Genomic DNA, 57,671 nt, shown 5'->3' on the forward strand with positions numbered 1-57,671 from the left:
GTTTCCCGACCTCCGCCTTCCAGCTTACTCCGGCGCCAACGAAGCTGGTATCGCCCGAAAGATTCGCCGAGCCGAAGATATAGGGCTGCACATCGGCCAGAGCCTCGATCTCGTCGAAGCGAACCCCGACCTGGGCATCGATGCCTCCCTCATTGGTATCGAAGGTGAAGGGCGTGTCGACCCCATGCGCATAGATGCCGCCATAGATTTCTTGCGCGCTGGCAGCGCCGGGTGTCGCGGCGAAGGCGAGCGCAAGCAGGGGGGCGGTAAAGCGCATGGTGTGAATTCCCGAAATGTCGTAATAGAGCGTTAGGGATTAGACGGCGCCAGCTTTCGCGGGGCTGAAGCAAGGTCTTACCCGGCCATTAACTCTGACCTGCAACTGTTCCTTGAACTTGCCTTCGTACCACCGGGGCATGGTTGGAACCTCATCCTCCCGCGCCCTGCTTCGTCCTGCCCTGGCGGCCGCAGCCCTGTTGGCAATTGCCCCGCACCCTGCGCAGGCCGCGACCCCGGCTATCGCGGTCCAGGCGGTCGAGATGATGACATCCGGTTGCAACGCACCGATCGCGGCCAATGCGCCGATTTCCCTTACCCCGGCTTCCGCGAGCAAGGCTTCGCAGATCATCGGAGGCGAGAGCGCGCTCGACGCGATCCGCGCCCGGCAGGCGGGAACGGCGCCTTCGCATCCGCTGTTTTCCAGTGCGCCGGGCAAACCCTTCGAACCGGCCGCCGCGCCGCTTGCTTCGCGCAGCACGAACTGCGCCATCGAAGCCAGTCCCTTCGCTGCGGCAAACCTGTTCCAATCGGGCCGGACCCAGTTCGCGGCCCCGCGCCGCGATGCATCGCTTCTGCCGTCGGGCGGGCGCAAGGATCTTGTCCTCGGCAGCCGCATGGTGCCGATTTCGCGCACGAGCTTCGATGCCCAGTGGCAGCGAGTAAGCGCAAGACGGACGAACCTGTCCGCCACCCTTTCGCGCGCGGCGGGAACACGCGAAAATCTCGGACAGCTGATCGCGTCGGTCAACCGCTGGGTGAACCGCGAGATCGAGCATGCCGAGGATATCGATCTCTATGGCCGCAGCGACTACTGGGCCGACGCGGCGACCACTCTCCGCCTTGGCCAGGGTGACTGCGAAGACTTTGCCTTGCTCAAGATGGAACTGCTCGCGGCAGCCGGCGTGGCGCGCGAGGACATGATCCTGACGCTGGCGCGCGACCTCGTCCGCCGCCGCGATCATGCAGTACTGCTGGTAAGGACCGATGACGGCTATCTCATGCTGGACAATGTCGGCAGCGCGCCGCTCGATGCCTCACAAGACCATGGCTATCGCCCGGTCATGAGCCTGGGTGCCAAGCAGAGCTGGCTGCACGGATACTGAGAGGCACGAGCGGCAGTAACGCTCGCACCACTCCCCAAGCAAAACTCAACGTTCGGTCAGCGCGCGGTCGAAGGCGCGGTTCACCGGCTTGAAGAGATAGGACAGCACGCTGCGACGTGCGGTGAGGATTTCGACGTCGCAGATCATGCCCGGCACGATCGGCAGGCGCACCCCGCCCTTCTCGATGAATGCGCGGTCGGTCTCGATTACCACTGCATAATAGGCTTCGCGTTCGACCTCGTCGAAGATGCTGTCGGCGCTGACCTGTGCGACGCGCCCTTTCAATCCGCCGTAGATCGAAAAATCATAGGCCGTGACCTTCACATTCGCCCGGTCGCCCACCTTCACGAAGGCGCGGTCGCTGGGCGAGATGCGGGCCTCGATCAGCAGCTTGTCGCCCACCGGCACGATCTGCATGATCTTCTCGCCCGCATTGACGAAGCCGCCTTCGGTGGTGACCTGCACATCGTTGACGATCCCGTCCGACGGCGCGCGCAATTCGTTACGGTTGCGCCGCGCGGTGGCACCGCGAATGCTTTCCTCGTTCACCGCCATGCGCGTGGCGATCTCGCTACGTTCGGCTAGCGCCTGCTGGCGGAAATCGGCACGCGCCTGGCTGAGATCGGCCTGCGCCTGGCTGATCGATGCGGAAGCGCGCGCTGCGGCCTGACGCGCAGCCGAGAGACGGCCCTGCAGGTCGATCACCTCACGCTCAGCCGTCAGTAAATCGGTCTGGGGCACGATATTCTTGGCCGCCAGCGGGCGCAGCATCTCGACCTGTTCGCGGGCAAGACGCAGGCTGCTTTCGAGACTCGACGCGGTGGCCTGTGCTTCGGCGAGATCGCGGCGACGCTGTTCGATCGCCGAAGCGAGCGAAGATTCGCGCGCGCGGGCGGTCGCCGCACGGGCCTGCGCAAGGCGGCGCTCCTCGGCACAGGCGCTGCCGCTTTCGCAGCCCAGCACGCCGCCGCCAGCCTCCTGGCTAAGCCGCTGAGCGCGTACGGCGAGCCGCTCATTCTCGGTCTGCAATTCGCCCAGTGCCGAAGCACTTTGCGAATCGTCGAGCCGGACCAGCAGATCGCCCTCTTTCACACTTTGCCCGCTGCGCACGAGGATTTCCTCGATGACCGCAGGCTCCGCAGGCTGCACCAATTGCGCCTTGCTCGACGGGATAACCGTGCCGGTGCCGCGGGTTATCTGGTCGACCTGTGCAAAGGCGGCCCAGGCGAACAGCAGGGCGATCCCGACTGCGGCGGTGACGATCAGGCGCTGCGCCGCGCTCATCGTGCTCCAGCGCTGGAAGACAGTCATTGCGGTTGCTCCGAAGATCCGGGCGCCGCCGCGACGAGCGCGCCCTGCGAAGAGAGGGTATTGCGATAACCTGCGCTGGCTTCGACCGGGTCGGGGATGGTCAGGCGCCAGGTCTTAGTAGTGTCGATCCGCCCGCCGACATCGGCGGCGGCATGACGGTCCGTGATGTCCGGCTCTACGGTCAGGCCGGGCGTATAGGCAGCTTCCGCGGCCAGCTCGATACGCTCTTCACCTTCCTTGTCGATGAAGCGTGCGAAATCGACCTGCGGCTTGAACTCGCGCCCTGCCCAGTCGCCATAGAAACTGGCGGCGCGGCCGGGCGAGCCCGGGAAACGATAAAAGATATGGCGGCCGATGGTGGCGATCTTGCCCAGCTTGAAGGCCCAATAGGGCACGACATAATCGGCATGGTAATGCGTAGCTGTGCCGACTTCGGGAACTTCGCGGCCCGACAGCGCATCGCGTGCAATCGCCTTGGCCGATCGCCACAGATCCGTCTGCGGCTTGCGCATCAGCGCCCCGTCGCAGGTGAAGCTGAACTGGCAGACCTTCTGGTTCCAGCCCTGATATACGACGCCGCACACGGTGTTGGGATAGGCCGGATGCCGCACCCGGTTGAGCACCACCTGCGCAACCGCGCGCTGGCCCAGCACAGGTTCCAGCGCCGCTTCATAATAGACAGCCTGCGCGAGACAGTCGATCGCAGTGCCGTAGTGGCTCGAAGAAAGCGGTATGGCCGAGAAACGGCCGGGACGTTCCAGGCGGCCTGCTAGCGTGGGGATCGCAAGGTTCCGCGCCAGCGCATCGTCATCGTCGGCCCCGGCACCGAGCAGCATTGCGCCCGCTTCGGGGGAAGTCGTCATGTCCGCAAGGTCGGCCTGCAAGTCCGGCGAAAGCTGCGCCATGGCGATGGCCTTCTCCTGCGGCACCAGCAGCGACGAGGTGCCGACGAGCAGGCTCGTCACCGCGAGGACGGAGAAGGCCCAGATGCGGCGGATGCGGGTTGCGGCGGCCTTGCTCACGCCACACCTCCGCGCGCTGCGCCGGCTTTGGCCAGGACTTCCTTCACCGGACCGTCGGCGGCGACACGGCCTTTGTCCAGCACGATCAGGCGATCGCAAATGGCGAAAAGCGCCGGGCGGTGGGTCGAGATGACCAGCGTCTGCTCGGGCTTTATCGCGCCCGACAGGCGTTCGACGAACATCTTCTCGGTTTCGCTGTCCATCGCGCCGGTCGGCTCGTCGAGGAACAGCAGTTCGCGCGGCTCGACCAGCGCGCGGGCGAGCGAAAGGAAACTGCGCTGACCACCCGATAGCTGGCGTCCGTCTTCGCCCACCGAACGGTCGAACCCGCCGGCATCGCGCGAGAGGAACTGGTCCGCACCCGTTGCGCGCATGGCTTCGAGCAATGCCTCTTCGGAAAGGCCGAGCCGTCCAAGCGTAAGATTGTCGCGCACCGAACCCGAAAACAGCGCCGCATCCTGTCCCACGAAGCCCAGTGTCTCACGCAGATGTTGCGGACGATACTGACGGCTATCGATACCGTTGACCATCATCGCGCCCTCTGTCGGCGCATAGAGCCCGCAAAGCAGGCGTCCGAAGGTCGATTTGCCCGATGCGACCCGGCCGACCAGCGCAATACGCTCGCCTGGCTCGATGGTGAGATTGAGACCGGAAAGCGCCGCGGGCGCTTCTTCGGCATAACGGAATTCGGCATCCTCGAAGACGATGCGCGGGCGCTTGATGGCGCTGGGCGCGATGCTTGCACCGAGCTTGCGTTCGTCCCCGCCTTCGAACATGCGCTCGATACTGGATAGTGTCTCCTTGGCCTGCCGCCCGCGGGTCAGCAGGAAAGCGATCTGGCCTGCCGGTGCGAGAGAGCGCGAGGCCAGCATGACGATGGCGATGATCGCGCCCATGGTGATCTCGCCCGCGGCAAACAGATAATAGCCGCCGATGATCAGCGCGACGGTCGAGATCTGCTGGAACACCTGTGCGAGGCTGACGGCGACCGAGTTGATGTTGCGCAGGCGCAGCTGCGAATGGCCGCCGATATCGGCAAGCCGGTGCCAGCGCGAGAGCATGCCGCCCTCCCCGCCCATTGCCTTCAGCGTCTCCGCACCGGTGAGAGATTCCACCAGCAGCGTCTGCTGCAAGCCGTAATCGGCCTGCGCATCCTGCGAAGCCTCGACCACCTTTTTCTGCAGGACGAAGCCGGCAACCGCCATCGCCGCGATGATGGTCAGCGGCACCAGCGCAAGCCAGCCCGCGATGATCGCGATCACCGCCACGAAGACCACGAGGAAGAGAACGTCGACCACCAGCACGACCGAAGTCGAAGCAAAGAAATCGCGCACGATGGCATATTCGGCCACCCGCGCGGCCATCGAACCGCTGTGACCCTTGCGTTCTGCCAGCGGCATGGCGAGCAGGCGCGAGAAAATCTTCTGGCTGAGCTTGAGATCGAGTCGCTGGGCGATCTCGTCGACGATAGAGGTCCGCGCGCGGCGCAGCGCGAATTCGAGCGCGAAGGCGAGCAACACGCCGAGGCCCAGCACCCAGAGCGTTTCCTGCGCCTGGTTGGGGATGACCCGGTCGTAGACGTTCATGGTAAAGATTGGCAGTGCTACCGCCAGCAGGTTCACCAGCAGCGAAGCGAGCAATACCGGCATGAAGGCGCTGCGTTCGCGGCGCAGTTCGCCCCAGAACCAGTGGCTCCGCGCCTTTGCGTGCCAGGGTGCCTCGTCGGCGCGCATCCGGTCGGGATCGCCGTATACAGGTATCAGCGTATCGGCATAGACCTCGCCGAGATCGTGGCGCTTTTCCCAGGTCTCCGCGCCGGTTTCCGGACGCCAGACGAGCAATTCGTCCTCCTGCGCCTCGAGCAGCAGGACGAAGCCGCCATCGTCCATCGCCGCGATGGCCGGCAGGAGCTTGGCATTGGTCGGCAGGCGCCGACGGCGAAGGACATCGTGGTTCAGACCGACAAGGTCGAGTGCCGCCGGGGCCTGGTGGACGGGAAGCAGCCCTTCCGTATTACGCGGAAGCTGGCCAAGCGTATTGCGCGCAAACGGCAAGCCATAGCGCTTCGCCGCTTCCCCAATGCAATCGACGAGCGGGTCAAGGACCCGCCCGCCAATCTGTTCAGCCTTAGCCTGTTCCATAGCCGTCATCGGCCCTTTGTGTTGCGTCAATCTCCGGCGACGCGCCGCTGCAGTTCGGCATCGGCTGACGGTCCATAGTTGAACCGTTCGCGTTCCTGCTCGCCTGCCCCGGCCCCCGGAGCGATGCTCAGCGCATCGAGGAACTGGTTTGTAGCAGCAAGCGTCTGGTACTGCGCGAACAATTGGGAGAACCGTGCCGTTTCGAGACGGACCTGCGTATTGAAGCGCGTATTCTGCGCATCGAGCACGTCCAGCAGCGAACGGCGACCGATGTTGAACTGGCTGCGATAGCTCAGCAGGAGATCGTCGCTGACCTGGCTCTGGCGGTCGAGCTGCTGCACCACGCGGCGCTGCGTATCGAGCTGTTGCCATGCCAGACGCACGTCTTCTTCGGCAGCACGCTGGCGATCATGCAGCGCATAACGGGCGAGGCTAGCCTGGCGAATGTTCTCCTGCAGCTTGGCCCGGTTGATGCCGCCGTCGAACACATCCCAGCGCAGCACCACGCGGGCCTGCAGATCGGTGGTTTCTCCGGCGAAACCGTCGATGTCCTCGCCGGTGCGGCCGCTCGCCTCGATGCCGATCGTCGGCCAGAGGTCGCCCTCGGCGGAATCGACCAGAGCATTGGCGGCATCGACATCGGCTTCCGCTTCACGCACCAGCGGGTTGTTCAGTCGAGCCAGTCCTATTGCCGTCGGCAGATCGGAGGGCATAGCGCTCGAAAGGTCCGGCGGAACGGTACCGACATTGATGTCCATGCCGGTCAGGCGGCGTAGCGAGATATAGGCATTCTGGAGCTCCAGATCCGCCTCCTCGGTGCGCACCAGCGCCGATTGCAGCCGCTCTTCGGCCTGCTGACGATCGGCGACAGAGATCGAACCTTCGTCCACCCCGGTCGACAGGTCGGAAACGAGCGTCTGGTGGAACGCCGCATTGTCACGCGCCGCGGCGGCAACGCGTTCCTGAAGGAGCACGTCGAGATACTGGCGGGCAACCTGCAGGGCGATGAACTCCGAACGTTCGACCACGCGCAGCGATGCGCCATCGACGCGGGCCGCCTGGCGGAGCAGCTCGCCACGGCGCCGACCGAAGTCGAACACCGTCCATTCGGCGTTGATCCCTGCTTCCAGCGGATAGAGTTCGTTGTTCGCAATGCCCAGCGAGCGGCGGGTGTTGTTTTCCAGCCGCCTAATGCCGGCGCTTGCCTCTATGCCGACGCGGGGCAGGTAAAGCCCTTGCGCCTGCTTGCGTTCGAACTCGATCGCTTCCTTGTTGTACTGTGCCTGCAGGATTTCCGGATTCGACTGCATGGCGATCGCAATCGCGTCCTGCATCGATACAGTGTCCGCAGACGTGGTCTGCGCCATGGCTGCCGGAGCCGATCCTGCAAGCAGGAGCGCCGCGGCAGTGGCCAGGGTTGTCTTGCGCATTTTTCGTCCCCTCACTTACTGGTTGACCAGGATTTCGACGCGGCGGTTCTGCAATTCGCGCACCCCGTCGGCGGTCGGCACGCGGGGGTTTTCCTCACCCTCGGCGCGCGTGGAAATTGCGGCATCGGCGATTCCGCGGCCGACCATAAGGCTCTCGATGGCTTCGGCGCGGCGTTCCGACAGGCCCTGATTGTAGGCGTTGCTGCCCGACCTATCCGTGTGACCGACGACGGTGAAGCGGGTCCAGTTGCAGACCGGCGCATTCTCGACCACGTATTCGACCGTTTCCACCGCGTCCTGCTGCGGCGTGGCGGAATCGAATTCGAAGAAGATGAGGCCCGGTGCCTGCGCGGTGCAGACTTCCGGACGCGCAGCCGGTGCCTGCGGTGCGGGGGTGGCAACCCGCGCCTGCAGCGTGCGGTTCATCATGTCGTAGGCCATGCCGCACTTCGACAGGCTGACCTCGTCCTTGGTGCTGGACTTGAGGAAGCCGAGCGCGATGCCGCACTGCGCCTTCGCCTCGCTGGCCCAGATGTAACGCGGATCGTTCGCATTCACGATTCCAGGATCGTTGGTGAGCGCGAGTGCGGCATCGTACCGCATCTGCACGGCGCTGCGCAACTCGCTGCCGTCCAGGCTCATAAGGTCATCCTGCGCGAAGACCGCAGAGGGGGTCATCCCCACTGCGGCTCCGGCAAGCGCGAAAATCGCGGTTGTCTTTCTCATTGCAATGCCCCTTGTTTCAAACTTCTCATTGCGATCATGCCGCAGCCGCTGCCAATGCGGCCGCTTCGTCGTTCTGGTCCTGCGGCATCATGCCCATGGCATGGAGCGCCACATCGTTTCCGATCATGCTGTCGAGCAGCCCTTCCGGCGGCGCTACCGCTACTGCCGGACCATCGTTGGCTGCGAAGTGATCGACGATGGCATCGACTGCGGCTTCCGCCGCGATGTCGGCCACAGCCTCGCCCAGAGCCTTTCCGGCTTCCGCCGCAGTGCCGGCTTCCGCCAGCTTGGCAGGGGCTTCGAGCATAAGCAGCGCTTCCATCCCGCTTGCCGCGTCACCCCCGGCAAAGCCTTCGAACACGCTCGGGCCACCCACCAGTTGCGGTCCGGCATCCATGCTCTGGGTGAAGTCCACGCTTTCGTCTTGCAGGTTGCCGGCTAGGTCGGCCTGCGGTGCCTTGAAAGCACTTTGCCCTTCGAGGATGTTTGCCATCGCCGGTTCGCTTGAGACGGCCTGATCCGTCGGGCCCAGGCTATCGAAGCTCAACGCCTCGGCTTCCGGCAGTTCCGGTGCACGGATATCCGCAATCGGAGCAAACTCGAAATCAACCATATCGCGATGCGCGGAAGCGGGATCGCCGAAGGTCTGGTCGAATTGCGCCTGCATTTCCGGCATGAAGAAACCGGAGGCCATAGCCGCGACCGTCGCCATTTCCATCGGCCGCATAGCCGTACGCGGATCGGTCGAAGTCTTGGCTGTCGGCGACACGGCAAAGGCCGCGTCTGCGAAAATGCCCGTGGAGCCGTCAGCGTAGGTAAATTCTCCCTCGCCATGGACCAGCACATCGCCGTCGAACACTGTATAGGCATCGCCATCGGACACGAGGGCAATCGACGAGATGCCCGCTTCGGTCAGCGTGGAGAATTCGCCGTCATCCGCCACACCGTTGGAATTGGTATCCTGCCACACGCCGAACGAGGCGAAATCCGCATCCTTCGCGTCCAGAACTCCATCCCGGTTAGTGTCATATTTCGCAGCGAGCCCCTCGAGGTCGGTCAGGCCATTGCCGCCAAACACGATTTCGGTGCCGTTGTCAGCCGCTCCATTGCCATTGGCATCATGAACCAGCAGGCCATCATCCGGCGCGACCCAGGCCGTGGTTACCAGACCGCCGCCATAGTCGTATGCGACCCCCGCATCCGAGCCGAGGAACTCAACCCCGTCGCCATCTAGGTCGAGCACGATGGGTGGAGCCGTCGGCTCTGCCGTGATCGCAAGTTCGCCCGACTCTACTGTATCGCCGTCACCGTCGACAACGGAGATCGGCACGGAGAAATCGACCGGATCATTGGTGATGGCAGTGGCCCCGAAATCACCGATCTTGAAGGTATTTCCGGAGACATAGGCCCATTCGACGCTGTTATAGCCATCGTCGGTATATGCAGCGACCACCGTATCGGCGCGGACGCCGGCGATATCAACCGTCCCGTCCACGTTGAACGTTACGGTGAAGACACTGCCACCTACATTGTAGGCACCATCGGTCGTAATGAGCGAGTTGCCACCATTGTAGCTTATCGCAACGCTGGTGATGGTGTCGGGAGTACCGTCACCAACATCCTTCACGGTTCCGCTGTCAGCATCGTCGAACGCGGAAACCTTGATGGCTGTCGTGCTGTTGATCGAAGTGAACCTGGCCGAACCGCCGTTGATGGTGTAATGTCCATCGAAGGTCTGGGTATCGTCGCCGCCATAGAAGTCGCCACCCGGTACCGGACTGCCATCGAGGTCGATCACGTAGTCGACTCGCATCGCCTCACCCGGACCGACCGAATTGCCGCCAGCGATGCCACCTTCATTGGCGTTGGTGTTCACCGTATCCCCGCCAACCGGCGTGAGCAGGAGATCCTGGCTGTCATTGTCGCCTGGCTGGGTAAAGCCGGCCCACGACCCATTGCCGCCGACGAAATTGTATCCGCCGTCGTTGAAATCGATGGTGCTCGTTGAATCGAGCGACCCGTACATCGTCACGACATATTGATCGTCGCTGCCCACCGGCTGCAACTCGATCGTGAAGACGACGCTGTCATCGCTCGACTTGGTCGCAGTAAGGACCGTACCGTCCGGCGAGATCGAGTATTCGAGCGATGCCAGCCCCGATGTCAGGCCCTGGGACTCGAGCGCCGTGATCGTGGCGTCGGTGAAGATCACCTCACCGCCATCGGCCCCCATATTGTCGTCCACGTCGTTGTCGGTGTCGAGATAGGCGCTGGCACTCGCCCCGCCCCCATTCGTTACGTCGAGCGAGTAGGCCACCACCGGAGTCGGCACATCGTCGGAGACCGAGACGGAGACCGAGGATGTCGCCGTGTCGCCATCTATATCGGTTGCCACCACATCCACCGAGCCGAGCGCGAAGGTGTCGTCCGCGGTGAAGATCGGGTGGCTGCCATAATTGTTCGACAACGTCGCCGTCACCGTCGCCGTGTCGCCCGTTCGCGTCAGCTCAAGCGTAACTACCAGCGTGCCGCCATCGGAGCCGGTGATCGTGTCATCGTCCACCCGCACCCACGTCAGGCTCGCATCGAGCCCTGTCAGGTCGGTGCCGAAGGCAATCGTGTCGATCGCATCCGATCCGGCAGTAAAGACGATGTCGTCACTGTCGGTTACCGGAGGGGCCGGGTTCGTTCCGTCGGCCAAGTTCTCATCATCGACCAGCAAGCTGATCGAAGGACCTGCGATCGGACCCGCACCGTCGGTGATGTCGATCGGTTGCGTGGCGGTATCGAAATCGCCGTCGCCATCGGTCAGCGTGTAGCTGAATGAGGCATCGATATCGCCGCCCGTATGATCGAGGCCCGGGTTAGGATCGAAGGTCCAGTTGCCATCCATGTCGATCGTGTAGGTGCCGTTGGCGGTCATCAGCGTCGCGTCCGAACCGTCCTGCGGCACGGCAACGGTCTCCACGCCCACCGTGATCGCGGTTACCGTCGCCCCGTCCGCGCCTTCGGTGTCGTTCGACAGCACATTGCCGCCGATCGTGCCGACCGCATCTTCGGCGACCGTCTCTCCGCTTTCGTCGACTGCGTCGGGGCCGTCATCGAAGAAGGAGATCGCAGTTCCTACACCCGCGCTCTGCGAGACGCTGTCGCCATCGCCATCGGTCAGGGTGACCGTGGCATCGACCAGCCCAGCAAGGTTGAGCACATCGTTGTATTCGCCTGCCGAATTGTCGCCATCGACCGTGTGTTCGAGGGCTACGTTCTGGACCAGCGTTACCGTGCCATCCGCATTGATAGTCACGGTGAAGGCAGTCAGATCGCTTATGCCATCGTTATAGACACCCGAGATGACGTTCGGCGTGAGCGGATCCTGCACCAGTGTGATGGCATGATCGCCTTGCGCGGTGGCGAGCGCGGTCGACCCATCGCCGACAATGTCGAGCGTGTAGGAAACAGAACCGGTCGTTGCCGGACCATCGACGCCGAAATCGCCACTATAGGCGATGATCGCGGCGGCGCTGGTATCCTCGATTGGGAAGCCGGCGGGGCTGCCCGCATCGGTTTCGTCGACGTCGACCGAGCCATTTGCGGACACGCTGCTGATGGTCGGGCCGTCGTCCTCGAAAGCAATGGCAGTGGTGATGTCGATTGCGGCCGATTGGTCGGTGTCCCCGTCGCCGTCCTGCGCAGTTACCACGGCGCTGAGCGAACCGGTCGCCAGCGTTTCGGGCGTCAGCTCTTCGTCGGGATCGCTGGGATCGTCATGCTGGACCGAGAGGTACTGTTCGACGGAGATTTCGCCGGTATCGACGTCGATCGAGACCGCGAAGGCCGCCGTGGTGGTGCCGTCCACGACACCGACGACGACCGTATCGCTCACCGCGACGAGAGTGATCGCGGTGCCATCGGTCGTGCTGAGGCCGGAGACGCCACCATTGCCCACTACGAGGCTGTAGCTCAATCCGCCGCCGTTGACGTCCTGGTCGTTTCCGAAGTCGGCGGTCACGTCGAGGACGTTCACGCCCGAGCTTGCGCCGACCAGCGTCGGCGAACCGGTGACGTCTGCGTCGTTCCCCTGCGTATAGGTCGCGCCGAGGTCGATCGCGCCTGCAGCTGCAGTAAGATCGGTCTCGTCGAGCACGACCATCGCACCGGCACTGAGCGTTGCGCTCACGCTGGGCCCATCGTCGAGGATCTGGAATGCGCCGCCGATATTGGCAGTCGCCTGCGCGGTGTCGCCGTCGCCATCGGTTACCGTGGCGGTCAGCGTGATCAGGTCCGCAGCCCAGGCGGGGACCGGTTCGGAATCATTGTGATCGTTGGTGTCGCCATGAACGACCGCACGCTGCTGATCGAAGGTAACAGTGCCGTTCGCATCCACAGAGATAACGAACACAGTGTCTCCATTGCCGTTCTGGCCTTCGATCGTGCCGTTCACCTCGACGAGCGTGACGTCTGTATTGGTCAGGGTGTCGATCAGGCCGGTCGCCGTGCCAGAGAAGCCGAGCGTATAATCGCTCACATCACCCGGGCCGTCAGCATTGTAGTCGGGTACGAAGAGCGTCGAAAAATCGGCCGTCGCATCGGTACTGAAATCGTCGTCGTCGACCGTCAGGCTGTCTGCCGTGGGCGAGTCCGCGGCAAGCGTCGGGACATCGTCCGAGACGTTCACGGCGACCGAACCGGTTGCGGTGTCGCCATCGATATCGGTCGCAATCACATCGACCGAGCCGAGCGCATCGAGTTCGTCGCCCTGGCTGGAGTGGCCGAGATAATTGTCGTTGAGCGTTGCAGTGACGGTGGCATCGTCACCGACTACATTGAGCGTCAGCGTGACGACGAGGCGGCCGCCATCCGAACCGGTGATGGTGAAATCGTCCACCCGCGTCCAAGTAAGGCCGCCGTCGAGACCCGAAGTATCGCCGAAGACGATGCTGTCGAACGGATCCGATCCGGGGACGAAACTGATCGTGTCGGAATCCGAGTCCGGGCCGGCCGGCGTGCTGCCATCGGCAAGATTCTGGTCGTCGACAGTCAGGCTCACCGCTTCGGGATCGTTCGGACCATTTCCGTCGAGGATGCGGATCGGCTGGGTGGCGGTGTCGGTATCGCCGTCACCGTCGGTCAGTGTGTAGCTGAAGTCGGCATCGATCGGCCCGAGGCTCTGGTCGAGGCCCGGGTTCGGATCGAAGGTCCAGTTGCCGTCCATGTCGATCGTGTAGGTGCCGTTGGCGGTCATCAGCGTCGCGTCCGACCCGTCCTGCGGTACGGCAACGGTCTGCGCGCCCGCCGTGATCGCGGTGACGGTGGCTCCATCCGCACCTTCGGTGTCGGGCGTGCCGTCGGTCATGACATTGCCGGAAATATCGGCAGCGTCCTCGGCGACATCAATCACCGTCTGGTCGGTGGCGGTCGGAACGTCGTCCACGATATCGACGTTGATCGTCCCGCTGCCGATCAGATTGTTGAACTCGTCATAGACTTCGTATCCGAAGCTTTCCTGGCCGGTGACGGTATTGGCGCCGTTGTCGCCGCCCTGGTCGGGCATGATGCTGTCGCCATCAACGTTCGTATTGAGCGTATAGGTATATTCGCCCGTCACGCTGTCGAGGGTGAGAGTACCGTAGCTGCCGCCCGCCGGATCGGTCAGCACATAGGTGAAGGTGCCTGTCGCATTGGTGACGGTGATCTGGCCGTCGGCGTCGATCTCGCTGTCGCTCGTCGCATCGCTGCCCGTGGGAAGACCCGCTTCGTAGACGATCGCCTCATTGTCTTCGACCGTGCCTGCAACATTGGCGATATCGATATCGAGCGTCGCTTCGGCGATGTCTCCGTCGGCATCGACGATCTGATAGGTGAAGCTGTCCGTGACATCCGCATTGGTGGCGTTGGCGAAGCTTTTGTAGCTGTAGCTGCCATCGGCATTTACAGTCAGTTCGCCGTAGGTCCCCGTAACCACGAAGGGTGCGCCATTGTCGCTGCCGCCGGTGCCCGAAACCGCCAGGATGGTCAGCGTTCCGTCGGCACCGTTCGCATCCACGCCAAAGCCGTCGTCATCGGTCAGGATGTTGCCGGTGACCGTGGCACCTTCCATGACCGAATTGGTATTGTCGGTCGCGGTGGGTGCATCGTCGTCGAAGGTGATGTCGAGCGTGGCGTCGGCAGTTTCGCCTTCGCTGTCGGTGACAGTGAAGCCGATACTGGCCAGCGCATCGTTTTCGTCATTGCCGGCAGTGTGTAACACGTTCTGCAGCAGGGTGACGGTGTAATCGCCGGTCGCCGCATCGGTGATTTCCACCGTGAAAATGTCGCCGCGGTCGCTCGATGCTGTAAGCGTGTTGCCGCTGACCGAATAGGTGACTATTTCGCTGCCCAGCATCACGCTGGAACCGTGGAGGCCGGCATCGAAGGTGATGGTCGCCGGGCCGTCGTTGCCGACGTCGAAGGTCAACGTGCCGGTGAAGCTCGCCTCGCTGGTATCGGCAGGATCGTCACCCGCATTGGCGTCCAGATCGCCGGTGGTGGAGTCCGGATTGCCGCCGGGCAGGCCGTCATCGTCCACTGCCGCGGCAACCGTGCCGCCGCTCGGCTCGCTGTCCGGCTGGAGATTGACTGTCACAGTGGCGGTCGAGCTGTCGCCGTCCTGATCGGTAATGGTGTAGGTGAAGCTGTCGGTCAGCTGGCCGTTGCTGCCTGCGCCCGGAGCCGGGGTATAGGTGAACAGGCCGGTCGCCGGATCGTAGGTCGCGGTTCCCTGTGTGCCCTGCGAACTTACGACGACGCTGACGCCATCTGCAGTGAGGACACCGTCTGCGCCGAACACGTCGTTGGCCAGCGCATCGATCACGATCGGCGCGTTCTCTGCACCCTGATTGGCGCTATCGTCCACCGCCGTCGGAACGTCGTCGACCACAGCAATGTCGAGCGAGGCGGTATCTTCGGACCCGTCGCTGTCGGTCGCAACGACTTCGAGGCTGTCGACCAGCTGGTCTTCGCCGTCCGCCATATGATCCAGCGTGTTGTCACTCAGTTCGTACTCATAGGAGACGGTGGCCGCGACCACGTCGCCATTGGCGTCGGTCGTGACAGTCACGCCGGTCACGTTCACCGTGCCATAGGCGCCGGGGATCGAGATCGGATAGCTTTCGCCGCCGCCCCAGACCTGGACGCCGCCCACGGTCAGCGTGTCAAGCCCGTCGGGGCTGTCGACCGTGAAGTCGCCACTGGGCGTCAGCGCCGCCGCGTCGGGCGAGGAGCCGTCCGCCAGATCGTCTTCGTCGACCGTCAGCTCGGGCGTCTCGAGGTCGAGGCCGCCCAACGTGACGATATCGTCATCGCCATTGATCGTGACCGTCAGCGTGGTGACACTGGTGTCGCCGTCACCGTCGGTAAGCGTATAGGTGAAGACCTCGGTCAGACTCTCGGTTGAATCGAGGCCCTGGACGAACTCGTTCGTATTATCGAGCGTGTAGGTATAGCTGCCATCGGCATTGAGGACGAGCGAGCCATAGGCGCCCGCAGTCGCCCCGCCGACCGCGCCTGGGCTGCCGCCGAAGGAAACATCGGTCACGCTCGCGCCGTCCGCACCGGTGGTATCGCCGCCATTGTCGCCATTAGCTTCGGCATCGGTGATGACATTGCCGTCCGCGGTCAGCGGGCCGTCCTCGGTCACGCTGTCGGTGTCCGCAACTGCCGTCGGAACATCGTCGATGATAGCGATGTCGAGATCACCCGAAGCCACGTCGCCATCCTGGTCGGTGACGATTACTTCGAAGCTGTCGAAAGTGTCGTCGCCATCGGTGTTCGTGGTCAGCTCGTAGGTGTAGCCGATCGAACCTTCCGCGATCGAGGTGATCGTCAGTATGCCGAAGCTGCCATTGATCGTCTGGCCGACCGCGGTCACGGTCTGGCCGCCGATGGTCACCGTCGCCGGGCCGTCGGGCGCGTCATAGGTGAAGGCGCCGCTCGTGAATTCGCTGTCGCTTGCCGCGTCGGAACCGGCGGGCAGGCCGGCCTCGTCGACCAGCGTGCCATCTCCGCCTGCAACCGGCAGGTCGATCACGACCGGGCTATCGGCAATCGCGATCACGAGATTGGCGGTGGCGGTATCGCCGTCGCCGTCGGTGATCGTGTAGGTGAAGCTGTCGCTGACACCGCCTTCGGTGCCCGGATTCCGGGTGTAGCTGTAGCTGCCGTCGGCCGCTATGGTCAGTGTGCCGTATTCGCCCTGGATGGTGTCGCCTGCCGAACCGGTGCCGTTCGCGCCGGTGTAGGAAGTGACGAGCGCGCCGTCCGCGCCTTCGACATCATTGGCCAGCACATTGCCGCCGACCGGGCCGTATTCACCCGCCGAGATGGCGTTCGCATCGTCCTCAGCCGAAGGATTGTCGTCGACGATGGAGACCACCAGCGTCGTTTGCGCCGTATCGCCGTCGCTGTCGGTAACGACCAGCGTGAAACTGTCGCTGTCCGGATCGACCAGCGTATTGTCGGTCAGTTCGTAGCTGTAGCTGTATGCGCCGTCGGTGACCGAAACCGTGAGCACGCCGCGTTCGGTCGTGACGGTGCCGCCGTCGGTTACGTCGACACCGTTAACGACCAGCGAGTCGATGCTGTCACCACCGGTCGCGATGGCGATGGAGCCACTGGCGAATTCGCCGTCGCTCGCCGCGTTGGAACCGGCCGGTTCGTCGCCCCGCGCACCCAGCGCTTCCTCGAAGACAGAGTCCTGCCCCTCGATAGCGATTTCGGGCGCGGAATCGGGCTGAAGCGTGATCGTAACCGTAGCGGTGGAGGTATCGCCGTCGCCATCGGTGATCGTGTAATCGAAGGTTACGGTGCCTTCCTCGCCCGCTCCCGGGGTATAGGTGAAGGTGCCGTCGCCATTGTAGGAGACGCTGCCGTCGCCGCTGAGCGTACCGTCGACCACCGCCACTCCGGTGGCCAGGTCCACGCCGTCCGCACCGGTAATATCGTTGTCGAGCGCATCGACGGTGATCGGGGCGTTCTCTTCGCCCTGCGCGCCCGTATCGTCGAAGGCTTCGGGCACGTCGTCGACGATGGTGATCACCAGATCGTCTTCGGCCACATCGCCATCGAGGTCGGTTATGACGATAGGAAAGTCGACCGTCGTGCCCTCGGGGTCACCGGTATTGTCGGTCAGTTCGTATTCGTAGGTGATCGTACCTTCGCCGGTCTCCGGGTCATAGGTATAGTCGATGACCGTCAGCGTGCCGGTATCGTCCGCGACGACGACCTGCGGCAGGTTTTCGGGATCGATTACGGTTCCGCCGATGGTCACCGAGCCTACGCCATCGGGCGATGTGAAGGTGATCGTGCCGGTCGCCGTTTCATCGTCGCCGTCGAAATCGGATCCGGCCGGTTCGTCGTCGCGGGTGCCGGTGGTGGGCGGCAGTTCGTCCTCGTCGACAACCGTCGCGTCCTCGCCTTCCGGAACTTCGGTAATGACCGTGGGCGCATTGCCGATATCGATCGTCAGCGTCGCGGTGCTGGTGCTGCCGTCGGCATCGGTGATGGTATAGGTGAACTCTTCGCTCACGCCGCCGGGCGTGTTGACGAAGCGCGTGTAGGAATAGCTGCCGTCGGCATTGAGCGTCAGCTCGCCATAGGTGCCGGTCAGCGTGTCGCCCGGTTCGGCAGAGCCGCCGTCATTGGCGAAGCCGGTTACCGCGCCGCTTGGCGCATAGCCGTCCGCGCCGGATTCGTCGTTGACCAGAACGCTGCCCGCAACCGGCCCGTAGGTCGCTGCTTCCACGCTATCCACATCGTCGCGCGCGATCGGCGCATCGTCGATGATGCGGATCTGCAGGTTCGCATCGGCGCGGTCGCCATCGGCATCGATCACACTCATCATGAACGAACCGTCCAGCTCGCCCCCGACCATATTGTCTTCGAGGGTGAAGCTGAAGCCGATGCGGCCGCTGGCGAGATCGATGCTGGTGATGGTCAGCGTGCCCTGATCGCCCTGGAAGGTCTGGCCGACCGAAGTGATTTCCACGCCATTGATCAGGACCGATCCCACGCCGTCGGGCGCGTTGAAGACGATGGTGCCGCTGGCGGTTTCAGAATTGGTTTCGCTGCGCGTGCCTTCGGGTTCGGGGGCGCCGTTCACCGTGCGGGCGGGCAGACCGTCTTCATCGACGGCGGCAATGGCGTTGACCACGCCCACCGGATTGTCCGGCGTTTCGATCACGACATCGGGATCGCGATCGACAAGCGCAGGGATAATCTCGCGCTCTTCAGGCTGCGGGAAGGCGAGTTCGGTATAGGGCAGCAGATCGCCCAGATCATAGGCGGCCTGGATATTGCCGGGATCGACTTCGAAATTGCCACCCGAGCTCTGCGGATCGCCGGCGGCGGGCTGCGGCTCGTTGCCGGTCAACAGCGCGGCGAGGTTGGCGGCGGGTACGGTGACGCCGTCGATCACGATCTGCGGGACGATGATCGCGCCTTCGGGGATGACGATGCGTGTGCCGTCTTCCAGCACGATCACGAGGTCGCGGCCCTGCGCGGTCATGTTGTCGAGGCTGGCACCTTCCGGCAGGACTACGACGCCATCGGCGTCGGGACGCAGTACGATATCGGCATTGCGCAGGTTCATCGCCTGCGCGGAATTGCCATGTATATCAGTGGCTTGGCTCTCGGAAGCGTTGTCGCTACTCTGGGCGTCGGCAAACTCGTTGCGCGTTTCGAAGCTGTCCATCTCGTCCGTCCTTCCTGTGCGGGCAGGAAAGGAAATTCCCCTCCTGTTGCGGACAGTTCACGGATTGTCGGGCCATCTGGCTTCGGAATCCCCACCGGCAAGTATTGCCCCCGCGGCAGGGAAGTCATCCGTACTGTCTCGCGGCCCCGACTTGTTCATTCGCATCCGGAGCGAATCGCCCGGATGATCGATGTGTCGTTGTTGCACTTGAAGTAACCCTTCTCGCACCATTCATGCAATGGAATTTACTTTCTTGAGACCGGTTGAGGGGTGAGAAATCGCTGGCCCGGGGCGGGGAAATCGCATTATTCCATTGATATTCGGAGATAATGCAATTGCGTCTTGGAATGGGACAGTCTTGCGTTCTACAGGGCGGATCGGGAGGGGGGGGGTTGGAGACTTTCCCCGTTTTTCAAAAGGTAATTATACGCGCGAAGGCGGTTGAAGTGTTCGACGGAGGGTGCGAATCAAGCGCTTCATTGATCCGCGAACACGCCGGAACGCGGCGGTAAACATGGGCGATTCACCAGGCAGCGCGATTCGCCACGCAAACCCGCCGGAATTAACCTCATTCGTTAAAATACGGCCAGACTAACCCATTGAGATTCAGAGATAGTCGATTTTAGTTGCATGAAAGTTGACCCCCGTCTACATTTGGAGGAACTTAAATGGGCTTCGAGAGGAGCCAGCGTGATAAGAACCGGCGCGAGCCGGTAACAAAAACAGGGTCGCGCCGGTTCCACACTTACCCCTCTCGAACATGGGTTATCCGGAAATAGATGCCGGGACCTTTGAACCATGCGGCGACGCGTCAATTGGGCGCCAGCCGTGAATTCACAACTTGGGGTAATACATCATGTTCAAGACTTTTCTTCGTGACGAATCCGGTGCCTCGGCTGCCGAATATGCTCTGATCCTCGCCGTCGTCGGTGGCATTATTGCGATTGCAGCAGTGACTCTTTCGAACGCAATCGGCACTGCGATGACCGAGACGGCCACCTGCATCAGCACGGACGGGGCCACCTGCTAATTACTTTTGTTCCGCCCCCCGCATTTAGATGCGGGGGGCGTTTTCTTACAATATTGAGTTTCATAGTGTGATATTTGTGCGTCGAAGCCGTTCGTCCGGCTTTGCTCTAGGGGGGCAATAAGATGCAGGGAAGAAACCTCATCATCTTGGGACTGGCTGTGCTGGTCGGGCTAGTCGCAGTCCTAGTGGCTAACTCCTATTTCTCTGGGATCCAGGAGCGTGAAGAACGCAAGGCCGAAGAACTGCAGATGGCGCGTATTGTCGTCGCCTCGCAGGAAATCGCTTTCGGCAATCCGCTTACCGACACCAATACGCGCCTCGTGAACTGGCCTGCCAGCTCGGTTCCACAGGGCGCCTTCACCAGTTTGCAGGAGGCGGCCAACGGCCGCGTGGCGCTGCGCCCGATCACCCCGGGCGAACCGATCCTGGCCAGTAAGGTCAGCGGCACCGGTGGCCGCGCCACGCTGGCAGCGAACCTCCCCGAAAATATGCGCGCAGTTGCCATTCCGGTGAACAATGTTGCCGGTGTGGGCGGATTCGTCCGGCCCGGTGATGTCGTGGACGTGCTGCTGACCCGCCAAATTCCCGGCGAAGGTGCGCAGACCACCGACAAGATGACCACCGTGGTCCTCGAGAACGTGCTCGTGTTGGGCACCGACCAAGTGGCGGACGAAAAAAGCACCGAGCCCGCCGTAGCCCAGACAGCGACGCTGCAAACCGATCTGTTCGGCGCGCAGAAGCTAGCGCTGGCGCGCGAAGTGGGCACCTTCACCCTGGCGCTGCGCAATGTCGAAAACCAGGAAGTCGGCGCGACCGAAACGGTCGTGCTCTCCGATCTCGGCGGGGCAGGCTATCGCATCTACGGCCGTGGCAACAGCGGCGGCAGCGATGCCGGTAGCCGCGATACGCAGCCGGTGATCAATATCACCCCCGCCATGCTGGGCGGCAGCACGCAGGCCACGCGCACTGCGAGTGCACCGAGCCGCCCGCGGGGACCGACGATGGCTATCATCCGCGGCACCGAAAGTGAATCCTATGAAGTGGAGCGTTAAGATGGCTCGCCTGAAGAAGCCTCTCGCCGCGATCGCGCTGGCACTGGCCGGAACCGCACTGGCCCCCGGCGCCGCCACGGCGCAGGTTTATGGCCAGGGCGGCGCGAACATCCATGCCGGTACGGTGGATATCGCGGTCAACAAGAGCCAGGTGCTGACCGCCGATACGGCGATCGACCGCGCGATGATCGGGAACGAGGAAATCGCCGATATCCTGCCCGTATCCAGCAATTCGATCTATGTGCTGGGCAAGGCCGTGGGCACGACATCGCTGACGCTGTATGATCGCAGCAACCGCGTGATCGCGGTGATGGATATCTCCGTCGGCCCCGATGTGGCGGGTCTGCGCGAACAGATGGGCCAGCTGGTCCCCGGCCAGCCGGTGGACATGCGCGTATCCAACGGTGCCATCGTGCTTTCCGGAACGGTCAGCGATGCCGGTGTGGCGGATCGTGCGATCCAGCTTGCCCGCGCCTATGCTCCGGAAGACAAGATCGTGAACATGATGACGCTGGGCGGCAGCCAGCAGGTGATGCTGGAAGTGCGCTTTGCCGAGGTTTCGCGCAGCATTGGCAAGGACCTTGGGGTCAGCAGTTTCATCACGGGCGGTCGCCTTGCCGGAGCTACTGGCAACGGCGCAAGACTTCCCAGTGGCCCCTATTCCCTCGGAGACGGCGCCAATCCCTTCCAAATTGATCCGATAACCGGCGGTTTCGGTATTCTCGGGCGAGCATTCAGCGATGTTCTGGGAGTGGATGTCGACTTATTTATCGATGCGCTGGAAGAAAAGGGCCTTGCCAAGACGCTGGCCGAACCGACGCTGATCGCGCTTTCGGGTGAAACCGCCAGCTTCCTTGCGGGCGGCGAATTCCCCATCCCTGTGGTCCAGAGCGGCGGCGGCGGCGGGCAGGACGGCAACAATTCCATTACCGTCGAATTCAAACCTTTCGGCGTCAGCCTGGGCTTCACGCCCACGGTGCTATCCGACAAGGTCATAAACCTGGTGGTGCAGCCAGAGGTTTCCTCCATCGACCAGTCCGCATCGATCAATATCGGTGGATTGCAGATCCCCGGCCTCCAGACCCGGCGCGCCAGCACCGTGCTGGAACTGCGCGACGGGGAAAGCTTTGCCATCGCCGGCCTGTTGCAGCGCGATTTCACGACCACGGTCAACCAGGTGCCGCTGTTGGGGTCTATCCCGATCATCGGATCGCTGTTCCGTTCCTCCTCCTTCCAGAAGGGCGAAACCGAATTGCTGATCGTGGTGACGCCGCGGCTGGTGGCGCCGATCAAGCCCGAACAGGTGCGCCTGCCGACCGACCGGATCTACGATCCTAGCGAGGCCGACGTGCTGCTGCTGGACGGCGAAGGGTACAAGCCCCGCCCGCTGGAGCCGATCACCGGCGAATTGCCCGCGGATGGCGAAACGGCGGCTGCCGAAGGAGACGGTTATGAATATTGACGCAAAGCGCATCCTGCCAATCGCGGGCGCAGCATTGGCCCTTGCGGCCTGCACCAATAATGATGGCCGGCTGGACCTGACGCAGGGCGATCCGACCTGGGGCGATGCCAACCGCGCGACCATGGCCGCGCAGGTGGTGGACCCTTCCCCCGAGTATGACACGCCGATCCCGCCAACTTCGGCCACCAACGCGGTGCGGGCAATCGACGCTTATCGTGAGGGCAATGTCGAGGAAGTCGAGACCATCAGCACCACAGAGTCGATCTCCGAAGGCGGACCGAACTAAGGCGAAGGTATGAATCATGAAGGCGGTCAGTACTAAGCGGTTTTTCGGCGATCAGAGCGGGGCGGTTGCGGCCACCTATGCACTTGCGCTGATTCCGCTGATCGCCTTTGCCGGGGTCGGGTTCGATTACGCCCGCGTGATGGGGCTGGACAGCGAATTGCAGAACGGCGCCGACCAGGCCGCGCTGGCCGCAGCCAGCCAGCTGGACGGGCAGGCCGGAGCCTGCGAGCGTGCCGCCAATGCCGCATCGGGGATGCTGCAGAACCTCGCCCTGCTGTCCTCCGAAAGCCAGTTCGTGACCGTGGCATCCGAAACCACTTGCGATGGAACCGGCCAGATCCGGTTTTTCCAGGACAAGGCCAAGACCAATGCGGCAACTACCGATGCCAATGCGAATTACGTGGAAGTGCAGGTCGATGGGCGGCGGCTGGACTATTCGCTGTTGCCGATAGTTGGCGCCTATGGCGCGGACCTGGCCGGGGTGGCCTTTGCCGGGGTCGGTTCAGCCATCTGCCGTGTTCCCCCCTTGATGATCTGTTCCCCCAGCGAAGATCCGAATTCACCCTTCGATGCCGACAGCAAAGTAGGGATAGGCATCAAGGCGACAGGGGGCAGTTCCTGGACCCCGGGCGCTTTCGGCTTTCTGGAGATTGGAGAAGGTAAAACTTCCGAACTGGCGGAGGCGCTGGCCTTTGACGAAGGGCGCTTCGACTGCCAGAAAATCGACGAGGGCACTAATCCCGAAACCGGCAATGCCCAAGTCTTGTTCGACGCAGTCAATACCCGATTCGATGTCGGCTTTTCGGGTGGAGGGACATTGAGTCCGTGCCTCACGGGATCCTGTCCTCCGGCAGTCAATGTGACCAAGGACCTGATCAAGGAAGATACCACAGTGAACGGCAATGCCTGCCGGATTCACAATAGCGGCTGGAAGTTACCGCCGGTTGCGCAACGTTTCAGCCCACGGGCCTTTTTGAACGGTGACTCAAGCCTGAGCACGTTCAATGCCTCGGGCATGCCATTGGCAATGGGGCTGACACGCGACATGTGCCATTACAACAGCTACAATCGTGCCTGCCCATTGGACAATGGGGGTTTCAACGAACGATTCGGCGACGGGACCTGGGCAATCCAAGATTACTTCGCGCGCAATCACGGGATGGCTCCGCCCAACCCGAACATGACCCGGTACGAAGTCTATCGCTGGGAAATAGACAATAACAACTTCCCAGGCCCGACCAATGGCCAGAGAAGCAAGCCGATCTGCATACCGGGAACGAGCAATATCGACCGCCGCGTGCTGACTGTCGCCATCGTATCGAATTGTGCGGAACTACGCGGCGGATCGAGAACCGTAGAGATCGGGGAATGGGTCGACATGTTCCTTGTCGAACCGGTCGTGGACGATGCCGATGAACGCGCGAACGGGCGCGACAGGGACATGATCTATATGGAAATCATCGGCGAGGCCAAGCTCGGCGGTGGTTCCGGTTCCACAACATCGCAGGCCATCCGCAAGGATGTGCCTTACCTCATCGAATGATGCGCGCGCTCGCCTTTATGCGCGATACGCGCGGTGCGGCAGCGGCAGAAATGGCGCTTATGCTCCCGCTCTTGCTGATCTTCATGTTCGTCGGCTTCGAGGCCGGGCACTATTTCTACACCGAGCACAAAATCATCAAGGCGGTGCGGGAAGGCGCACGTTTCGGCGGGAGACTGCCATTTGAATCGTTTGGATGCGCGACCGCGGGTGGTTCCGAGAATTTCATTCCAATGGCCGATCCGACTGACGTCCAAGAAGTTACCGTATTTGGTATGCCGCAAGACCCCGCTGAGCCTGGCGCACCACGCATCAGCGGTTGGGAAATCGACGAAGTTACGGTCGAATACAAATGTGACAGCTCGATCACCACCGGCCTTTACCGATATCAGCAATCTGGTGCGCCCATCGTGCGTGTAATAGCCCAAGCGGACTATCCTTCTCTATTCGAACAGCTTGGCCTGATCGACAGTTCGGCCATAGTCCAGGCATCGGCCGAAGCCGCGGTGATGGGGCAATGACCGTGAAACGCACATTTATCCGCGACATTCGCGGGGCGATGGCGGCGGAGTTCGCGTTGGTGCTGCCGATCATGCTGCTGTTCCTCTTCGGCATCATGGACGTCGGCTATTACGCATGGGCGATCAATCAGGGCGAAAAGGCAACCCAGATGGGCGCGCGCTGGGCGGTGTCTACTGAAATGGTTGCGACTGGACTCGCCGATTACAGTTTCGCGGTGCAGGGAGGGATCCCACAGGGTACCCCTGTCCCCAAAACCTCTTTCGAAAAAGTAATCTGCACCGATACTGGCTGCACATGCGAGGGCCCTTGCGCTTTCGGTACTGCACATAACCCCGACGCATTCGGCGACATCGTCGACCGCATGGAGAAAATCAAACCCATCCCGAAAGAGAAAGTCCAGATCGAATACACCTGGTCGGGCCTCGGATATTCAGGAGACCCCAACGGTCCCGACGTCGCACCCATCATCACCGTAAGACTGATCGACATGGAACACAGGCCGCTGTTCGGCCTCCTGATCGGCTCGGTAGACCTTCCCGAATTTGCCTATTCGCTGACCGCTGAGGATAGCGACGGCGACAAATCGAATTGAACCAGACATGAGCAATTTCCAAAAATTCAACGCCGCGGAGACGAACAAGATGGCCGGATTGCCGGAACAGGTCTTCGTCTTCGCCCGGCCAAGCGAGCTGGACGGGCTGGAGACGCTGGCGGACACGGTGACGCTGGTCGAAATCGAACCCTCCGAGCCGCTTCCCGCCGAACTGGTGAGCAGGGCACGGATCGCGGTGATCGAGGTGGACCCCGCCGATCCCCGCTCGCTGGCGCGGCTGGATGCGCTGCGCGAGGCGCGGCCCAACCTCGCCATCATCGCAGGCCTGCCGCAGGTCGATCTGGCGATCACGCGCCTGATGCTGCGCAAGGGCATCGGCGACGTAGTGCCCATGCCCTTCACCACCGACGAACTGCTCACCGCGATCCTCGAGGTCGAGCGGGAACAGGCCGATACGTCCGACGAGCCCGCGCCCGAACTGGCGCCGGTCTTCGCGGTGCAGAAATGCGTCGGCGGAACCGGGGCGACCACCATCGCCACCCACCTCGCCGATGCGATGGCCCGCGCGATGGGACCGGGCCTGCGCGCCTGCGTCATCGATCTCGACCTGCAGAGCGGCGATGCCGCCTCCTACCTCGACCGCAAATCGCGCAAATCGCTGATCGACCTCGTCGAGGCCGGAGCAAGACTCGACGACGAGCTGTTCCGTTCGGTGGCGGTGGAAGGAAGCGAAACCTTCGACGTAATCGCCGCCCCGGCCGACATCATGCCGATCGAGGAACTCGACCTCGGCGGCCTCCGTTCGGTCGTGGCGCTGGCGCGCCGCAAATACGATCTCGTGCTGTTCGACATGCCAGGCGCGCTCACCAACTGGGCGATGTCGACCCTGCTGGGAGCAAACGCCGTGCTGCTGGTCGGCAATGGTTCCATCGGGGCGCTGCGCCAGGTGAAGCGCAAGCTGCAGCTCCTGCTCAATTTCGATTACCCGGAAGCGCATGTCGCCATCGCGCTCAATCACACGGCGTCCGGCCTGTTCAAGAAGATCGACCGCAAGGGCATCGAGGACGCGCTCGGCCACGGCATTTCCGCCATGGTCCATTCTGACACACAGCTAATCGAACAGGCGCAGGCCCGCGGCGTCCTCGCTAGGGATGTCCAGCGCAAGAGCAGGTTTGCCGCCGATATCGACTCGCTGGCCCAACACATGCTCGCGCTGGTCGAGGAGGGCTGAGATCATGTGGAAGGTCAGACGCGGCGAGGATACCGGGCAGGCTTCGGAAATCGAAGCCCTGCACGTCCCCGACGACGAGGAGCAGGAACGCATCCTCTTCGGCGAGAAGGACAGCCAGCGCGAGGCCATGCTCGACCTGAAGGTGTCGATCCACAAGGCGCTGCTGGACCGGCTCAATCTCGGCATGCTGGACAAGACCCCGGTCGAACAGCTCAAGAACCAGATCTCCGCGATCATGCCGGAACTGATTGCGGATTTCGATCAGCCCCTGAACCGCCAGGAACGCGAGAACCTCCTCCAGGAAGTGGTGGACGAGCTGATGGGTCTCGGCCCGCTCGAACCGCTGCTGCAGGATGAGACAATCACCGACATCCTGGTCAACGGCCACAATACCGTATTCGTCGAACGTCGCGGCCAGCTCGAACGGGTCCCGACCAGGTTCCAGGATGAAAAGCACCTGATGCGCGTGATCCAGAAGATCGTCAGCGCCGTGGGCCGCCGGGTGGACGAAAGTTCGCCCTTCGTCGACGCGCGTCTTGCCGACGGGTCGCGCGTCAATGCCATCGTCGCGCCGCTAGCAATCGACGGATCGCTGCTGTCGATCCGCAAATTCGCCAAGCAGCCGATCAGTATCGAGAAGATGATCGGCCTCGGCTCCCTGCCGCAGGAAATGGCGCAGGTGCTGGAAGCCATCGTCGCCTCGCGCCGCAATGTGCTGATCTCCGGTGGCACCGGCTCGGGCAAGACGACGCTGCTCAACGCCATGTCGACCTATATCGACGAGCGAGAGCGCATCGTCACCATCGAGGATTCGGCCGAACTCCAGCTGCAACAGCAGCACGTTGCCCGGCTCGAAACCCGCCCGCCCAATATCGAGGGCAAGGGCGAGGTCACGCAGCGCGACCTGGTGAAAAACGCCCTGCGCATGCGGCCCGACCGCATCATCGTGGGCGAAGTCCGCGCCGGCGAGGCCTTCGACATGCTGCAGGCCATGAACACCGGCCACGACGGATCGATGACCACGGTTCACGCCAATACGCCGCGCGATGCCCTGAGCCGTGTCGAACAGATGATCGGCATGAGCGGCATCGACATCACGTCCAAATCCTCACGCGCGCAGATCGCTTCGGCGCTCAACGTGGTCGTGCAGGTCGCCCGCCTCTCCGACGGACGCCGCAAGGTCAAAAGCCTTTCCGAGCTTACCGGCATGGAAGGCGAAACCATCACGATGCAGGAAATCTTCCGCTTCAAGATGACCGGACGGGACGACGACGGCACGGTACTGGGCCACTTCGAAGCCACCGGCATCCGGCCGAAATTCCTGCAGGATGCCGAAGCGCATGGCATCAAGCTGCCGAGCGAACTCTTCCGTCCGGAAATGAGGATCGGCTGACGTGGCCGAGACAATCATCCGGATCGTTTTCCTGCTCGCCGTCTTCGTGGCGGTATTCCTGATTGCCCAAACCCTCGCGCGGTCGGCGGCGGAAAAGCGTACCTATTCGCGGGCCGTCAACCGCCGGATGACCCTGATCCAGTCCGGCGCGGACCGGGACGAAGTCGTATCCCAGCTGCTCAAGAACAGCCCGCGCCAGCATCCGCATCTGCCCCCGGTCGTTCGCGGGATCGTGGAGAATTTCCAGCGCGCCGTCTTCGCCTCCGCCATTCCCGTGGGCATGGGCCAGCTGGCCATGTTCATGACCATTGCCGGGCTGGTTATCTTCGCCCTCGTAATCCTCGTGGCCGCAGGCTTCGGGGTCGGCATCGGTTTCGGCGTCATCCAGCTGGCCTTTCTGATGGCCCTCTCGCTGGCCTTCGTCCTGCCCTACCTCGTCCTGCAACGCATTGCTGCCTCACGCCGGAGGAAGGTGGAAAAGCAGTTTCCGGTAGCGCTCGATATCTTCGTGCGTGCGCTGCGTTCGGGCCACCCGGTCGCCTCGGCGATCGAACTACTCACGCGCGAAATGGACGATCCGATCGGCACCGAATTCGGCATCGTGGCCGACGAGATCACCTATGGTTCGGACCTCGTGACCGCGCTAAACGCCATGGCCGAACGCTGGGACCTCGAAGACATGAAGATGTTCGTGGTCTCGCTCTCGGTGCAAAGCGAAACCGGGGGCAACCTGGCCGAAATCCTCGAAAACCTGGCCACTGTCATCCGCGAACGCGCGTCGATGTTCATGAAGGTCCGGGCGCTGAGTTCGGAAGGCCGGATGACGGGCTGGATGCTCACCGTCCTGCCGGTATTCGCTTTCGTAACGGTCTTCCTGTCCAACCCGCAATTCTATCTCAACGTGATCGAGGATCCGATTTTCATCATCGGCACGATCACGCTGTCCGTCCTCTACGTCATAGGGGTCATCACCATCCGCAAAATGGTCGATATCAAGGTCTGATATGCTCGAACTCGCGATCTCGAACTGGCTTGTACGCATACTGATCCTGGCGATCATTTTCGCCGTCGCGGTGGGCGTGGTGCTGATCGCGGTCAACTGGGCTGCCAAGCGCCGGGTACTCGGAAACCAGATCGCCCGGCTCGGCCGCGAAAACAGCGTCGAGTTCGAAAACAGCGTACTCGAGCGGGAACGCGAGAGCCGCTGGGCACAGATCGCGCAGTCGATCGAATCTTCCGGCATAAAGCTGACCGACACCGAGGACGACAAGCTGCAAAAGCTGCTGAAAGCCGCCGGCTATCGCAGCAGCTCCGCACCGCGGCTCTATACGCTGATCCGCATCGTGCTGGTGTTCGCCTTCCCGGGATTTTACCTGCTGGGTGTCGTCACCGATCCCGAACCACCGGGGATCGTGCAGATATATATCATCTCCGCGATTTGCGCACTTTTCGGGTTCTACCTTCCGTATCTGTTCGTCCAGGCGAAGGCGGACCGGCGCAAGAACGAGATCATCAACGGCTTTCCCGACTCGCTCGACCTGCTGCTGGTCTGCGTCGAAGCCGGTCTCGGCCTTGAATCCGCTTTGGACCGGGTGGGCCGCGAGATCGCGACGACGCATCCGCTGGTATCGGAGCTGTTCACCGAAACCACGCTGATGATGCGGGCCGGCGCTTCGCGGGAAGATGCCATGCGGCGGATGGGCGAGAACGCAGGGGTCGACGAAATCCGGTCCTTCGCGACGCTGCTGATCCAGTCCGACAAGCTGGGTACAAGCATTTCCAGCACACTCAGGGTCTATGCGCTGGAAATGCGCGAGGCGCGCCGGATGCGCGCAGAAGAGAAGGCGCACCGGCTGCCGGTGCTTATTTCGATACCGCTGGTGACCTGCATGTTGCCCACGATGATCGGCGTTCTCATTCTACCCGCTGCCGTCGGACTTGTGCGTGAAATTATGCCAGCAATGACAGGAGGATAATCATGAAACCTGCATCCACACTTGCGCTCGTTGCGCTCGCCGCCAGCCTGGGGGGCTGCCAGAATTTCATCCAGGCGTTCGATTTCTCGCGCCATTCCTCGGCTCCGCAATATGCCATCGGACCCGCCGATCTCGAGGAAGGCCGCGAACACCTGCGTGCAGGCCGCACCGGCAATGCACTGGCCCCGCTCCACCGCGCCGCGCTCAATCCGCAAACCAGCGGAGATGCGCTCAACGCGCTGGGGGTCGCTTACGCCAAGCTCGGCCGGGCAGACCTCGCCGAACGCTATTTCATCGCGGCGACCCGCGTCGATGCGGATAACGAACGGTTTGCCGCCAATCTCGATCGGTTCTACCGCAGCGATCTCGCCCGCGACAGCCGCCTGCTGTACGCGCAGCGTGAAAGGGCGCGCGAAACGCTGGCCGAACTGGCGCAGAACGATCCGGTCTTACCCGCCGAACCGGTGACCGACGAACGGATGGTCATGAGCGGCGGGGAAACCCACCGGATCACCATTTCGAATGCGGCCCGTTCGCAGCGTGTAAGCGTCGGGGGACCGGTATCGGCTTCTCAGACGCAGACGGCGAATTCCGCACGCGTGCGCCTGTCGAGTGGCGAATTGCGGCAGCCGGCAGGTGCCGCCCGTCCGGCGGAGATCGTGCTGCGCACTGCGAATGATGCCGCGCCGCCGCGTGTCCGTATCGGCCAGTCGGCGACTGCCGGCAACTATCCGCTGCGCGTCAGACTGGCTCCGCGCCCGGCCGCGCCCGACAAGAACTAGGCCTCGCGGTGGGCGTGATCACACTCTGGCTCGGCGCGCTGGGTGCCCTCGCCGCCATCGGCGCTGGGCTGGACGCGTTCACGCGGCGCTTGCCGAATATCCTCTGCCTGGTGATGCTGGTGACCGGCCTCGGCTTCGCCTTCACCATGGGCGGCTGGACCGCGCTGGGCCTGCATTTCGCGCACGCCGCGCTCGCCCTGATGGTCGGGTACCTGCTTTTCATGGCGGGTATTTTCGGTGGCGGTGACGGCAAATTCTACGCGGCGGTGGCCTCCTTCTACCCCTTGTGGGAAATGCTCGGCCTGTTCGTGGCGATCACCTTTGCCGGCTTTTTCCTCGCCGTATCCTGGCTGACCCTCAAGCACGCAACGGGGCTGAAAAAGCGCCTTAAGGGCGATTTTGCCAAGCTTCCCTACGGAGTTGCAATTGCGATCGGCGCGGTCGGTTACGCATTCTGGATGTCGCGATGATCCAGATGCGTCCGGACGATGGGAAGCTGGTGCCCGTACCTCCCCGACGATTTTCGCGCGCCATCGTCCTGCTCGCCACCTTCGCCTGCATTCTCCTCTTCGCATGGAGCATGCGGCCTGACGGAAGCGGCAACGACAGCGGGGCAGTCGTCCGCGTCTCGCTTTCCAGCGTGCCGGAAGAACGCGTGGTGCATTTCGGGCACGAGTTCCCGGTGCCTGCTCCTGCCGCGCCGGACGCGGCGGCCGCAGATGCAGGATCGGAGGTCGCCGGGGAAGGCGAGATCTCCCCTGTCCGCATCGCAGCGGCCTCTGCTGCCAAGTCTGCGGGATCGCCGCAGAGCCAGCGCGACCAGCGGCGCGCGAATTACGCCAGGCCCGATGCGAACGGAGTGCTGCCCATCGGCTACAGCCTGACCGAGGGCGTTTCGTCGGTCAACGGGGGCGTCGGCGTGCCCAAGACCATCGCTGCCGAAGGCGGCGAGGCCACGGGACTGACGATTTTCCTCATCGGCGGTTCGCTGATCGAGGTGGACCGGGGCGAACTGGTCACCGCGCTCGCGCGGTTGGGGGCCGCTGACAAGGCCGGAAATCTACCACCTGCCGGTGAGAGCGGCCGCCTGTCGCTGGACCGGGTCAGGACCGCCGGGCTGGACCTGCGGTACGATGCCATTCACGACCGGCTGGTGCTGCGCCCCTGAACGCTTAGGGCGCGCGCCTATTCGCTGTCCCAATTGATGTGGATTTCGACGCTGGTTTCCTCGACCCCGGCGGCATCGGCAATACGCTTGCGGCTTGCCCGGACGATGTCCGCAAGCGAACCGCCACTGCCTGCATCCTCTTCGGCCAGCGCGATCGCCTTGCCCAGGCCCGGCGCCCCGTAGACCAGTTCCAGCTCGCTCACGCCCAGCTCTTCGGCCAGTCTCTGCATCGTCTCGTGACGCGGGCGAACCTGGTCGCCTTCCCACTTCCATAGCGTGGGCTTGCTTACACCGACTTTCTGCGCCAGCCCTCGCATGGTGTGGCCCTTGCTCACCCGCAGGCGCTTGATCCTGCTGCCGAGCGTTTCATGATCTACGCCATAGCGATGGTCGGGATCATCCTCGTTCGAAGCGACATCGGTGGCCGCGTCCATTTCGTCCTGGGAAATCGGTTCGAGGAAGCTGCAACCGTAAAGGCCATCCGCAAACCAGACGACCTTGGCAGGTACGGCCCCGCTGTTCGGCAGGACGACCGCGATCGGATCGTCGAGCGACAGTTCCGCTTCGGTCCGCACCAGCATGCCATTGCGCGAGAGGTTGAGGATTTCGGCGTCGAACGCCTTGCCCGACTGCCCTACCCCCGTTTGCAGCCGAAGGACCAAACGCGGCTGGCGGCGGTCGAGATCCATCTTGTCGTTCACCGGAACCTCTCTTTTCGCTGTTTTTTTCGGCAAACCCGAATTGTTTCCCGAAGGCCGACCGTCTCTTTCATCCCACAACTGGCCACATGGCGCAAATCGCAAAATTCCAGGCTGTGCCGAGCGGGCGGGGCAGGTCGGAATATCCGGCAATCGTAGCGCTGTGGCCCGATGGACGAAATCCGCGTTTGAGGTCCGGCACCGATCCGCCTAAGCGGATCGGCTCTTCCGAATCGAGGGGGAGCGGAAGACCATGAGTTCCACAATTTCCTCCACGCTCCTGCCCCTCGGCAGAGAAGGCTGGCGCGGCGAAATCGCCGCGACCCTGCGGCTGAGCTGGCCGCTTGCGGCGGCGAACCTGCTGCAGATGCTGACCTATGCAATCGACGTGATCTTCATCGCGCGGCTGGGCGAGGACCAGCTGGCCGCATCGGCGCTGGCCATCGCCCTCTTCGGGCTGGTCCTGTGGGCTTTGTCGGGATTGACGGGTGCCGTCGCCGCGGTAGCGGCGGCGGAACTGGGGGAGCGCGCACCGGCGCTGCGGCCCGTGCGCCGTTCGGTGCGTATGGCGCTGTGGCTTTCGGTGATTTCGGGCGTCGCAGGGATCGGCCTGTGCCTGCTGCTCGGCCCGCTGATGCGCGTGACCGGGCAGGAACCGCAGATCATCGCCATGGCGCTCGAATACAATACGCTGCTGGTGCTCAGCCTCGTGCCGATGCTGTTCAACAACGTGCTGCGCAGTTTCGTCTCGACGCTCGGCCGGCCGATCTTTGCGACCGCGATCACTGCGTCGGGCATTTTCGTCAACGCGCTGGCGAACTATGGCTTCATCTTCGGCAATTTCGGCGCGCCCGAGCTGGGGCTGAAAGGCGCGGCAGTGGCGACGATCATCACCACATTCACCACGCTGGCGGCCTATATCGTCGCCATCCGGATCGATCGGCGGCTCCACCGCTACCATATCTTCGGCCGCTGGTGGTCACCGGACTGGCAGCGCCTGTGGCACATCACCCGCGTCGGTACGCCGATCGCGCTGACGATCACGGCCGAGGCGGGGATCTTCGGCGCTGCTGCTTTCCTGATGGGCAATATCGGCGCGACACAGCTTGCCGCGCACACCGTTGCGCTGCAGATCGCCGCGCTCGCCTTTCAGGTACCTTTCGGGGTCGGGCAGGCGGCCACGATCCGGGTGGGCTATTTCTACGGCGCGCGCGATCCCGAGGGCATGAAACGCGCGGGCTGGAGCGCGATCGTGATCGGCACCGGCTTCATGGCGATTACCGCGCTGACGATGATCATCGCGCCCGATTACCTGCTCGCGATCTATATCGATCCGTGGGATCCGAAGAATGCCCCGCTGGTCGGCTTTGCGCTGACCTATATCGTGATCGCCGCCGCCTTCCAGCTGTTCGACGGCATGCAGGCGGTCGCTGCAGGCGCGCTGCGCGGCCTGCAGGACACGCGCATCCCGATGTGGATCGCCGCCTTCGCCTATTGGGTGCCGGGCATCGGCACCGCGCTGGTGCTGGGCTTTGCCACACCCCTCGAAGGGGTCGGCATCTGGATCGGTCTTGCGACCGGCCTCATCGTCGCAGCGGCGTTGCTCGGCTGGCGCTGGCACCGGCGCGAGGCGCTGGGCCTGACACTGCGACCCGTCAGCCGGTAATTCACGCCGTCCGCTGGATGACCTCCCGCTGCGGGAAGGGGATGGAGAGACCGACCTGGTCAAAGCGCGCTTTCGCCGCCTCGGTCAGGTCCCATGTCAGTGTCAGGTAATCGCTCGTCGCGCACCAGACGCGCAGGCCGATACCGACCGAACTGTCATCGAGCGAACTGACGAAGGCTTGCGGCGCGGGATCGTCCAGCACCCTTTCATCCGCCTCGGCCAGCGCCAGCAATTCCTTGCGCGCCTGCTCCATGCTGTCGGAATAGGCGATGCCCACGATCAGCTCGAAACGGCGGATGGGGTGGCGGTTGAAATTGACGATCGCCTGGTTCCACAGCTCGGAATTGGGCACCATCACGAAGAGCCCGTCGAACTGTTTCAGCTCGGTGGTGAACAGCCCGATCTGCTGCACCGTGCCGGTCACCGAGCCGGTGGTAATCCCCTCGCCCACCTTGAACGGCTTCTGCACGAGTATCATCACGCCGGAGGCAACATTGCTGAGCGTGCCCTGCAGGGCGAGCCCCACGGCCAGCGCCAGTCCACCGAGCGCGGCGAGGATGCTGGTGGTCTCCACCCCGAACTGGGCGAGCACCGTTACCAGTACCAGCGCCCAGAGCGCATATTTCACCACGTTGGATAGGAAATTCGCCACCGTCGGTTCGAACCGGGGCGAGCGGGTAAGCGCCTTTTCCACCCAGTTCGAAATCAGTCCCGCCACCAGCAGGCCGATCACCAGCACCGCGAAGGCCCCGGCAATCTCGATCATGTTGAGCCGCAACCAGAGCAATATCTGTTCCGGGATGGTTAGGGCCGAGACGGCCTGGTCGGTTTGCATTCTGGTCGCTCCTGTCATAGGCGAAATGGCGGGATTCAGCGGCGCGATAGAGAGAAGCGCTCGCTCTGGCCACCCCAGGCAACGTCTCGCCCTCGGCGCAGAAATTTTTGTGAAGCGACCCGTTGACTCTGTGCAGTCGCACACCCAAATGCGGTGCGCTGGCACTCTCGACGAAAGAGTGCCAACACCAGATCCAACCTATGAGAAAGGTCATAACATGGCATTTCGTCCGCTGCACGACCGCGTGCTCGTGCGCCGCATTGAAGCAGAAGAGAAGACCGCCGGCGGGATCATCATTCCCGACAGCGCCAAGGAAAAGCCGAGCGAAGGCGAAATCGTCGCCGTGGGCTCGGGCGCCAAGGGCGATGACGGCACCGTAACCCCGCTCGACGTCAAGGCTGGCGACCGCGTGCTGTTCGGCAAGTGGTCGGGCACCGAGATCAAGCTCGACGGTGAAGACCTGCTTATCATGAAGGAAAGCGACATCATGGGGATCATGGGCTGATCGCCCACCCCTTTCGCATTTCTTCGTCTAACAACCAATTCCAGGAGAAACTCCCATGGCAGCCAAGGACGTAAAGTTCGGCCGCGACGCGCGCGAAGGCATTCTGCGCGGCGTCGATACCCTCGCCAATGCCGTCAAGGTCACGCTGGGCCCCAAGGGCCGCAACGTCGTGATCGACAAGAGCTTCGGCGCACCCCGCATCACCAAGGACGGCGTCACCGTCGCCAAGGAAATCGAACTTAAGGACAAGTTCGAGAACATGGGCGCGCAGATGATCAAGGAAGTCGCATCGAAGGCGAACGACGCCGCCGGTGACGGCACCACCACTGCAACCGTGCTGGCCCAGTCGATCGTGACCGAAGGCATGAAGTCGGTCGCAGCGGGCATGAACCCGATGGACCTCAAGCGCGGCATCGACATTGCGGTGACCAAGGTCGTCGAAGACCTCAAGGCCCGTTCGAAGGACGTGTCCGGCTCGAACGAAATCGCGCAGGTCGGCATCATCTCCGCCAATGGCGACCGTGAAGTCGGCGAAAAGATCGCCGAAGCCATGGAAAAGGTCGGCAAGGAAGGCGTGATCACCGTCGACGAGAGCAAGGGTCTCGAATTCGAGCTCGAAACCGTCGAAGGTATGCAGTTCGACCGTGGCTACCTCAGCCCCTACTTCATCACCAACCCGGAAAAGATGACGGTCGAACTCGAAAACCCGTACATCCTGATCCACGAGAAGAAGCTGTCGAACCTGCAGGCTATGCTCCCGGTGCTCGAAGCGGCCGTCCAGTCGGGCCGTCCGCTACTGATCATCGCGGAAGACATCGAAGGCGAAGCGCTGGCAACCCTCGTAGTCAACAAGCTGCGCGGCGGCCTCAAGGTTGCTGCGGTTAAGGCTCCGGGCTTCGGCGATCGCCGCAAGGCCATGCTGCAGGACATCGCAATCCTGACCAAGGGCGAAATGATCAGCGAAGATCTCGGCATCAAGCTCGAGAATGTGACGCTGGGCATGCTGGGTGAAGCCAAGCGCGTCACCATCGACAAGGACAACACCACGATTGTCGACGGTGCGGGTGACGAAGGCGACATCAAGGCGCGCGTGAATGAAATTCGCACGCAGATCGACAACACCTCGTCCGATTACGACCGTGAAAAGCTGCAGGAACGCCTGGCCAAGCTGGCTGGCGGTGTTGCAGTGATCAAGGTCGGCGGTGCGACCGAAGTCGAAGTGAAGGAACGCAAGGACCGCGTCGACGACGCGCTGCACGCGACCCGCGCAGCTGTCGAAGAAGGCATCGTCCCGGGCGGCGGTACTGCCCTGCTCTACGCCACCAAGGCCCTCAGCGGCCTCGAAGGCGAGAACGACGACCAGACCCGCGGTATCGACATCGTTCGCCGTGCGCTGCAGGCACCGGTTCGCCAGATCGCGGCCAATGCCGGCCACGATGGCGCGGTTGTCGCAGGCAAGCTGACCGACGCCAATGACGACACGCTTGGCTTCAACGCCGCGACCGACACCTATGAAAACCTCGTAGCTGCCGGCGTGATCGACCCGACCAAGGTCGTGCGCACCGCACTGCAGGATGCAGCTTCGGTTGCCGGCCTGCTGATCACCACCGAAGCAGCCATCGTCGAGAAGCCGGAAGACAAGTCCTCCGGCGGCGGCGGCATGCCCGACATGGGCGGCATGGGCGGTATGGGCGGCATGGGCTTCTAAGCCTTACCGACCAGCCGAACGGCCAGAAAACACGAAGGCCCGGCGGAGCGATCCGCCGGGCCTTTTCTTGTCCTGTGAGCATTCGGTGCGAAGTGGCGAAATGGACGCCCCCGCGCCGGGGCCTAGCCGCCCTTACGGCTCGCCTCCGCCGCAGCGATCACCTCTTCGGGCCAGGTCACCTGCGTCTGCGTCTGCGGGTTGAAGACACCGCCCGGATATTGCGCCGCTTCGGCGGCGGCGATTTCCTCGGCGGTCAGGAACTCGCTCGGCTCCAACGCGAAGACATCCAGACCACGGCTTATCTCGGTCGCATAGATGCGGCCGTCATACCAATAGGCGCTCCAGTAGCCGCCGGTGATCAGCTGGTCCTTGTCCACCGGGCCGCGGTCGAAATAGGCAATCTCGAACGGGTTGGACGCATCGGTGAAATCGATCACCGAGATACCCCCCTGGTACCATGCCTGCACGAAGATATCGCGCCCCGGCACCGGAATGATCGAGCCGTTATGCGCAACGCAGTTTTCCTTGTCGCCCTGCGGCGCGGGCAGCTTGTACATCCCGCGGTAGCTCAGCTTACCGTCCTCGATCGCGTAGAAGGCGTTGGCGCCCCAGTTGGTGGGATCGCCAGCCTGACAACGGGGCCGCCCGCCGCCGCCCCATTCGTCTGTGAACAGCACTTTCGTGCCGTCATTGTTGAAAGTGGCCGAGTGCCAGTAGGCAAAGCCCTTGTCGGTCACGTCATCGATTCGGACCGGCTTCATCGGGTCAGAAATGTCGAGGATGATGCCATTGCCCGAGCACGCGCCCGCCGCGAGGTTCTTTGCCGGGAAGACAGTGATGTCGTGGCACTGGTTGGTGACATTGGTATCCTGCGTACCTTCGCCGTGATCGCCACCGCGCCAGAGGCCGGCGATCTGACCGTCACGCGCGAAGACCCGCGGGCTGTCCACGATGCGCGCAGCCGCCGGATTGGCGACCGGTATCTCGACGACGTCGATGCTGAACAGCGCGGTCTCGTCACCCGCTGTGTCGAAACAGCCTGCCAGTTCCTCAATGTCGCGCACATAGGAGGTGCCGGAATTGTAGACCACGATCCGGTCGGCGTCGGCACTCACGATCGAATGGGTGTGGCTGCCGCGGCAAGTCTGGACGAGGCCGACCTGGCGCGGGCGGGTGATGTCCGAAATATCGAAGATGCGCAGGCCGCGAAAGCGATCTTTGCTGACCTTGCCGGTCACGCCATCGAGACCGCAATCGATCCGCGCGCGGCTGTCCTGCACACTCATCACCAAGAGGTCGCCCACGATCGATACGTCACCCTGCCCGCCGGGGCAGACGGTCGAGGAAACGAGCTCCGGCACACCGTCTTCGCCGAGGCGATAGGCGTTGAAGCCATGATAATTGCCCGCGACCATGAGATCGCCCGAGAAGGCGATATCGGTATTGGCGAAGCTGAGCAGCGATCCACGCTTGCCGAATTGCGGCTTTTCTTCCTCTTCCTGGCCGTCCGCTTCGGTGGCGGAGGGCTTCTCTTCGTCCTCGTCCTTTTCGATCAGCGGTTGCAGCTGGGCCGGGTTCTCGGGATCGAAGAAGCCGGTCGGCTTGGGCTGGGCGGCGACCAGGCGGAGGTTGGAGATCGCCTGCTCCGCATCGCGGAAGCCCGCCGCAAGCGTGGCACGCGGATCGGTGGAGAGTTCGGCGAGGACCACGTTCATCCGGTCGATCTCGGCCTGCTGGTCGCTCACCACCTCGTTGGTGAATTCGAACATCACCGGCTCGTAGGCGCTGCCCGGCGCATCGTGCAGGCGTTCGACCATGTCGAGCGCACCCTTGTGATGGGCGATCATCAGCTGGAGGAACAGGCGGTCGAACTCGGTCCCATTGGCCGCGGCGAGCGCCGCCATTTGCTCCGCAGTGGCCATGCCCATCATAGCGTGGTGGCTGCTGTGGCCCTGATGCCCGGCGTGGCTCATTTCAACCGGCTCACCGCGCGCTTCGAGCCATTCGCGCATGAACTTCATTTCGTCGTTCTGGCCCGCCCCGATGCGGTCGGCGGTCTTGAGGATCGCGTCGTTATTGGTGCGCGCCTCAACCAGATCGGCCATCTCCACCGCCTGCTGGTGGTGGACGATCATGCCCTGCATGAAGGCAACGTCGGCCGGCGAATAGCGCGTGTCCGAAAGCGCGATAGCTTCCGTTTCGTCGATTACCCGCGGCGCCTCTCCCGGAGCGCCGGGCAAAACGATCGGCGCCCCTTGCGCAAAAGCGGCGGTGGAAGTCGATGCAAGCAGGCCGGTCGCAGCGACGCGAAGGATGGTGTTCATATTATAGGTCCCCAAGAATTGCGGGCCTGAGAGAGGCAAATGAAACCTCCATGGTCAAGCGGGAGTTCTGCGAACGACATGCGGGCACGGATTAACCGGCAGCGAACTCGCCCTTGCGCGGCCCCAGATAGCCGAACAGATATGCCCCCACCTTTCGCATCTGGATCTCCTCGGCGCCTTCGGTGATGCGGTAGCGGCGGTGGTGGCGATAGATGTGTTCGAAGGGCTTGTGCCGCGAATAGCCCATCCCGCCGTGCACCTGCATCGCGCGGTCGGCGGCTTCGCACACCAGCCGGTTCGCCCAGTAATTGCACATGGAGACCTTGTCGGAGATCGTCTTCTCGATCTCCTCATGCGGCATGTTGTCCATCTGCCAGGCGGTCTTGTAGATCAGCAGGCGGAGCATCTCGCACTGCGTCGCAAGTTCTACCAGCGGGAACTGGATCGCCTGGTTGCGCGCCAGTTCTTCTCCGAAAGGCTTGCGCTGGCGGGCATAACGAACGCTTTCCTCCACGCAGTATTGCGCCGCGCCGAGGCTGGAGGCGGCCTGCCGGATGCGGTTCTGGTGGACGAAGCTCTGTGCCAGCGCGAGACCCCGGCCCTCCTCACCGAGGATTGCGCTGTCAGGCACCCAGACATTCGTGAACGACAGCCGCGGATGATCGGTGGGCATGTTGAAAGTCCACATCCACTCTTCGATCTTCAGGCCTTCGGTCGGATTGGGCACGAGGAAGCAGGTGATCCCCTTCGCATCGCCCGCCGTCCCGCCGGTACGGGCGAAGAGCGCGCAATGCGTGGCGACATGCATGCCCGTGATCCACATCTTCTCCCCATCGATGCGCCAGCCGTCGACGCCGTCACGCACCTCTCGAACTGCGACGGTTTCCATATGGGTTGCGTCCGAACCGTGACCGGGTTCGGTAAGGCCGAAAGCGACGCGGCGCCTGCCCTCGAAGCCGCCGAGGATGAACTCCTGTTTCTGTTCTTCGGTCCCGAAGGTGTCGAACATGGCGACGAAGGGGAAGTTGCCGACGATCGAATGCTCATTCTGGAGATCGTTGTGGAGGCCGAGCCCGCGCTGTGCGAAACGGTCGCGGATCACCGCCATCCAGAGGTTCGATCCGTCCTTGCCGCCATATTTCTTCGGTGCGGAGAAACGCCAGTGGCCCGCCTTATCAGCCAGTTGCCGCGCCTGATGCAGCAGATCCTCCCATTCGCGGCTCGGCAAGCCGTCCCGCTCCCAATCGGTCCGCGCATTCTCGCGGCGATAATCGAAGAAACGGACGTTGTCGTCTTTCGCGACGAGCGGTTCGATCTCGGCCTCGATGAAGGAAATCAGTTCGGCATAGTATTCTTCAAGGTCCCGCGGGATGGTGAAATCCATCAATTTTCTCCAAGCCATTTCCGACGCGCGACGGCGAGTGAAGGGTATTTGGGTACGTCGGCTTCGAGCTTTTCCAGCGCTTCGGCACGTAGCCTTGCAAGCAACCCAAGCTCGTCCAGCAAGACGTCTCCAGCCAGCAACGCTGCCGCCAGGTCGATGTCGGTCGCCCGCGCAAGCAGCGCATCGTCACGTTCAATCATGCCGAGCGCGTTGCGCGCAACGGCGAGCTGGAAGCGATCATGTCCTTCCATCCGGTCCTTTATGGTGCCGAGCCATTCAGAGACTGCGCGCGCCATCTCCCCGCTTGTGGCTTCTCCCGGTCCGGACTTGGTCGGTCGAGACGCGATAACCGGCACCCTTTGCTCGGCTTCGGGAGCCTCTTCTTCCAGCAAAAGCAGCAAATCGAGTTCCTGCTCGCTGGTCCGCCGCGAGATGACGACCCGTTCCAGCATCCGGTCGTCGCCGCTGCGCCACATCTGCGCATTCCTGAGGCAACCGAGCGCCCACCAGACCGTGCGGTAGATCGTCCAGAAACGGAAGCGTGCACGATCGACCGGCCTGCCGCCGGCTGCCTCATAGGCTGCGAAATAGTCTTCGAGGGCGCCCAACCCCAAGGCGGGCTTTTCGTAGGAGCCAAAGCGCCAGACCGGCATGCAGCCGAAAGCGAGATCTTCGTGCCAGTCGCCGAAATGCGCCAGCTCCCAGTCGAGCACGCCTGCGAGCTTTCCTTCCTCGACTAGCAGATTGCCGAGACGAAAATCGCCATGGTTGAGCACCGGCTCGACAGGAGCAGGGCAATTATCCTCCAGCCACTTCAGGCCGAGCGCCAAAATGGGGCGGTCGCCGCCAGCCTCCTCGAACTGATCCTGGAGCTTCGCGATTGCCTCCCCGTAGTCCATGACCGGTACATTGCCAGGCACGTCGTTGCGGGCGATTGCATGGATGCGGGCAAGTTGAGCTGCACATTCCGACAACAGGCGTTCCGGTTCCGCCATTGCCAAAATGGCGCGCGGATCGGGCGTGCCTGGAAGAGCGCGCATGACGAAACCGCTCCCGATATCGTCCTCGCCACGCAGCTCGACCACAATTTCCGGCGCTCGCACCCCTGCCGCGGCGGCCGCACGGATAATGGCAGCTTCGGTATCGTGCCCGAAGGGTCGGTCTTCGAGGAACGACATGCTTGGGGCCCGGCGAAGGACATATGGCTCTCCATCCGCCTCGAAGCGCCAGCTTTCCATGGTCGCCCCGCCGGTCAGCCGGGCCAGCCCACCGGGCGCACCCAGTCCGGCGCGGCGCAGCGCACTGGTCAGTCCGGCTTGCAGCTGGCTCACGCCATCGCTCTCTCCCATGGACGGCACTGTGGCGCATCGCAGATTGCCTCACAAGTCCCGGACCTCTTGGGGACTTTGCCCGTTGATGTAGTGACGGAACTTTCCATCAAGGAGACCCATATGAAACTGCCGCACAAGGCCCATGTTGCAATCGTCGATGGCGAACATTTCATGGTCATGCAAAACACCGGCCAGCTTTTCGAACCGAAGCTGGAAGGGGCTCAGAAGCCGGACCTCACAGCGACCAATTTCAGCGCAGGGGTGAAACATCAGGACGATATGGGCCAGCGTAACGGTTCGACCGATCTGAACGAACTTGCTCACGGCGCAGCGGCGGCCGAATGGCTCAATGCCAAGGCCATTTCGGGTGAATTGACGAACCTGCTGGTGATTGCCGACCCGAAGACCTTGGGAGAGATGCGCCGTCATTATCATACCGAACTGCAGAAGCGCCTTGTCGGCGAGATCGACAAGACCGTCACCGGCGAACCGGTTTCGAAGATCGAACAGCTGATCGCAGCGGCCTGAGCGGCTAACGAAATTTCCTTGCCTCGAAAGGCGCCAACGCTGCCGCGACACAACTCGTCGCGGCAGCACTTGCGCATAAATCCGCCTATACGTTAATGTTTCGACAACCATGAATTTGGTATTGGGATGGGTATGCGGATCAAATCACTAGCAAAACTGCTGGCCGCGGGGGTGCTCTCGCTTTCGCTGTCGACACCGGGACAGGCTCAAACCAGCGATTACACTGCGCAGTTCGATCAGGTGCTCGGCACCGAAATACGCGCTCCAAAGAGCTTCGATGCGGTTTACGACACTGCGCTGGAGCAGCGGATTTCCCAGCTGGCCGATGGCTCTCAGGGTCGTATCGGCGTCTACGCCATCGACCTTTCCACCGGGAAGGAAATCGGCATTCTCGCCGATCAGCGCTTTCCCATGGCCAGCACCAGCAAGGTCGCGATTGCCGCGACATATCTGGCCGGGGTCGATGCGGGCAAGTGGAGCCTGACCAGCGAATGGCGCCTTCCCCGTCCGGGCGGAGCCTATCTTTCCGCCCGCCAGCATATCGACCTGATGATCAGCAAGAGCTGCAATGATTGTACCGATGCCTTGCTCGCTGCCGTCGGTGGGCCGCGGGCGGTCAACCAATGGATGCGCAATGCAGGGCTGGAGGAATTCGAACTCACTCGCGATATCGCCACGCTCATTCGTGAAGACGGCCGTATCGATCCGGCGTCGAGCGTAGATCTGCGCGACAGTGCGACCCCTCGAGTAATGGGGCAACTGCTGGCAGGCATCTATCAGGGCAAATGGCTGAGCGCGTCATCGCGTGGCGTCCTGATGGATGCACTTCGCTCTACCACGACCGGCAAAAAGCGCATGCGCTCCGCCCTGCCTTCGAGTGCAGGATTGGCGCACAAGACCGGAACCTTGAGCCGCACCGCCAGCGACATCGGTATTTTCCATACACCTGACGGGCGCGCGATTGCCGCTGCAATCTATGTCACGGGACAAAGCCCGTCGATGGCGATCGAAAACGGCAATCGCAGCCGAAAGCTCGAAGCCCGGCAGATGCGCGACGCTCGGATTTCGACGATAGCAGGCGCTCTCTATCGCGGCTTCGCCAGCAAGGAAGACGATCGCCGCGTGTGGGCAGACGCCGACTACGGCGGATAATCCGACCCTTTACTTCGGGCATGAAAAAGGGCGGTGCCTCGCGGCGCCGCCCTTTCTTGTTCGAAACGGTTATTCGTTTGCGAAGCTGGCGAGATTATTCGGCAGCAGCTTCTTCAACGGTTTCACCTTCGACGTCTGCTTCGACTTCAGCAGCAGCTTCGTCGGCTTCAGCGGCCAGTTCTTCGGCACCGGCTTCAACGTCGGCAACAGCTTCTTCAGCACCAGCTTCCATGGCTTCCATGTTGGCTTCGGTGTCGGCAGCAACCGAATCAGCGGTGTCACCAGCTGCGTCTTCGGTGGCTTCCGAGCAAGCAGCGAGCGAGAGAGCAGCGGCCGAAGCGGCAGCGACGAGTGCGATCTTGCGCATAATGTAAATCCTTAAATAGCAAGTTCATGGTGCGAGAGAAGCAATCCCACCCCCCTCACGCAAGGCCCGGCAATTCGGGCCTTACGATGTCTAAATAGTGGCGGGATTGTGGCGCCGCAAGCGATTTCTCCTTCTTTTCAGCGGAATTGCCGCATTTCCGCCGTTTTTAGGTCACATTTTTCCGCCGGTTGCCGCTCCCCATGCGCACGACTCACTGCTAGTGCCGCTTGGATGGCCGACAAACAGCACCTCTACCTCGTCGATGGTTCCGCCTATATATTCCGGGCCTATCATCGCCTGCCGCCGCTTACCGATCCGGAGGGTACGCCCGTGGGCGCGGTCTATGGCTATACGACGATGCTGTGGAAGCTGGCCGACGATCTCGACAAGGCCGATGGCCCGACCCACCTTGCAGTAATCCTCGACAAGTCGAGCCATTCCTTCCGCAACGAAATTTACGACCAGTACAAGGCCAACCGTCCCGATCCGCCAGAGGATCTGGTGCCGCAATTTCCTCTGATCCGCGATGCGACGCGCGCTTTCAGCCTTCCCTGCATCGAGGAACCCGATGTCGAGGCGGATGATATGATTGCGTCCTATGCGCGGGCAGCCACGCGCAAGGGGTGGGACGTGACCATCGTTTCCTCCGACAAGGACCTGATGCAGCTCATCGGCAAATGCGCCGACGAGGATCTGGAGCCGGGGGTCGAAACCGGCGGTTGCATCGATATGCTCGACACGATGAAGAGCCAGCGTATCGGGCGCGAGGAAGTGATCGAGAAGTTCGGCGTTCCGCCCGAGAAGGTGGGCGATGTCCTCGCGCTGATGGGCGATTCGGTCGACAACATCCCCGGCATCTTCGGGGTCGGTCCGAAAACCGCGAGCAAGCTGATCGTCGAACATGGAGACCTCACCGCCGCGCTCGATGCTGCCGAGGGGATGAAGAAAAGCAAGCTCAAGGAACGCTTGCTGGAACACCGTGCCAATGCGGAACTCAGCCGCGTTCTTGTCACTCTGCGCGAGGATTGCGATCTTCCGGTCAAGCTGGAAGATATGAAGCTCGACGGGGTCCCGAAAGAGCCGCTTTCGGCATTCCTCGAAAAGCATGGCTTCACCAGCCTGCTGCGCCGTCTGGAATCGGGCACGGGCAGCCCGAACCGGAGGACCGATCTCAATCCTCCCCGACAGCAGACCGCAGGGGCCGAGGCGAGCAGCGAAGGCAATGTGCAGCCGCTCCCCGAAATGCCCGAAGTCGATCGCAGCGCCTACGAATGCGTCCAGACGATGGACCGGCTGGAGCACTGGATCCAGCGCGCGAAAGAGACGCGGCTCGTCGCAGTGGATACAGAAACCAGTTCGCTCGATTGCATGCTGTGCGATCTTGTCGGCGTCAGTCTGGCGGTCGGTCCGAACGAGGCCTGCTATATCCCGCTGGGGCATGGCGGCAGCGATATGTTTGCGGAACGTCCGGAACAGATTGGAATGGAGGCGGCGCTCGCAGCGCTCAAGCCGATGCTGGAAGACGATGCGGTCCTGAAGATTTTTCAGAACGGCAAGTACGACCTGAATGTCCTGGCAAGACAGGGCATCATGGTGTCCCCCATCGACGATACTATGATCATCAGCTTCGCGCTCGACGCCGGACGCAGCGAATCCGGGATCGGCGGTGGCCATGGTATGGACGAGCTTGCCGAACGCCATCTCGGCCACACCTGTCTCAGCTTCAAGGAGATCTGCGGGACGGGCAAGAAGGCGATCCCCTTCGGCGAAGTGCCGCTGGACAAGGCAACCGAATATGCGGCGGAAGACGCGGACGTCACCTGGCGCCTGCACGCCCATTTGCGCCGCCGCCTGCCACTGGAGGGAGGCACGAAGGTTTACGAGCGCGTCGACCGTCCGCTCGTGCCGGTTGTGGCAGGGATGGAACGGCACGGCGTAAAGGTGGACCGCGCACGGCTGGCAAAGCTGTCCGAGGAGTTTGCCACGGAAACGGCAAGACTCGAAGGCGAAATCCATACTCTTGCCGGCCAGGAATTCACGGTCGGCAGCCCCAAGCAGCTGGGCGATATCCTGTTCGACAAACTTGGCCACAAGGGCGGCAAGAAAGGGAAGAGCGGACAATATTCGACCGACCAGTCGGTGCTGGAACGCTTGTCGATCGATGGGGCGGAAATCGCGAACAAGGTGCTTGAATGGCGGCAGCTAACCAAGCTGAAGTCCACCTATACCGACGCGCTGCAGCAGGCCATCAACCCGGAGACCGGCCGAGTGCACACGAGCTACAGCCTTGTCGGCGCGCAGACCGGGCGGCTTTCCTCGACCGATCCGAACCTGCAGAACATTCCGATCCGCACGGAAATCGGCCGCCAGATCCGCGAAGCCTTCGTGGCGGACGAAGGAAATGTATTGCTGGCAGCCGACTATTCGCAGATCGAACTGCGCCTCGCCGCTCACATGGCGGATGTCGGCCCGCTCAAGGACGCCTTTGAGAATGGCGAAGACATCCACGCGCGCACCGCAACCGAAATGTTCGGCGAAGTCACTCGCGACTCCCGCGCTCGCGCCAAGACCATCAATTTCGCCATCCTCTACGGCATCTCGCGTTGGGGTCTAGCGGGCCGGCTCGGTGTCGAACCCGACGAAGCGCAGGCCATGATCGACACCTATTTCAAGCGCTTTCCGGGAATCCAGAAATATATCCTCCACACCCTCGAAAGCGTGCGTGAAAAGGGGTATTCGGAAACTCTCTTCGGCCGGAAGACCTGGTTTCCGCGTATCAATTCGAAGAATCAGAACGAGCGTGCGGGGTCGGAGCGCGCGGCAATCAACGCCCCGATACAGGGCACCAGCGCAGATATCATCAAGCGCGCAATGGTGCGGATGGGGCCGGCGCTGAACGAGGCAGGGCTGCGAGATGTCCGCATGCTGCTGCAGGTTCACGACGAACTCGTATTCGAGCTTCCCGAAGCAGATGTCGATGCGGCTTCCAAGGTCATCGAGCGGGTGATGGCAAACGCGCATAATCCAGCTGTGGAGTTGTCTGTCCCGCTGGGAGTCGATATCGGAACCGGCAGGAGTTGGGGAGCGGCGCACTAGGCATGGATCGGAGTCGCTTTCAGTGGGGGACCAGACTGCCGAATGCGGCGGTGCTGCTGTTCATAGCCGCCGCGATGATGGGGCTCATCTTCCTCGTTTATCAAACGGTGGAGGCAGAACGTCTGCAGCGCGCCCGCTCGCAGCTCACGGCCGAGATCATCGAAGAGCTTCAGCGTGTCGATTCCGCCGCGCTCAACGGAGAAACCGGTCAGCGCGGCTATCTTATCACGCTCGACCGACGCTATCTCGAGCCGTACAGAAAAGGCCGCGAGCTGATCGATCCCACCCTGCGGCGACTACGCGAACTTCTCTCCGAAGATGCCACTACCCGTCAGGAAGAATTGCTCGACGAGATCGATGTGCTGGCCCGCGCAAGATTTTCGGAGATGGAAAATTCCGTCATCCTTCTGGAAGATGGCCGCTTACTCGACGCGCGCCGGGCCGTCCTGACCGACGAAGGTCAGGAGACGATGGAAAGGTTACGCCGCGCGCTGAGCGAGATGGAAGACATCGAGCGGCGGCTTCTGGCGGAACAAGCTGCGGAAACCGCGCGGATCGAAGGCCGGGTTCTGCCATTGCTCGGCACATTGATCGCGCTTTTGATCATCGCGATAATGCTCGGTTCGCGGCTCGTTTCGCGTGCCGCGCGGCACCAGGCCGAAGCTGCACAGGCAGTGGCGGTCGGAGAGGCTCGCGATCGCGCCGACCTGCTGGCGCGCGAGCTCAACCACAGGGTCAAGAACCTCTTCGCGGTGGTGCTTGCCATCGTGCAGATGAGCGCCAAGGACAAGCCGGAAGCCAAGCCGGTAACCGATGCGATCGCCCAACGTGTTCGCGCCCTGCTGACGGCGCATGAGGTCAGCCAGGGCGAATTGGATCGTGAACTCGCCTCGCTCGAGACGCTGATCGAAACGACGCTCGCACCCTATCGTTCGCAAAGCCAGCCCGCGAAGGTCGAGGGACCCGAAGTATTGCTACCCGCGAAGCGCATCACGCCCCTGGGTCTGGTCCTCCACGAGTTGACCACCAATGCAGTCAAATACGGCGCGTGGGCCAACGGGGGCGAGATCGATATTTCGTGGAAATGGGTCGGCGACTCCGTCCGGCTCAAATGGCACGAAAAGGGCGTGCCGATTGTCGATCCACCCGAGCACAAGGGGTTCGGCAGCCTGCTGATGGAGAGCGCTGCCCGGCAGTTCGGAGGTTCCGTCAGCCGGGACTTCACGACCGAAGGCTTGCTGGTCGAGATCGAGCTCCCCCATGTCGACAAAACCGAGCGCCTTGCAAGTCCGCCCCCTCCCCAATAGGGCAGAGCCCGTCATGCTCGAACGCTATTACCCGCAGAATTGGCCCATATCGCAGGAAGGGTTGATCCATACGCTGATCGCGCTGGGCGCGGCATTACTCGGTGCTCTGATCATTCACTGGGTGGTGTTCGCAATCCTGCGCAAGATTACCCGCGCATCGACCAGCCAGATGGACGATGTGGTCGTCGAGAAAATCCGCAATCCGATGCGCTGGGCGATGGTGGCTTTCGCAATCTCCATTGCTGCCGAGAACGATGCCCTTGTCGGCAATGGCTGGGACGTGTTCGCCAGCTTCCTGACACCCGCCGTAGTAGGCTGGGCAGCTTTCGCCCTGGTGAAGGGTCTTGCCGCCGGATACGAGCGTCAGCTTGAACTGACCGGCGATGAGGTTGCCAACCGTGGTTATCGCACACGGATCGCCATTCTTTCCCGCACGGCGCGTGTGGCTATCGTCATAATCACCATTTCACTCATCATGCTGAACATCCCGGGCGTGCGCGACGTCGGCACGACGATGCTGGCATCGGCCGGTCTTGCAGCCTTGGCAGTCGGTGCCGCCGCGCAACCCGCTCTGAAATCGCTCATAGCCGGATTGCAGATGGCGCTTACCCAACCGCTCCGTATCGGCGACCTCGTGAGGGTCGACGGGGAGACCGGAAGGGTGGAAGAGATCCGCATGAGCTATGTCACGGTTCGCACCTGGGACGAACGCGTCCTCGTGGTGCCTACCATCCGTTTCCTCGACCAGAGTTTCGAGAACTGGTCACGCGTGAGCGAGAAGCTGACCGGGCCGGTGATGCTCCATCTGGATCCGGCCGCCGAAATCGAACCCATCCGGCAGGAATTCGAACGTTTCGTGAAGGCGCATCCTCTATGGGATGGCCGCAATCTCGCCTTGCTGATGACCGAGGCCTATCCCGAAAGCGTCGCGCTGCGCCTCTCGATGAGCGCCGACACCATCGGCGACCTGTGGACCCTGCGTTGCGAGGTCAGGGAACACATGCTGACATGGCTGAGGCAGAACCAGCCCGATGCGCTGATCCGCCACCGCCTCGAAGTGGAGGCAGCGAACCAGCGGGTCATACAAGGCTAGCTTTGCTCGCTGCCGTGCTTGGCGTCGCGGGTACTCTCGACCATCCCCTCGTGAATGAAACCGATCGGCTGGACCTCTGCCGCCCGCTTTTTCAATTCGCCACGCATCTTCCTGTATTCGGCTTCCATCTGGCTGGTTACCGTGGCGCGGCTATCCTTTAGTGCTTCGGCGAAATCTGCAGAGGTAACTTCCCGCACATCGCCGCCAGAGCGTTTCAGGGCATTCAGCCCTGCCCGCCTCACCACGTCCTCAAGGTCCGCGCCTGTAAAGCGTTCGGTCTTGCCCGCAACATCGGCAAGATCGACGTCCTCTGCCAGAGGCATGCTTTGCGTGTGAATTCCAAGAATCTGCGCGCGTCCTGTCTTGTCGGGCGTGCCGACATAGACCAGTTCATCGAACCGGCCCGGGCGTAGCAGGGCAGGATCGACCAGTGTCGGGCGATTGGTCGCGCCGATGACCACGACGGATTGCAGCTCTTCCAGCCCGTCCATCTCGGCAAGGATCGTATTGACCACACGGCCCGTGACCTGGGGCTCGCTCTGGCCGCTACCGCGTGCCGGCACCAGGCTATCGATCTCGTCGATGAAGACGACGCATGGAGCCACCGCGCGTGCACGCTTGAACATTCGGGCAATCTGCTGCTCGCTCTCGCCATACCATTTGGACAGCAGATCGCTCGATTTCATCGAGATGAAGTTCGCTTCAGCTTCCTTGGCGACCGCCTTGGCCAGCAGCGTCTTGCCCGTGCCCGGCGGGCCATAGAGCAGGAAACCCTTGGCGGGCCTGATCCCGAGGCGGTGGAAGGCGTCGGGATTCTTCAGCGGGAGTTCGATGCCTTCCTTCAGCTTCTCGATCGCATCGCCCACACCGCCGATGTCGGACCAGCCGACATTGGGCACCTGAACCATGACCTCGCGCATGGCGCTGGGCTGGACGCGCTTCAACGCGGAGAGAAAATCCTCGCGGCCGACGTAGAGCTCGTCGAGCACTTCGGGCGGGATCGTGCGCTCGTCGAGATCGATCTTGGGCATGATCCGGCGCACAGCGTCGATTGCTGCCTCGCGCGTCAGGGCAGCGATATCCGCGCCGACAAAGCCATAAGTAGCCTTGGCAAGCTCGGCCAGGTCGACCTTGTCACCCAGCGGCATACCGCGGGTGTGGATGCCCAGGATCTCGCGGCGGCCCTTTTCGTCGGGTACGCCGATGACGATTTCGCGGTCGAACCGGCCCGGCCTGCGGAGCGCCTCGTCAATCGCTTCGGGGCGGTTCGTCGCCGCGATAACCACGAGGTTCGAGCGTGATTCCAGCCCGTCCATCAGCGTCAGCAATTGCGCGACAAGGCGCTTCTCCGCTTCACCGGGTACGCGGTCACGCTTGGGGGCGATGGAGTCGATCTCGTCGATGAAGATGATCGCCGGCGCAGCCTTGGTCGCCTGCTCGAACACCTGCCGCAGCGCCTTCTCACTATCACCATAGCCAGAGCCCATGATTTCGGGGCCGTTGATGGTGAAGAAATTCGCGTCGCTTTCGTTGGCTACTGCCTGAGCCAACCGGGTTTTACCAGTGCCGGGAGGGCCATGGAGCAGCACGCCCTTGGGCGGATCGACGCCAAGCCGTGTAAAGAGTTCGGGATAGCGCAGCGGCAGCTCGACCATTTCGCGCAGCGCCTGGATGGTCTCCTCGATACCGCCAACATCGTCATAGTTCACCACCGCGCGAGCATCGCGCGGCGCCTCAAACTCGGCGCGCAGCTCGACTTCGGTATTCTCGTCGATATGGACGATACCCTTGGGGCTCGTCGAAACGACCGAAAGGCGGATCTGGGTCAGCGCATAGGCTGGCGCATTGAACATACGGCGCACTTCTGGCGGCATGTTCTGCACCGGCTGCTGGCCGGTGGTCGCCACGAGATCGCCAGCCATAAGCGGTTTGCCGGCAAAATTGCGCTTGAGCGCCTGTGCCGGACCCTGCAGCCGCATGTCGCGATTGGCGGGGGCGAAGACAACGCGCGTTGCGGGACGCGATTCGGCGGCCTTCACCTTGACATGCTCGCCCGAGCCGACCTCGGCATTCCCGCGCTGGAGCCCGTCGAGCCGGATGACCTCGATAGACTGGTCCTCGTCATAAGCGGACATGGCGATGGCTACGGTGGCGCGCTTGCCGACGATTTCCACCGGGTCGCCCTCGGTGATGCCGAGCGCCTGAAAGGTGGAGCGCGGCATTCTGGCAATGCCCCGACCGCTTTCTTCCTGCCGTGCCGCTGCGACCTGCAGCCTGACTGTCTTATCCTCTACCGCCGTCGTCGCAGCATCCGCATCGGCCATCTGGGGCAACTCCCTCGCAAAATCGTGTAGTTTCCATCCCGCAAATGGGGACGGGTGACAGACATGCAATGAGCGAGTGGGCCTGAGGGTCCGCAACCACAAGCTTCACGGGCAAGAAAAAAGCCCGGCTGGCGAACCAACCGGGCTGAAAAAGTCTTGGGAGAGGATGCCTGAAAGGCAGGCGTGATATGCTCGCGCAGCATCTTTTGTGCAAGTGCGAAAAGAACAATGTTTGTTGCAAAATGCGCAATCTTAAAAGATAAGCAGCTGAATTTCCTAAATGGCGATTCCCGCACTTTTCGCAGGTGCAGCGAAACGCAAGGCTTCGAAGAGGAGTTACCCGGCCGATCGAGCCGGGCTCGGATGGACAATCCGGTGCTGCCCGGGGCGTTCTTGCCATAGCCCCAGACCCAGGATGGCGGGGCTTATCCGCCGCCTGCCTGTTCCGGGGGTGACTTCTCCCCGACTCGGCGCTAGCAGCCAAGCCGTAACGGAGGTCCGATGAACAAGCTCTTTCCCGACGCCGCTTCCGCCCTCGACGGGCTACTCAAAGATGACATGCTGATCGCCAGCGGGGGCTTCGGCCTTTGCGGCATCCCCGAGCGGCTGTTGACCGCTATTCGGGAAAGCGGGGTGAAGAACCTAACCTTCGCCAGCAACAATGCCGGGATCGACAATGAAGGCATCGGCATGCTGCTTCGCACGCAGCAGGTGAAGAAGATGATCTCCTCCTATGTCGGCGAGAACAAGGAGTTCGAGCGTCAATTCCTTTCGGGCGAGCTCGAAGTCGAATTCTGCCCGCAGGGGACTCTGGCCGAACGCATGCGCGCGGGCGGTGCAGGCATTCCCGGTTTCTACACCAAGACCGGCGTCGGCACGCAGGTTGCCGAAGGCAAGGAGGTTAAGACCTTCGACGGCGAGGATTACATCCTCGAGCGCGGCATCTTCGCCGACCTGGCCATCGTGAAGGCATGGAAGGCGGACGAGACCGGCAACCTCGTCTTCCGCAAGACGGCGCGCAATTTTAACCAGCCCGCCGCCACCTGCGGCAAGGTCTGCGTGGTCGAGGTGGAAGAGATCGTGCCGGTGGGCAGTCTCGATCCCGACTGCATCCACCTGCCTGGCGTCTATGTCCAGCGCATGATCGTGGGCGCGCCCTATGACAAGATGATCGAATTCGTGACGACCCGCGAAAGGAAAGCGGCATGATGCGCGCGGTCCTTGCCTCTCTCGCGGCTCTTTCGCTCGCCGCCTGCGCGACCACCCCCACGCCCGAAGCGCCTTCCGCATCGAACGATGCGCCCGCAACGATGCAATGGCTCTATGGCTCGGGCGAGGCAGCAGGTGTTTCGATCCAGGCATGGCGCAATCTTGCCGACTATGCCGTCGCGCGCTCGCGCGAGCGGCGCGTGCCGCAATCGGTGGCCATGGGTATCGGCGGCGAAGTTGCCGCCCCGCAGAGCTGTGCCCGCGGCGATAGCTGGAAACCGCTGGCGGTGGTGTTCGACGTCGACGAAACTGTCATTCTCAACCTCGGCTATGAGTATTGGACCACTGCCACCGGCCAGAGCTTTTCCAGCGAAAGCTGGAAGCGCTGGGAAGAAACGGGGGCAAGCTACGTTCGCCCCGTTCCCGGTGCAGTGACGGGCATTCGTCGTCTGCGTGAGGCGGGCATTACCCCGGTCTTCAACACCAACCGCGAATTCAGCCCCGAAGGCGCGGCCAGGGCCATTGCTGCGGCCGGCCTTGGCGAGGCAGTCCACCGCGACACGCTGTACCTTCGCGGCGATGATGGCGGAGGCGGCGGCAAGGACGGTCGCCGTGCGTTGATCGCCGAGCGCTACTGCGTAATAGCGCTTGCGGGTGACAACCTCGGGGACTTCGCGGATGTGTTCAACGATGAGGAACTCGCCCCCAACGACCGGCGCGAACTCGCGGCGCGGGGCGATCTCGCACAGCTTTGGGGCAATGGCTGGTTCGTCTTCCCGAACCCCGTCTACGGGGATTCGCTGAAAGGCACGCTGGAAGAAGTCTATCCCGAAGGCACGCGCTGGTCGCCCGAAACCGCCCCAGCCGATGCGCCCGCAATCATGAACGAAGGCAATTGACATGACCGATACCGCCACCCTCACCGGATGGGATCGCAATCAGATGGCCGCGCGCGCTGCGCAGGAGCTGGAAGACGGCTACTACGTCAATCTGGGTATCGGCATTCCCACGCTGGTCGCCAACCACATTCCCGAAGGCATGCATGTCACACTGCAGAGCGAGAACGGAATGCTGGGCATCGGCCCCTTTCCATATGAGGGCGAGGAAGATGCCGACCTGATCAATGCGGGCAAGCAGACGATCAGTGAATTGCCCCACAGCGCCTATTTCGACAGTGCGCAGAGCTTCGCGATGATCCGCGGCGGCCATATCGACCTGACCGTGCTCGGCGCGATGGAAGTGGCGGAGAACGGCGATATCGCCAACTGGATGATTCCCGGCAAGATGATCAAGGGAATGGGCGGCGCGATGGATCTCGTGGCCGGCGTGAAGAAGATCATCGTGGTGATGGACCACAATGCCAAGGACGGATCGCCCAAATTCATTCCGTCCTGCACTCTGCCGCTGACCGGGCAGAACGTGGTCGACATGATCGTGACCAATCTCGGCGTGTTCCATCGCCCGGATCACGAGAGCGCTTTCCGACTCATCGAGCTCGCCCCCGGGGTAACGGCCGAAGAGATCGCCCAGAAAACGACCGCGAAATACGAGGTCGCGCTGGGCTGACCATTCATGGCCGATTGGCTCGAGAACCCTCGTAACGAGAACAGCCCGCTCGCAGGATTGAAGGTGCTCGAACTCGCCCGCGTCCTGGCCGGTCCATGGGCGGGCCAGATTCTCGCCGATCTCGGCGCCGACGTCATCAAGGTCGAGAGCCCCGAAGGCGACAATACGCGTATCTGGGGACCGCCCTGGGTCGAACATGGCGGCGAAACGACCTCCGCCTATTACCATGCCTGTAATCGCGGAAAGCGCGGGATTACTGCGGATTTCAGAAACGAGAGCGAACTTGCGCGCATCGCGGAACTGACGACTGGTGCGGACGTCTTGCTGGAGAATTTCAAGCCCGGAGGGCTCGCCAAATTCGGCCTCGATTACGAGACGTTGGCGCACGCGAATCCCGGATTAATCTATTGTTCTATCACGGGATTCGGGCAGGATGGGCCGCGCCGCGACGAGCCCGGCTACGACTTCGTAATCCAGGCGATGAGCGGCTTCATGGCACTGACCGGAGAGCCGGATGGAGATCCCATGAAGATGGGCGTGTCCATCAGCGACCTGTCCTGCGGATTATGGGCCGCCAACGCCGTGCAGGCAGCGCTGTTGATGCGGCATCGCACGGGCAAAGGTCAGTGGATCGACATGAGCCTGCTCGATTGCTCGGTCGGCCTGCTTGCCAATCAGGCGATGAGTTACCTTGCGACCGGGGAGAACCCGCCACGCATGGGCAATGCGCACGCGCAGGTCAGCGCCTATGGCGTATTCCCGACACAGGATGGTCCTGTGGTCCTGGCCCCGGCGAACGATGCGCTGTTCCGGAAGCTGCTGGCGCTGATCGACCGCAACGACCTGCTCGATGATCCGCGCTTCGGTACCAATGCAGACCGTGTGGAACATCGCGCTGAATGCGACGCGCTTATTGGCGAAGCTACGGCAGGATGGTCACGCGATAATCTCCTCTCTGCCTGTGCGAAATCAGGCATTCCCGCAGGTCCGATCAATTCCATCGACGATGTCTTCGCCGATCCGCAAGTGGTCTCAAGAGGCATGCGGATCGCCCCCGAAGGCATGCCGGGCGTGCGCAGCCCCTTCATCTTTTCCGACGCCGAACTGACTCTCGACAAGCCTTCTCCCGCCAAGAGCTAGAACGACGAAATATCGACGCGTTGCGGAAAGTCGTTGACGTAGTCAGTAATTTCTGTATTTTCAGAAATAGAGAAAAGGGCATCGGTTATGGCCGACATCATGGACATCCCCGAAGCGCGTGCTTTTATCCTCCATTGGGGTGAGATGGGCAGCGAGTGGGGCGTGAATCGCTCGGTCGCGCAGGTCCATGCCCTGCTCTATCTCTCAGACAGGCCCCGCCATGCAGAGGACATTTGCGAAAAGCTGGGCTTGGCCCGCTCCAATGTCTCGAACGGCCTCAAGGAACTCCAATCCTACCAGATCGTCCGCCGCGTTCACGTCGAAGGTGACCGGCGTGACCATTTCGTCGCCGAAAGCGACCTGTGGGACATGCTGATGAAGATCACGGCCGAGCGCAAGCGGCGCGAGATCGATCCCACGATCCAGCTGCTTGGCGAATTGTCGGAAAGCCTCGGCAAGCGCGATGACGTACCTGCCCATGTGCGCGAACGTATCGGCCGGATGCATGAATTCATCGGCAATCTTGCAAGCTGGTATTCCGACGTTCGGCACCTGCCCAAATCGACCTTGGTCACGCTGATGAAACTCGGCAGCCGCGTCGCGCGCTTGCTCCCCGGAAGCAAGACGAAGACCTGATCCCACAGACCTGAGAAAGGATGGACAATACCTGCAATCCCAAATGTGATTTCTCAAATTACAGAAATTAGAGGAGAAGCAATATGTACCTCGTTCCCGCCTATATCGTCTATCTCGTCGTGAGCATTGCGCTAACGGTCTGGGTCGCACGCACGCTGTCGAAGAACGGAATCGTATTTCTCAAGGAGTGCTTCGGGCATGACGACAGCCTCGCCTATTCGACGAACCACCTGCTTGTCGTGGGCTTCTACCTGGTCAACCTGGGATGGATATTGCTGTCGCTGCGGTTTGGCAGCGAACCGCAGGGAATGGCCGAAGCCTTCGAGTTTCTATCGACGAAAATCGGACTGGTCGTCGTCGCGCTCGGCTTCATGCACTTTTTCAATATGAACGCTGTCGCCAAATTCGGCCGCAAAGTAGGACAGTGGCTGCGTGAAGATGACTTCGGCAATCAGTTGAAACCGGAACCGCAACGCGGCATTCTCGATTGAACGACGCAAGCTAACGGAAGGGGCGGCCCGCAATGGCCGCCCTTTCCTGTTAGCGCAGAGCAGCTTTCAGGTCCTCGATCAGATCTGTCCGCTCCCAGGGGAAGTATTCACCATCCGCCTGGCGACCAAAATGACCGTAAGCGGCACTTTTGCGATAGATCGGCTTGTTTAGGCCGAGGTGCATCCGGATACCACGCGGGGTCAGGCCGCCGAGCTTTTCGATATTGCGGATGGCGTCTTCGAGCGCTTCATCGGTTACGCCTTCCGAACCGGTGCCATGCGTGTCGACATAGATCGAAAGTGGCTTCGAAACCCCGATCGCATAGGACAGCTGGATCGTGCAGCGCCGGGCAAGGCCCGCCGCGACAATGTTCTTCGCAAGGTAGCGGGTGATATATGCTGCCGAGCGATCGACCTTGGTCGGATCCTTGCCGCTGAATGCGCCGCCGCCATGCGGCGCCGCACCACCATAGGTATCGACGATAATCTTGCGGCCTGTCAGGCCTGCGTCCCCATCGGGCCCGCCGATCTCGAAAGCGCCGGTCGGATTGATGTGCCATTCGGTCTCGTCCGACACC

General features: G+C 62.4%; 44 protein-coding genes (2 of these 44 only partly in view). 29 read left to right on the top strand and 15 right to left on the bottom strand.

All coding sequences use genetic code 11. The features are described from left to right. Nucleotides 1-277 carry the 5' portion of an acyloxyacyl hydrolase gene (locus AC13CE_RS13900; protein WP_482972726.1) on the bottom strand. 251 nt of this gene lie to the left of the window's left edge, so the window shows 277 of its 528 coding nt (coding positions 1-277); it begins with the start codon at nucleotides 275-277; the stop codon falls past the left edge of the window. A gap of 139 nt (nucleotides 278-416) precedes the next feature. Here AC13CE_RS13900 and AC13CE_RS13905 point away from each other — a divergent pair, with 139 nt between their 5' ends. Continuing rightward, the gene (locus AC13CE_RS13905) at nucleotides 417-1,382 is read left to right on the top strand and encodes a transglutaminase-like cysteine peptidase (RefSeq protein ID WP_482972727.1); all 966 of its coding nucleotides are present in this window, start codon (nucleotides 417-419) and stop codon (nucleotides 1,380-1,382) included. 45 nt (nucleotides 1,383-1,427) lie between these two features. On the opposite strand, the gene AC13CE_RS13910 is transcribed toward AC13CE_RS13905, so the two are convergent. Genes AC13CE_RS13910 through AC13CE_RS13935 form a run of 6 tightly spaced genes read right to left on the bottom strand, consistent with a single transcriptional unit; the run spans nucleotide 1,428 to nucleotide 18,738 of the window. Then, nucleotides 1,428-2,693, bottom strand: a complete 1,266-nt coding sequence (locus AC13CE_RS13910) for an HlyD family type I secretion periplasmic adaptor subunit (RefSeq protein WP_482972728.1) — start codon at nucleotides 2,691-2,693, stop codon at nucleotides 1,428-1,430. Continuing rightward, on the bottom strand, nucleotides 2,690-3,715 hold the full coding sequence (locus AC13CE_RS13915; RefSeq protein ID WP_482972729.1) for a cell wall hydrolase: 1,026 nt from the start codon (nucleotides 3,713-3,715) through the stop codon (nucleotides 2,690-2,692). The genes AC13CE_RS13910 and AC13CE_RS13915 overlap by 4 nt, the downstream gene beginning before the upstream one ends. After that, on the bottom strand, nucleotides 3,712-5,856 hold the full coding sequence (locus AC13CE_RS13920; protein WP_482972730.1) for a type I secretion system permease/ATPase: 2,145 nt from the start codon (nucleotides 5,854-5,856) through the stop codon (nucleotides 3,712-3,714). Before AC13CE_RS13920 ends, AC13CE_RS13915 begins: the two co-directional genes overlap by 4 nt. A 26-nt stretch (nucleotides 5,857-5,882) precedes the next feature. After that, nucleotides 5,883-7,286, bottom strand: a complete 1,404-nt coding sequence (locus AC13CE_RS13925) for a TolC family protein (protein WP_221538384.1) — start codon at nucleotides 7,284-7,286, stop codon at nucleotides 5,883-5,885. Nucleotides 7,287-7,301: 15 nt separating this feature from the next. Then, on the bottom strand, nucleotides 7,302-8,012 hold the full coding sequence (locus AC13CE_RS13930) for an OmpA family protein (RefSeq protein ID WP_482972731.1): 711 nt from the start codon (nucleotides 8,010-8,012) through the stop codon (nucleotides 7,302-7,304). Nucleotides 8,013-8,046: 34 nt separating this feature from the next. Further along, complete coding sequence (locus AC13CE_RS13935; RefSeq protein ID WP_482972732.1) at nucleotides 8,047-18,738, bottom strand: DUF5801 repeats-in-toxin domain-containing protein; 10,692 nt, start codon at nucleotides 18,736-18,738, stop codon at nucleotides 8,047-8,049. An 856-nt stretch (nucleotides 18,739-19,594) separates the two neighbouring features. On the opposite strand from AC13CE_RS13935, the gene AC13CE_RS13940 reads away from it, so the two are divergent. The 14 genes from AC13CE_RS13940 to AC13CE_RS14005 all read left to right on the top strand — a co-directional run bounded on the left by AC13CE_RS13940 (nucleotide 19,595) and on the right by AC13CE_RS14005 (nucleotide 31,733). Beyond that, nucleotides 19,595-19,768 carry a Flp family type IVb pilin gene (locus AC13CE_RS13940; RefSeq protein ID WP_482972733.1) on the top strand — a complete coding sequence of 58 codons (174 nt, stop codon included), beginning with the start codon at nucleotides 19,595-19,597 and terminating at the stop codon, nucleotides 19,766-19,768. A gap of 122 nt (nucleotides 19,769-19,890) precedes the next feature. Beyond that, nucleotides 19,891-20,820, top strand: coding sequence for a Flp pilus assembly protein CpaB (cpaB, locus tag AC13CE_RS13945; RefSeq protein WP_482972734.1), 930 nt, complete (start codon nucleotides 19,891-19,893; stop codon nucleotides 20,818-20,820). 1 nt (nucleotide 20,821) lies between these two features. Further along, nucleotides 20,822-22,282: a type II and III secretion system protein family protein gene (locus tag AC13CE_RS13950; RefSeq protein ID WP_482972735.1), complete on the top strand. Its 1,461-nt coding sequence runs from the start codon at nucleotides 20,822-20,824 to the stop codon at nucleotides 22,280-22,282. Then, a complete protein-coding gene (locus AC13CE_RS13955; RefSeq protein ID WP_482972736.1) occupies nucleotides 22,272-22,568 on the top strand; it encodes a hypothetical protein in 297 nt (98 codons plus the stop codon). The genes AC13CE_RS13950 and AC13CE_RS13955 overlap by 11 nt, the downstream gene beginning before the upstream one ends. A 16-nt stretch (nucleotides 22,569-22,584) precedes the next feature. Continuing rightward, nucleotides 22,585-24,111, top strand: a complete 1,527-nt coding sequence (locus AC13CE_RS13960; protein ID WP_482972737.1) for a TadE/TadG family type IV pilus assembly protein — start codon at nucleotides 22,585-22,587, stop codon at nucleotides 24,109-24,111. Next, complete coding sequence (locus tag AC13CE_RS13965) at nucleotides 24,111-24,629, top strand: TadE/TadG family type IV pilus assembly protein (RefSeq protein WP_482972738.1); 519 nt, start codon at nucleotides 24,111-24,113, stop codon at nucleotides 24,627-24,629. The genes AC13CE_RS13960 and AC13CE_RS13965 overlap by 1 nt, the downstream gene beginning before the upstream one ends. Further along, nucleotides 24,626-25,222 carry a TadE/TadG family type IV pilus assembly protein gene (locus AC13CE_RS13970; RefSeq protein WP_482972739.1) on the top strand — a complete coding sequence of 199 codons (597 nt, stop codon included), beginning with the start codon at nucleotides 24,626-24,628 and terminating at the stop codon, nucleotides 25,220-25,222. Before AC13CE_RS13965 ends, AC13CE_RS13970 begins: the two co-directional genes overlap by 4 nt. Before the next feature lie 7 nt (nucleotides 25,223-25,229). Beyond that, a complete protein-coding gene (locus tag AC13CE_RS13975; RefSeq protein WP_482972740.1) occupies nucleotides 25,230-26,414 on the top strand; it encodes a CpaE/TadZ family protein in 1,185 nt (394 codons plus the stop codon). A 4-nt stretch (nucleotides 26,415-26,418) separates the two neighbouring features. Next, nucleotides 26,419-27,807, top strand: a complete 1,389-nt coding sequence (locus AC13CE_RS13980; protein WP_482972741.1) for a TadA family conjugal transfer-associated ATPase — start codon at nucleotides 26,419-26,421, stop codon at nucleotides 27,805-27,807. A gap of 1 nt (nucleotide 27,808) precedes the next feature. Further along, a complete protein-coding gene (locus AC13CE_RS13985) occupies nucleotides 27,809-28,810 on the top strand; it encodes a type II secretion system F family protein (RefSeq protein WP_482972742.1) in 1,002 nt (333 codons plus the stop codon). Nucleotide 28,811: 1 nt separating this feature from the next. Continuing rightward, complete coding sequence (locus AC13CE_RS13990; protein ID WP_482972743.1) at nucleotides 28,812-29,783, top strand: type II secretion system F family protein; 972 nt, start codon at nucleotides 28,812-28,814, stop codon at nucleotides 29,781-29,783. Nucleotides 29,784-29,785: 2 nt separating this feature from the next. After that, nucleotides 29,786-30,565 carry a hypothetical protein gene (locus tag AC13CE_RS13995; RefSeq protein ID WP_482972744.1) on the top strand — a complete coding sequence of 260 codons (780 nt, stop codon included), beginning with the start codon at nucleotides 29,786-29,788 and terminating at the stop codon, nucleotides 30,563-30,565. 14 nt (nucleotides 30,566-30,579) lie between these two features. Then, nucleotides 30,580-31,035, top strand: coding sequence for an A24 family peptidase (locus AC13CE_RS14000; RefSeq protein WP_482972745.1), 456 nt, complete (start codon nucleotides 30,580-30,582; stop codon nucleotides 31,033-31,035). Then, complete coding sequence (locus tag AC13CE_RS14005) at nucleotides 31,032-31,733, top strand: hypothetical protein (RefSeq protein ID WP_482972746.1); 702 nt, start codon at nucleotides 31,032-31,034, stop codon at nucleotides 31,731-31,733. Before AC13CE_RS14000 ends, AC13CE_RS14005 begins: the two co-directional genes overlap by 4 nt. Nucleotides 31,734-31,750: 17 nt before the next feature. On the opposite strand, the gene AC13CE_RS14010 is transcribed toward AC13CE_RS14005, so the two are convergent. After that, a complete protein-coding gene (locus AC13CE_RS14010; protein ID WP_482972747.1) occupies nucleotides 31,751-32,434 on the bottom strand; it encodes a PilZ domain-containing protein in 684 nt (227 codons plus the stop codon). A gap of 250 nt (nucleotides 32,435-32,684) precedes the next feature. On the opposite strand from AC13CE_RS14010, the gene AC13CE_RS14015 reads away from it, so the two are divergent. Then, on the top strand, nucleotides 32,685-34,097 hold the full coding sequence (locus AC13CE_RS14015; protein ID WP_482972748.1) for an MATE family efflux transporter: 1,413 nt from the start codon (nucleotides 32,685-32,687) through the stop codon (nucleotides 34,095-34,097). 1 nt (nucleotide 34,098) lies between these two features. Here the strand turns inward: AC13CE_RS14015 and AC13CE_RS14020 are convergent, their stop codons facing one another. Next, complete coding sequence (locus AC13CE_RS14020; protein ID WP_482972749.1) at nucleotides 34,099-34,932, bottom strand: mechanosensitive ion channel family protein; 834 nt, start codon at nucleotides 34,930-34,932, stop codon at nucleotides 34,099-34,101. Nucleotides 34,933-35,149: 217 nt separating this feature from the next. On the opposite strand from AC13CE_RS14020, the gene groES reads away from it, so the two are divergent. Together groES and groL are read left to right on the top strand one after the other, a co-directional pair. Beyond that, a complete protein-coding gene (groES, locus tag AC13CE_RS14025; RefSeq protein WP_482972750.1) occupies nucleotides 35,150-35,437 on the top strand; it encodes a co-chaperone GroES in 288 nt (95 codons plus the stop codon). 55 nt (nucleotides 35,438-35,492) lie between these two features. Beyond that, the gene (gene groL, locus AC13CE_RS14030; protein ID WP_473820365.1) at nucleotides 35,493-37,145 is read left to right on the top strand and encodes a chaperonin GroEL; all 1,653 of its coding nucleotides are present in this window, start codon (nucleotides 35,493-35,495) and stop codon (nucleotides 37,143-37,145) included. A gap of 122 nt (nucleotides 37,146-37,267) precedes the next feature. Here groL and AC13CE_RS14035 read toward each other — a convergent pair whose 3' ends face one another. From AC13CE_RS14035 to AC13CE_RS14045, 3 genes are all read right to left on the bottom strand, one after another. Next, on the bottom strand, nucleotides 37,268-39,469 hold the full coding sequence (locus AC13CE_RS14035; RefSeq protein WP_482972751.1) for a DUF305 domain-containing protein: 2,202 nt from the start codon (nucleotides 39,467-39,469) through the stop codon (nucleotides 37,268-37,270). A gap of 91 nt (nucleotides 39,470-39,560) precedes the next feature. After that, nucleotides 39,561-40,853 carry an acyl-CoA dehydrogenase family protein gene (locus AC13CE_RS14040; protein WP_482972752.1) on the bottom strand — a complete coding sequence of 431 codons (1,293 nt, stop codon included), beginning with the start codon at nucleotides 40,851-40,853 and terminating at the stop codon, nucleotides 39,561-39,563. Then, the gene (locus AC13CE_RS14045; protein WP_482972753.1) at nucleotides 40,853-42,202 is read right to left on the bottom strand and encodes a phosphotransferase; all 1,350 of its coding nucleotides are present in this window, start codon (nucleotides 42,200-42,202) and stop codon (nucleotides 40,853-40,855) included. The genes AC13CE_RS14040 and AC13CE_RS14045 overlap by 1 nt, the downstream gene beginning before the upstream one ends. A gap of 102 nt (nucleotides 42,203-42,304) precedes the next feature. Between AC13CE_RS14045 and AC13CE_RS14050 the strand changes: the two genes are divergently transcribed. Then, nucleotides 42,305-42,712: a baeRF12 domain-containing protein gene (locus AC13CE_RS14050; protein ID WP_482972754.1), complete on the top strand. Its 408-nt coding sequence runs from the start codon at nucleotides 42,305-42,307 to the stop codon at nucleotides 42,710-42,712. A 132-nt stretch (nucleotides 42,713-42,844) separates the two neighbouring features. Beyond that, a complete protein-coding gene (locus AC13CE_RS14055) occupies nucleotides 42,845-43,864 on the top strand; it encodes a serine hydrolase (protein ID WP_482972755.1) in 1,020 nt (339 codons plus the stop codon). Between the two features lie 94 nt (nucleotides 43,865-43,958). Here AC13CE_RS14055 and AC13CE_RS14060 read toward each other — a convergent pair whose 3' ends face one another. Further along, entirely contained in the window at nucleotides 43,959-44,231 is a 273-nt protein-coding gene (locus tag AC13CE_RS14060) for a hypothetical protein (protein ID WP_482972756.1), read from the bottom strand. A gap of 231 nt (nucleotides 44,232-44,462) precedes the next feature. On the opposite strand from AC13CE_RS14060, the gene polA reads away from it, so the two are divergent. The 3 genes from polA to AC13CE_RS14075 are packed head-to-tail and all read left to right on the top strand — an operon-like array spanning nucleotide 44,463 to nucleotide 49,727. After that, complete coding sequence (polA, locus tag AC13CE_RS14065; RefSeq protein ID WP_482972757.1) at nucleotides 44,463-47,327, top strand: DNA polymerase I; 2,865 nt, start codon at nucleotides 44,463-44,465, stop codon at nucleotides 47,325-47,327. A 2-nt stretch (nucleotides 47,328-47,329) separates the two neighbouring features. After that, on the top strand, nucleotides 47,330-48,634 hold the full coding sequence (locus tag AC13CE_RS14070; RefSeq protein ID WP_473820359.1) for a sensor histidine kinase: 1,305 nt from the start codon (nucleotides 47,330-47,332) through the stop codon (nucleotides 48,632-48,634). A 13-nt stretch (nucleotides 48,635-48,647) separates the two neighbouring features. Beyond that, nucleotides 48,648-49,727 (top strand): mechanosensitive ion channel family protein, encoded by a 1,080-nt coding sequence (locus tag AC13CE_RS14075; protein ID WP_482972758.1) that lies wholly within the window; start codon nucleotides 48,648-48,650, stop codon nucleotides 49,725-49,727. Here the strand turns inward: AC13CE_RS14075 and AC13CE_RS14080 are convergent. Further along, nucleotides 49,724-52,051: a CDC48 family AAA ATPase gene (locus AC13CE_RS14080; RefSeq protein WP_473820357.1), complete on the bottom strand. Its 2,328-nt coding sequence runs from the start codon at nucleotides 52,049-52,051 to the stop codon at nucleotides 49,724-49,726. The genes AC13CE_RS14075 and AC13CE_RS14080 overlap by 4 nt on opposite strands. Nucleotides 52,052-52,552: 501 nt before the next feature. Here AC13CE_RS14080 and AC13CE_RS14085 point away from each other — a divergent pair. From AC13CE_RS14085 to AC13CE_RS14110, 6 genes are all read left to right on the top strand, one after another. Beyond that, a complete protein-coding gene (locus tag AC13CE_RS14085; RefSeq protein WP_482972759.1) occupies nucleotides 52,553-53,260 on the top strand; it encodes a CoA transferase subunit A in 708 nt (235 codons plus the stop codon). Then, nucleotides 53,257-54,159: an HAD family acid phosphatase gene (locus AC13CE_RS14090; protein WP_482972760.1), complete on the top strand. Its 903-nt coding sequence runs from the start codon at nucleotides 53,257-53,259 to the stop codon at nucleotides 54,157-54,159. Before AC13CE_RS14085 ends, AC13CE_RS14090 begins: the two co-directional genes overlap by 4 nt. 1 nt (nucleotide 54,160) lies before the next feature. Then, a complete protein-coding gene (locus AC13CE_RS14095; protein ID WP_160727780.1) occupies nucleotides 54,161-54,826 on the top strand; it encodes a CoA transferase subunit B in 666 nt (221 codons plus the stop codon). A 6-nt stretch (nucleotides 54,827-54,832) separates the two neighbouring features. Next, a complete protein-coding gene (locus AC13CE_RS14100; protein ID WP_482972761.1) occupies nucleotides 54,833-55,966 on the top strand; it encodes a CaiB/BaiF CoA transferase family protein in 1,134 nt (377 codons plus the stop codon). A gap of 87 nt (nucleotides 55,967-56,053) precedes the next feature. Continuing rightward, nucleotides 56,054-56,602 (top strand): GbsR/MarR family transcriptional regulator, encoded by a 549-nt coding sequence (locus AC13CE_RS14105; RefSeq protein WP_473820354.1) that lies wholly within the window; start codon nucleotides 56,054-56,056, stop codon nucleotides 56,600-56,602. A gap of 83 nt (nucleotides 56,603-56,685) precedes the next feature. Continuing rightward, the gene (locus AC13CE_RS14110) at nucleotides 56,686-57,093 is read left to right on the top strand and encodes a hypothetical protein (protein WP_482972762.1); all 408 of its coding nucleotides are present in this window, start codon (nucleotides 56,686-56,688) and stop codon (nucleotides 57,091-57,093) included. A gap of 49 nt (nucleotides 57,094-57,142) precedes the next feature. On the opposite strand, the gene metK is transcribed toward AC13CE_RS14110, so the two are convergent. Continuing rightward, nucleotides 57,143-57,671, bottom strand: the final stretch of a protein-coding gene (gene metK / locus AC13CE_RS14115) for a methionine adenosyltransferase (RefSeq protein ID WP_473820352.1). It continues 710 nt past the right edge of the window; 529 of the gene's 1,239 nt are visible here — the last part of the coding sequence; its start codon lies off the right edge, out of view; its stop codon occupies nucleotides 57,143-57,145.

The organism is Qipengyuania sp. B-5 (assembly GCF_056857815.1).

Coding starts and splice junctions, on each gene's coding strand:
- AC13CE_RS13905 (WP_482972727.1), top strand. CDS start 417: ATGGTTGGAACCTCATCCTCCCGCGCCCTGCTTCGTCCTGCCCTGGCG.
- AC13CE_RS13910 (WP_482972728.1), bottom strand. CDS start 2,693: ATGACTGTCTTCCAGCGCTGGAGCACGATGAGCGCGGCGCAGCGCCTG.
- AC13CE_RS13920 (WP_482972730.1), bottom strand. CDS start 5,856: ATGGAACAGGCTAAGGCTGAACAGATTGGCGGGCGGGTCCTTGACCCG.
- AC13CE_RS13925 (WP_221538384.1), bottom strand. CDS start 7,286: ATGCGCAAGACAACCCTGGCCACTGCCGCGGCGCTCCTGCTTGCAGGA.
- AC13CE_RS13930 (WP_482972731.1), bottom strand. CDS start 8,012: ATGAGAAAGACAACCGCGATTTTCGCGCTTGCCGGAGCCGCAGTGGGG.
- AC13CE_RS13935 (WP_482972732.1), bottom strand. CDS start 18,738: ATGGACAGCTTCGAAACGCGCAACGAGTTTGCCGACGCCCAGAGTAGC.
- AC13CE_RS13940 (WP_482972733.1), top strand. CDS start 19,595: ATGTTCAAGACTTTTCTTCGTGACGAATCCGGTGCCTCGGCTGCCGAA.
- cpaB (WP_482972734.1), top strand. CDS start 19,891: ATGCAGGGAAGAAACCTCATCATCTTGGGACTGGCTGTGCTGGTCGGG.
- AC13CE_RS13950 (WP_482972735.1), top strand. CDS start 20,822: ATGGCTCGCCTGAAGAAGCCTCTCGCCGCGATCGCGCTGGCACTGGCC.
- AC13CE_RS13955 (WP_482972736.1), top strand. CDS start 22,272: ATGAATATTGACGCAAAGCGCATCCTGCCAATCGCGGGCGCAGCATTG.
- AC13CE_RS13960 (WP_482972737.1), top strand. CDS start 22,585: ATGAAGGCGGTCAGTACTAAGCGGTTTTTCGGCGATCAGAGCGGGGCG.
- AC13CE_RS13965 (WP_482972738.1), top strand. CDS start 24,111: ATGCGCGCGCTCGCCTTTATGCGCGATACGCGCGGTGCGGCAGCGGCA.
- AC13CE_RS13970 (WP_482972739.1), top strand. CDS start 24,626: ATGACCGTGAAACGCACATTTATCCGCGACATTCGCGGGGCGATGGCG.
- AC13CE_RS13975 (WP_482972740.1), top strand. CDS start 25,230: ATGAGCAATTTCCAAAAATTCAACGCCGCGGAGACGAACAAGATGGCC.
- AC13CE_RS13980 (WP_482972741.1), top strand. CDS start 26,419: ATGTGGAAGGTCAGACGCGGCGAGGATACCGGGCAGGCTTCGGAAATC.
- AC13CE_RS13990 (WP_482972743.1), top strand. CDS start 28,812: ATGCTCGAACTCGCGATCTCGAACTGGCTTGTACGCATACTGATCCTG.
- AC13CE_RS13995 (WP_482972744.1), top strand. CDS start 29,786: ATGAAACCTGCATCCACACTTGCGCTCGTTGCGCTCGCCGCCAGCCTG.
- AC13CE_RS14005 (WP_482972746.1), top strand. CDS start 31,032: ATGATCCAGATGCGTCCGGACGATGGGAAGCTGGTGCCCGTACCTCCC.
- AC13CE_RS14015 (WP_482972748.1), top strand. CDS start 32,685: ATGAGTTCCACAATTTCCTCCACGCTCCTGCCCCTCGGCAGAGAAGGC.
- AC13CE_RS14020 (WP_482972749.1), bottom strand. CDS start 34,932: ATGCAAACCGACCAGGCCGTCTCGGCCCTAACCATCCCGGAACAGATA.
- groES (WP_482972750.1), top strand. CDS start 35,150: ATGGCATTTCGTCCGCTGCACGACCGCGTGCTCGTGCGCCGCATTGAA.
- groL (WP_473820365.1), top strand. CDS start 35,493: ATGGCAGCCAAGGACGTAAAGTTCGGCCGCGACGCGCGCGAAGGCATT.
- AC13CE_RS14035 (WP_482972751.1), bottom strand. CDS start 39,469: ATGAACACCATCCTTCGCGTCGCTGCGACCGGCCTGCTTGCATCGACT.
- AC13CE_RS14040 (WP_482972752.1), bottom strand. CDS start 40,853: ATGGATTTCACCATCCCGCGGGACCTTGAAGAATACTATGCCGAACTG.
- AC13CE_RS14045 (WP_482972753.1), bottom strand. CDS start 42,202: ATGGGAGAGAGCGATGGCGTGAGCCAGCTGCAAGCCGGACTGACCAGT.
- AC13CE_RS14050 (WP_482972754.1), top strand. CDS start 42,305: ATGAAACTGCCGCACAAGGCCCATGTTGCAATCGTCGATGGCGAACAT.
- AC13CE_RS14055 (WP_482972755.1), top strand. CDS start 42,845: ATGCGGATCAAATCACTAGCAAAACTGCTGGCCGCGGGGGTGCTCTCG.
- AC13CE_RS14060 (WP_482972756.1), bottom strand. CDS start 44,231: ATGCGCAAGATCGCACTCGTCGCTGCCGCTTCGGCCGCTGCTCTCTCG.
- polA (WP_482972757.1), top strand. CDS start 44,463: ATGGCCGACAAACAGCACCTCTACCTCGTCGATGGTTCCGCCTATATA.
- AC13CE_RS14070 (WP_473820359.1), top strand. CDS start 47,330: ATGGATCGGAGTCGCTTTCAGTGGGGGACCAGACTGCCGAATGCGGCG.
- AC13CE_RS14075 (WP_482972758.1), top strand. CDS start 48,648: ATGCTCGAACGCTATTACCCGCAGAATTGGCCCATATCGCAGGAAGGG.
- AC13CE_RS14080 (WP_473820357.1), bottom strand. CDS start 52,051: ATGGCCGATGCGGATGCTGCGACGACGGCGGTAGAGGATAAGACAGTC.
- AC13CE_RS14085 (WP_482972759.1), top strand. CDS start 52,553: ATGAACAAGCTCTTTCCCGACGCCGCTTCCGCCCTCGACGGGCTACTC.
- AC13CE_RS14090 (WP_482972760.1), top strand. CDS start 53,257: ATGATGCGCGCGGTCCTTGCCTCTCTCGCGGCTCTTTCGCTCGCCGCC.
- AC13CE_RS14095 (WP_160727780.1), top strand. CDS start 54,161: ATGACCGATACCGCCACCCTCACCGGATGGGATCGCAATCAGATGGCC.
- AC13CE_RS14100 (WP_482972761.1), top strand. CDS start 54,833: ATGGCCGATTGGCTCGAGAACCCTCGTAACGAGAACAGCCCGCTCGCA.
- AC13CE_RS14105 (WP_473820354.1), top strand. CDS start 56,054: ATGGCCGACATCATGGACATCCCCGAAGCGCGTGCTTTTATCCTCCAT.
- AC13CE_RS14110 (WP_482972762.1), top strand. CDS start 56,686: ATGTACCTCGTTCCCGCCTATATCGTCTATCTCGTCGTGAGCATTGCG.